Raw genomic sequence first — 46,332 nt, 5'->3', positions numbered from 1 at the left:
CACTAAAAAATCGGGGTGCCCACACAACCACCAAAACGGCAATGTGAACCGCCCCGGGTTCGGTAGAGACTCGTTGTTGGGGTCAGGCGACCAGACTGATCAGGTCGCCGTCCTCGTACAGGGTCTCGAATTCGACGGGTGGCCGGTCGCCGCATGCTCCGTGGAGGCGCTGGGTGTTGTACCACTCGATCCACGCGGCAGTCGCGACGTCGACTTCTTGCTTATTGTGCCATGGCCCGTTCGGTTTAATCAACTCGGTTTTGTAGAGCCCGATGGTGGATTCCGCGAGCGCGTTATCGAGGGCATCGCCGACCGTGCCGATCGACGCGTCGATACCGGAATCAGCAAGATGCTGCGTGAATCGGAACGACGTGTATTGACTTCCGGCGTCGGAATGGTGGATCAGCTTGTCCTGCCCCTTTCGCCATCGGTAGTCCCGATGACGCAGTCCCTGCTCGATCGCGTCGAGCACGAGGTCGGTTTCCTTGGACATGCTCACGCGCCAGCCGACGATCCTGCGGGAGAACACATCGATCGCGAACGCGACGTAGACGGTGCCTGCCCAGGTCGCGACGTAGGTGAAGTCCGCTACCCACAACCGATTCGGTGCACCTGCCGTGAACTGGCGGCTCACCAGGTCCGCGGCGCGGGCACCGCCGGGATCGGACACCGTGGTGCGCACCTTCTTCCCGCGGACCGCGCCGGCCAAGCCCATCGCGCGCATCAGTCGTTCCACCCGGCCCCGGCCCGCCCGAACGCCTTCCCGGTTCAGCTGACGCCATACCTTCCGGGCACCGTACACCAGGTAATTCTCGTCGTACACGCGCTGAATTTCCTTCTTCAACTCCTCATCGCGAACTTCCCTCGCCGACATCGGACGGGAAAGCGCGGCATAATAGGTGGACGGAGCGATCTTGATCCCGAACTCGGTCAGCACGGCACAGATCGGCTCGACTCCGAACCGGTCCCGATAATCCGTGATGAACGCTACGAGCGCGGCGGTCGAGGGTCGAGCTCCCTCGCGAAGAAAATCGATGCCGCTTTCAGGATCTCATTCGCCCGGCGCAACTCACGATTCTCACGCTCGAGCTCGCGCACCCGCTCCGACTCCGCAGTCGTGACACCCGGCCGCGCACCCTGATCGGTCTCAGCCTGCCGCACCCACCGGCGCAGCGACTCGGCCGACACCCCCACCTTCGCCGCGATCGACGTGATCGCCTCCCACTGCGACGAGTACTGCTCTACCTGCTCAAACACCAACGCAACCGCGCGCTCACGCACCTCACGCGGATGCCTCGAAGACCGGCCCATAACTCCATCCTCACTCACACGATGGAGCCTCCATCAAACCCGGGGCGGTTCAATGTCGCCGCCAGGCGACGAGCCGCCCGAGACTCAGGAAGCAAACCCCCCGGCCCCAGCCCAATCCAACGCAAAGGCCGGAAGAACCCCAAGCACCAACGTAACCACAACCCCCAAAGCAATAGCCGCAGTAGTAAACCCACCCGGCACAGTCACCGTAGGCCCGTCCGCAGCAGGCTCCGAGAAGTACATCAACACAATGACCCGCAGATAGAAGAACGCAGCCACCGCACTGAACACCAGCGCAACAACCACCAACGGCGCCATCCCGTCCGACAACGCCGCCGAGAACACCACGAACTTCCCGACAAACCCACTGGTCAACGGAATCCCAGCCAACGCCAGCAAGAGGAACGTAAACACCCCGGCCAGCAACGGCGACCGCTTAGCCAACCCAGCCCAAGCGGACAGATGCGTGGCCTCCCCGCTGGAATCCCGAACCAGCGATACCACGCCGAACGCGGCCAACGTCGTAAACCCATACGCCAGCAAGTAGAACAGCGTGCCGGACAGCCCGTCCTCAGTCATCGCAATAGCCCCGACAAGCAAGAACCCGGCGTGCGCCACAGACGAGTAAGCAATCATCCGCTTGACATCCGTCTGCGTCAGACCCAGCACAGCCCCGAGCGCCATCGAAATAATGGCCACGGCCCACATGACCCCGCGCCACTCCCAGCTGGTCGAGGAAAACCCGACGCTGAGCACCCGAAGAATCGCTCCGAAGGCAGCGACCTTCGTGCAGGCAGCCATAAACCCGGTGACCGGAGTAGGCGCCCCCTGATAAACGTCCGGCGTCCACGTGTGGAACGGCCCGACCGAGCCCTTGAACAGCAGCCCCACGACAAGCAGCCCAAGACCAGCGAACAACAACGTGTCCGACCGGTCCGACCCAGCCGCCGCGTGCGCGATGTCGACCAGCTTCACCGAGTCCGCGTACCCGTACAGCAACGCCAGCCCGTACAGGAAGAACGCCGACGAGAACGCCCCGAGCAGGAAGTACTTGACCGCCGCTTCCTGCGAGATCAGCCGACGACGGCGAGCCAGTCCGCACATCAGATACAACGGCAGCGAAAGCACTTCCAACGCGATAAACATCGTAAGAAGATCATTCGCCGCACAGAATGTCATCATCCCGCCAAGCGCGAAGAGCGTCAGCGGAAAAACCTCAGTCTGCGACGTAGTAGCCGCCTGCGCCCGATCCTGCACCGTGCCCGGCCGGATCGCCGCCTGCGCCACGAACGCGCCGCCCGGCTCGACCTTCCGGTCCGCGATCAGGAAGACCGCACCGAGGCCGAGCAACAGCAGCGTGCCCCACAGGAACAACGACGGCCGGTCCACCGAAATCGAACCGGAGAACGTCGTCGTACCGGCTTTCGTAGCAGAAGCGCCGGTCGCGTACAGGATCAGCGAAACCCCCGCGGCGAGGATCGCGACGAGGGAGATCGTCACCTGGATCCCCCACCGCGTGGCCTTCGGCGCGAACGCTTCCACCAGCACGCCGATGCACGCGACGCCGAAGACGATCAGCATCGGCAGCACGGCCGCGTAATCGACCGAAGGCACTTCCAGCGGCGCTGCCGGCGCCTGCGCCAGGAACATGTCGAGCACGGTTTACTTGCCTCCCTGCACGGCAGACAGCGTCGCCTGCACCGACGGGGTGATCGTGTCGAGCATCGGCTTGGGATAGAAACCCAGTCCGATGATCAGGATGACCAGGGGCGCGAGGATCGCGATCTCGCGTTTGCCCAGGTCGGTAATGGCCTTGCGCGCGCCGAGTTCCGGCGCGATCGCCGTGCCCGGCCCACCGCCGACGCCCACGAGAGCATCGCCGCGAACCGGGCCTTGCATGATCCGCTGGTACAGCCACAGCACGTAAGCCGCGGCGAGCACCATGCCCACGGTCGCGAGGATCGTGTACACCGGCTGGTCCACAAAGGACCCCAGCAGCACGAGGAACTCGCTCACGAACGAGTTGGTCCCGGGCAGCGACAGCGCGGAAAGCCCGGCCAGCAACAGCATTCCGCCGAGCAGCGGGGTCACCTTCGCCATGCCGCCGTAGTCCGAGATCCGGCTCGACCCGCCGCGCATCACGATCAGGCCGATCACCACGATCAGCATCCCGGTCGACAGGCTGTGGTTCAGCATGTACGACACCGAGCCGACCATCGCCTGCTCGTTGAAGGTGAAGATGCCCAGCGCGATGAACCCGAAGTGGGCGATCGACACGTACGCGATGAACCGCTTCATGTCCTGCTGCCCGGCCGCGAGGATCGAGCCGTACAGCACGCCGATCACCGACAGGATCAGCACCAGCGGCGCGAGCGCCTTGCTGCCCTCCGGGAACATCGGCAGGCAGTACCGCAGGAAACCGAACGTGCCGACCTTGTCCAGCACGCCGACCAGCAGCACCGCGACGCCGATCGGGGCCTGGCCCGCGGCGTCCGGCAGCCAGGTGTGGAACGGGACCAGCGGGGCCTTGATCGCGAACGCAAGGAAGAAGCCGAGGAACAGCCAGATCTGCGTGCCGGTCGGCGCGTCGCGCACCACCGTCACCAGCGTGGCCCAGTCGAACGTGCCCTTGCCGCCGAGCTTGTCCGAGGCCAGCGAGTACGCCCCGATCGCCGAGGCCAGCATGATCAGGCCGCCGAGGAACGAGTACAGGAAGAACTTCACCGCCGCGTACTGCCGGTTCGCGCCGCCGTAGCCGCCGATCAGGAAGTACATCGGGATCAGCATGATCTCGAACAGCACGTAGAAGAGGAACACGTCGGTCGCCGCGAAGACGCCGATCGTGATCGCCTCCTGCAGCAGGATCAGCGACAGGAACCCGCCCGCGCTGCGGCCGGCGGGCAGTTTGTCGGTGAGCCCGAGCCCGCCGACGACGATCGGCACCAGCAGCGCGATCACCGCGATCATGATCAGCGAGATGCCGTCGGTGCCGAACGAGATGTGGATGCCGAAGCTCGGGATCCAGTCCATCGTGGTGGCCTGCTGGATGCGCTCGCCCGAGGGCGAGTAGCTCGCCCAGAACGGGATGACCAGCAGGAACTCCACAATGGACACGGCGAGCGCCGTGGCGACCGCGGCCCGGTCGTTTCCCTTGAGGAACGCCAGCACCAGCGAGCCGGCCAGCGGCAGCAGGATGAGCGCCAGAAGCCAAGTCATGTCAGGAGAACCTCACCAGCAGAAGGGCCGCGAGAAGCAGGAACGTGCCGCCGAGCATGGACAGTGCGTACGACCGCACGAATCCGGTCTGCGTCCGGCGCAACCGCCCGGACCCGCCGCCGAGTGCCGCGGCGAGGCCGTTCACCGCGCCGTCGACGCCGCGGTTGTCCACGTACACCAGCGCCCGCGCCAGCCAGGTGCCCGGACGGGCGACCAGGGTTTCGTTGAGCGCGTTGCCGTACAGGTCCTTGCGCGCCGCGCGCACCGGCCAAGACACCCGCTCGGGCTTCTCGATCGGGACGTCGCGCGACGGGCGGAACAGCCAGACCGCGAGCAGCACGCCGAGCGCGGCCAGCACCAGCGTCGCCGCCGGGACCGTCCACGACGGGATCGGGGTGTGCTCGGCCTCCTCGAACTGGCCGACCACCGGGGCCAGCCAGTCGACGAACCGGTTGCCGATCGCGAAGAACGCGCCCGCGCCGACCGAGCCGACCGCCAGGATCGCCATCGGGACCCACATGATCGGCTTGGACTCGTGCGGGTGGAAGTCGCGTCCGTCCGAGGACTTGATGTCCTTCCAGCGTTCCTTGCCGAAGAAGGTCATCATCATCAGCCGCGTCATGTAGAACGCGGTGAGCCCGGCGCCGATCACCGTCGCGAGGCCGAACGCCCAGCCGCGCCAGCCTTCCTGGCCGAACGCGGCCTCGATGATCGCGTCCTTCGTGTAGTACCCGGTGAGGAACGGGAAGCCGATGATCGCCAGGTAGCCGAGGCCGAAGGTGACGAAGGTGATCGGCATCCGCTTGGCCAGGCCGCCGAACTTGCGCATGTCGACCTCGTCGTTCATGCCGTGCATGACCGAACCGGCCCCGAGGAACAGCCCGGCCTTGAAGAAGCCGTGCGCCACCAGGTGCATGATGCCCAGCGCGTAAATGCCCGGCCCGAGGCCGACCGCCAGCATCATGTAGCCGATCTGGCTGACCGTCGAGTACGCGAGCACCTTCTTGATGTCGTCGTAGGCACAGCCGACAACGCACCCGAGCAGCAGCGTGACCGCGCCGACCAGGGTGACCACCAGCCGTCCGTCCGGCGTCGCGGTGAAGATGACGTTGGAGCGGGCCACCAGGTACACGCCCGCGGTGACCATCGTCGCCGCGTGGATGAGCGCCGACACCGGGGTCGGGCCCTCCATCGCGTCCGGCAGCCACGCCTGCAGCGGGAACTGGCCGGACTTACCGCACGCGCCCAGCAGCAGCAGGATCGCGATGGCGGTGACCGCGCCCGGCGGGATCTTGCCCTGCGCGACGCCCTCGAAGACCTGCGCGTAGCCGGTCGACCCGACGTACTTGAACATCAGGAAGATCGCCAGCGCGAGCCCGACGTCGCCGACGCGGTTCATCAGGAACGCCTTCTTCGCCGCGGTCGCCGCGGACGGGCGGTTCTGATACCAGCCGATCAGCAGGTACGAGGCGAGGCCCACGCCCTCCCAGCCGAGGTACAGCGTCACGAAGCTGTTGCCCAGCACCAGGATCAGCATCGAGGCGACGAACAGGTTCAGGTACGCGAAGAAGCGGTATCGGCCCTCGTCGTCGGCCATGTAGCCGATCGAATAGAAGTGGATCAGCATGCCGACGCCGGTGATCAGCAGCACGAACGTCAGCGACAGCGCGTCGATGCGCAGCCCGAAGTCCACTTGCAGCTGGGTCACCGGGATCCAGGAGTAGACCTTGGTGTCGGTGACCGAGTGGCTGTCGGTGGAGAAGAACAGGATCACGGCGTACACGAAGGCGAGCGTGACGGTGGCACAGCCGAGCAGGTGCCCCCACGCTTTCGCGCGTTTGCCGGAGAGCAGCAGAACGAGGGCGCCGAGGGCGGGAAGGGCCACCAGCAGCCACGATGATGCGGTCACTCGGTCGTCTCCCTTAGTACTTCAGCAGGTTCGTGTCGTCGACCGAGGCCGAGCGGCGGGTGCGGAAGATGGCCATGATGATCGCCAGTCCGACCACGACCTCGGCGGCCGCGACCACCATCACGAAGAACGCCATCACCTGGCCGTGCAGCCCGCCGTTGATGCGGGCGAAGGTGACCAGGGTCAGGTTCACCGCGTTCAGCATCAGCTCGATGCACATGAACACGACGATCGCGTTGCGGCGGACCAGCACCCCCACCGCGCCGATGCAGAACAGCAGCGCGGACAGCAGCAGGTAGTAGCTCGGGGTCACTTTCCTTCCCCCTCTTCTTCCTCGGCCGGCGCGGCCTTTTCGGAACCGCCGACCAGTGCGTGCGCGTCGGGCTTCGGGCCCTCGTCCGCGATGAGCTTGCGCTCGCGCATGAGCCGGATCGCCGAGGTGGATTCGATGATCTCCGACAGCGATTCCGGCGCGACCGAACCGTCCGGCAGCAGCGCCGGGGTGGAGACCGAGCTGGCGGTGGCGAACACGCCGGGTCCGGGCAGCGGCGACGGGCGGTCGTGCTTGCCCTGGAAGCGCAGCTTGACCAGTTCGCGCTGGGAGAGCTTGCTCTTGCCGCTGCGGCCGGTGAAGGCGAGCACCATCGCGCCGAGCGCGGCGGTGATCAGCAGCGCCGAGGTCAGCTCGAACGGGAACAGGTACTGGGTGAAGATCAACCGGCCGAGGCCGCCGGGCCCGCCGCCGGTCTGCTGGTACGGGTCGAGCGGCTTGGCCGGGGTCACGTTCGCCATCGCGCGGAACACGCCCGCGGCGATCAGCGCGGCGAGCCCGATGCCGAGCACCCCGGCGGCGAGCCGCTGCCCGCGCAGCACCTCGACCACCGAGTCCGAGCTGTCCCGGCCGACCAGCATCAGCACGAACAGGAACAGCATCATGATCGCGCCGGTGTAGACGATGATCTGGGTGAACCCGAGGAACGGCGCGGACTGAGTCATGTACAGCGCGCCGAGCGTCAGCATCGTGAGCACCAGCCACAGCGCCGAGTGCACGGCGTTGCGGGAGAAGATCATCCCGAGCGCGCCCAGCAGCGAGAGCGGGCCGAGGATCCAGAACGCGATGGCCTCGCCGGTCGTCACCGAAGCGTCGACGCTGGCCGCCGGGGCCTGCGCGAGAAGGGCGGCGATCACTTCTTCGCCTCCCGCTGCGCTTGAGCGGCCAGCTCGGGACCGTTCACGTAGTAGTCCTGCTCGTTGTCGCCGAGCCGCATCGGATGCGGCGGCTGCTCCATGCCCGGCAGCAGCGGGGCGAGCAGGTCTTCCTTGGTGTAGATGAGCCGCTGCCGGTCGTCGTCGGCCAGCTCGTAGAAGTTGGTCATGGTGAGCGACCGGGTCGGGCACGCCTCGATGCACAGGCCGCAGCCGATGCAGCGCAGGTAGTTGATCTGGTAGTCCGCGCCGTAGCGCTCGCCCGGCGAGTACCGCTCTTCGTCGGTGTTGTTGCCGCCCTCGACGAAGATCGCGTCCGCCGGGCACGCCCACGCGCACAGCTCGCAGCCGACGCACTTCTCCAGCCCGTCCGGATGCCGGTTGAGCTGGTGGCGGCCGTGGTAGCGCGGGGCGGCCGGGGCGCCCGCCTCGGGGTACTCCTCGGTCGCGACCTTCTTGAACATCATCCCGAAGGTGACGCCGAATCCCTTGATGGGATTGAGGAAGTCAGTTGCCGCCATCTTCCGTTCCTTCCTGTGCGGCCGTCGCGGCGACACTGGCCGGCTTGCGCCGCGCGGCCTTCGCCTCCGCCTTGGCCAGCGCCTTCTGCCGGGGCGTCGCGTCCGGGACCCGCAGGTCGAGCGGCGGCAGCGGATAGCCGCTTCCGGCCAGGTCCACGTAGTCCGATTCGGGCAGCTTCTTGTCCGGCAGCGCGAGGCTCAGCAGCACGAGCACCACCAGCACGATGCCGACGCCGACGAGGATCTGCGGCCAGCTCCACTGGATCGTCTTGATCGCGACCACGACCACGATCCACACCAGGTTGACCGGGACCAGTACCTTCCAGCCCAGCCGCATGAACTGGTCGTAGCGCAGCCGGGGCAGCGTGCCGCGCAGCCAGATGAAGCCGAACAGCAGGATGAAGGTCTTGGCGAAGAACCAGAGGACCGGCCACCAGTTCTGGTTCAGCGGCGAATCGTCGCCGACGAACGGGAACCGCCAGCCGCCGAGGAACAGCGTCGTGCAGAACGCCGAGACGATCACCATGTTGACGTACTCGGCGAGGAAGAACATCGCGAACTTCATCGAGCTGTACTCGGTGTGGAACCCGCCGACCAGCTCGGATTCGGCCTCCGGGAGGTCGAACGGCGCGCGGTTCGTCTCGCCGACCATCGAGATCACGTAGATCACGAAGCTCGGGATGAGCATGTAGAAGTACCAGCCGTGCGCCTGCGCCTGCACGATTTCCGAGGTCTGCAGCGAACCGGAGTACAGGATCACCGCGACGATCGACAGGCCCATCGCGATCTCGTAGGAGATCACCTGCGCCGCCGAGCGCATGCCGCCGAACAGCGGGTACGGCGAACCGGACGACCAGCCCGCCAGCACGATGCCGTACACGCCGACCGACGAGCAGGCGAGGATCACCAGCACGCCGACCGGGAGGTCCATCAGCTGCAGCACCGTCCGGTGCCCGAAGATCGAGACGACCGGGCCGAACGGGATGGCCGACAGCGCGATCAGCGCGGGGACCGCAGACAGCACCGGGGCGAGGAAGTACACCTTGCGGTCGGCGGTGTCCGGGATGATCTGCTCCTTGAACGGGAGCTTGATCGCGTCGGCGAGCGACTGCAGGTAGCCGCCGGGGCCGACCCGGTTGGGGCCGGGCCGGTTCTGCATCCGGCCGATCGCCTTGCGCTCCCACACGATCAGGAAGATCGTCAGGACCGGCCCGATCAGCAGGACCACGACCGCCTTGATCAGGACGAGCCACCACGGGTCGTCGGCGAGGAGCCGGGCGCGTTCCGCCGCGTCCGGGTACGCGGCGAGGAACTGCGTGAGCTGCGGGCTCACTGGTCACCTCCGGAGATCTGCACGAGCGCGCCGTGTCCGGCGGCGAGTGCGGCGCGGACGGCCGAGCCGTCGGAGTTGCCGGGCAGCCACACGACGCCGTCCGGCAGGTCGGCGACCTCGACCGGCAGGGTGATCGACCCGCGCTCGTTCGACACCCGGACCGTCGCGCCGAGCCCTTCGGCGGTCTTGGCCGAAAGCCGCGCGACCGGCGGCCGCTGGGTGCCCTTGAGGTGCGGTTCGTCGTCCTGCAGCGAGCCGTTGTCGATCAGCTGCCGCCAGGTGGCGAGCACCGCCTGCCCTGGCCCCGGTTCAGAGCGCCCCAATGTGGCATTGGGTGCGTGAGACGCACCCAATGTGGCGTTCGGTGCGTCAGATGCACCCAATGCCACATTGGGGCGGGTGCCCAGGCGAGCGAAATCGGCGGCCGCGGCGGCCGGGGTCTGGGTGAACAGGTCGGCGTCCATCTCGACGGCCAGGGTGTCGAGCACCCGGCCGTCGGAAAGGGAACCGGTGCCCTCCAGCGTGATGTCGAATTCCCGGCGGCGGCCCTCCCAGTTGAGGTAGCTGCCGGACTTCTCGACCGCCGGGGCGATCGGCAGGACCACGTCGGCCCGTTCGGTGACCTCGCTCGCCCGCAGTTCCAGACTGACCACGAAGCCGACGTTGTCGAGCGCGCGGCGGGCCAGGTCCGGGTCCGGCAGGTCGTTCGGGTCGACGCCGCCGACCACCAGCGCGTCCAGCTGCCCGCCCGAAGCGGCCTGCAGGATGCCGGTGACGTCGCGGCCCGGTTCGGCCGGAAGCTCGGCGCCCCACTGCTTGCCGACCTCGGCGCGGGCCGCCTCGTCGGCGACCGAACGGCCGCCCGGCAGAAGCGTTGGCACGCAACCGGTTTCGAGCGCGCCCCGGTCGCCGGCACGGCGCGGGATCCACGCCAGCCGGGCCCCGGTGCGGGCGGTGAGCCGCAGCAGCGCGGAGAACAGGCCGGGGATTTCCGCGGCCCGCTCGCCGACCAGGATCACCGCGCCCTCGCCGCTGAGCGCCGCGTCGACGTCGGCCGCGTGCTGCGCGATGCCGTCCACCGCTGCCGCTTCGCCGCCGGGTACGCAGGCCAGCAGTTCGCCGAAGGTCTTGCGCACCGAGGAGGTCGTCCACTGTCCCAAGTGGACAACGCGGGTGCGGTTCTTGCGGGCCGCCTTGCGCAGCCGCAGGAACACGATCGGCGCTTCGTCCTCGGGCTCGAACGCCACGCACAGCACCGTGCGGGCGTTCTCGATCTCGCTGAACGTCACGCCGGTCTCCGGCGTGGTGCCCACGACGGTCGACCCGAGGAACGCCAGCTCCTCGTCCGAATGCGCACGGGTGCGGAAGTCGATGTCGTTGGTGCGCAAGGCGATCCGGGCGAACTTCGAGTACGCGTAGGCGTCCTCGACGGTCAGCCGGCCACCGGTGAGCACCGCGCCGCCCTTGCCCTCGCGGGCCTTCAGCAGCCCGGCGGCGGCGATCCGGAGCGCGTCGGTCCAGGACGCTTCTTCCAGCTCGCCGCTGGCGTTGCGGACGAGCGGACGGCGGATCCGGTCACCGGCCTGCACGTAGCGGAACGCGAAGCGGCCCTTGTCGCACAGCCATTCCTCGTTCACCTCCGGGTCGTCGCCGGCCAGCTTGCGCTGGACCTTGCCGCGCCGGAAGTCGGTGCGCTCGGCGCAGCCGGACGAGCAGTGCTCGCACACGCTCGGCGCCGACACCAGGTCGAACGGCCGCGACCGGAACCGGTACGCCGCGCTGGTGAGCGCGCCGACCGGGCAGATCTGGATCACGTTGCCGGAGAAGTAGCTCTGGAACGGCTCGCCGCCGGTGGTGCGGGAGGCGAGGTCGAGCACGTCGGCGGTTTCCGCGGTGCCGATCTGCTGGTGCGCGCCGCGTTCGAGCAGCGCGATGAACGGGTCGCCGGCGATCTGGTCGGAGAACCGGGTGCAGCGCTGGCACAGCACGCAGCGTTCCCGGTCCAGCAGCACCTGCGACGAGATCGGCAGCGGCTTCGGGAACGTGCGCTTGGTGTCGACGAACCGCGATTCCGCGCGGCCGTGCGCGAGCGCCTGGTTCTGCAGCGGGCATTCGCCGCCCTTGTCGCAGATCGGGCAGTCGAGCGGGTGGTTGATGAGCAGCAGCTCCATCACGCCCTGCTGCGCCTTGTCCGCGACCGGCGAGGTGAGCTGCGTTTTGACCACCATGCCGTCGGCGACCGTCATCGTGCACGAGGCCTGCGGCTTCGGCATCGGACGGCCGCCCATTTCGACCTCGACCAGGCACTGGCGGCACGCGCCCGCCGGGTCGAGCAGCGGGTGGTCGCAGAACCGGGGGATGCTCGTGCCGAGCCGCTCGGCGGTGCGGATCAGCAGCTCGCCCTTGGGCGCGATGACCTCTTCGCCGTCGATGGTCAGCTTGACGTAGCCCTCGGGGACGGGGGTTTCAGCCGTTTCCGGCTTGTCGGGCGCGATCGTCATGATGCCTGCGCTCCCACCAACTCGCGCTTGTTGCTCTCACACAAGGCCAGGAACTCGTCCCGGAAGTACTTGATGCCGCTCTGGATCGGCGACACCGCGCCGTCGCCGAGTGCGCAGAACGAACGGCCGAAGATGTTGTCGCACACATCCAGGAGGGTGTCGATGTCCTCCTCGGTGCCGTGGCCCTCGACCATCCGCTCCAGGATCTGCGCCAGCCAGTACGTGCCTTCGCGGCACGGCGTGCACTTGCCGCAGGACTCGTGCTCGTAGAACTGCGTCCACTTCATGACCGCCCACGGCACCGAAACGGTCTCGTTGAAGACCTGGACCGCGGTGGTGCCGAGCATCGAACCGGCCTCGGCCGCGCCCTCGAAGTCGAGCGGGACGTCGAGGTGCTCGGCGGTGAACATCGGCGTCGACGAACCGCCCGGCGTCCAGAACTTGAGCGGGATGCCGTCCTTCATGCCGCCGGCCAGCTCCAGCAGCTCGCGCAGCGTGGTGCCGAGCGGGCATTCGTACTGGCCGGGCTTCTCGACGTGACCGGAGATCGAGTAGATCTTCGGACCGGGCGACTTCTCGCGGCCCATCTCGCGGAACCACGACGAACCGGCGTTGATGATGTACGACGCGCTCGCGATGGTCTCGACGTTGTTCACCGTCGTCGGCGCCGCGTACAGACCGGCGGCCGCGGGGAACGGCGGCTTGAGCCGGGGCTGGCCGCGCCGGCCTTCGAGCGAGTCCAGCAACGCCGTTTCCTCGCCGCAGATGTACGCGCCGGCGCCGGCGTGCACAGTCAGCTCGAGATCCCAGCCGCTGCCGAAGATGTTCTTGCCGAGGTAGCCCTTCGCGTACGCCTCGCGCGCGGCCGCGTTGAGCCGGCGGATGCAGTGCAGGGCCTCGCCGCGGACGTAGATGAAGCAGTGGTGCGACCGCATCGCGTACGAGGCGATGATGCAGCCCTCGATGAGCGAATGCGGGTCCGCCATCATCAGCGGAATGTCCTTGCAGGTACCGGGTTCGCCCTCGTCGGCGTTGATCACCAGGTAGTGCGGCTTGTCCTCGTTGGGCGGCATGAACGACCACTTCACGCCCGCCGGGAAGCCCGCGCCGCCGCGGCCGCGCAGGCCGGAGTCCTTGACCACCTGCACGAGCTGCTCGGGCGTGGCGGCCAGCGCCTTGCGCGCCGCGGTGTAGCCCTCGAGCGCCTCGTAGGTTTCGATGCGCCAGGATTCCGGGGACAGCCAGCGCTTCGTGAGGACCGGAGTGATGGGATCGGCCATTACTTCTTCTCCACTTCAGGCAGTGGGACGTCCTGCATGCCCGGGGCGGACCAGCCGCGGTCGGCCGCCAGCTGCGCGCCGCGCAGGGTCTCGACCGCCTGCGACGGGCCGTCCACCGCACTGCGGTAAGCGGCCTCGTCCTCCGGCCAGAACCCGGCGAGCTGCCGCTCCGCGCCCTTGAAGTCGGTCAGCGCCGCACCGCGCGTCGGGGCGGGCTTTTTGCCTGCCTGCAACGCATCGACGAGCGCGACCGCCTGCTCCGGCGTCTGGTTGTCGAAGTACTCGTAGTTCACCTGGAGGACCGGACCGAGGTCGCAGGCCGCGAGGCATTCCGCGTGTTCCAGGGTGATCGAGCCCGGTTCGCCCGGCGTGCCCGCGGTTTCCTCGTGCCCCAGCGGCTTTTCCGCCGAACCGAGGTGCGTCTGGAGCTTCCGGTAGATGTCGTCGCCGCCCAGCGCCGCGCACAGCGTGTTGGTGCAGACGCTCACCAGGTGCTCGCCGCACGGACGGCGCTTGTACATGGTGTAGAACGTCGCGACCGCGGTGACCTCGGCGTCGGTCAGGTCGAGATGCCGCGCGCAGAAGGCGATGCCCTCCTGGCTCACGTAGCCCTGCACCGACTGCACGAGGTGCAGCATCGGCAGCAGCGCCGAACGCGACATCGGGTAGCGGGCGATGATTTCCTTCGCCTCGCGGTGCGTGTCGGCGTCGAACACGTCCGCCGCGGGCGCGTCGGCGAGGATGCCCTCGGCAACCGCCGGGTCGGGCGCGATCGCCGCGACATCGGTGTCCGAACCTGCCGCGGCGTACGTCTTCGTCGCGTCGTGCGGTCCCGGCTCCGGGACTGCGGTCGGGTTCGTCATCGGTCAACTCCCCCCAGAACCGGGTCGATCGAGGCGATCACGACGACGAGGTCGGCGACCAGACCGCCCTCGGCCATCGCGGGCATCGCCTGCATGTTCACGAAACTCGGCTCCCGCAGGTGCACGCGCAGCGGACGGGTGCCGCCGTCGGACACCAGGTGCGCCGCGATCTCGCCGCGCGGCGATTCGACGGCCGTGTAGACCTGGCCCGGCGGCACGTGGAAGCCCTCGGTGACGAGCTTGAAGTGGTGGATCAGGGATTCCATCGACTGGCCCATGATCTTCTTGACGTGCGCCAGCGAGTTGCCCATGCCGTCGCTGCCGATGGACAGCTGCGCCGGCCAGGCGATCTTCTTGTCCTCCACCATGACCGGGCCCGGCTCGGCCATCTTCACGACCTGCTTCATGATCCGCAGGCTCTGGTGGATTTCCTCCAGCCGCAGCAGGTACCGCGCCCAGCTGTCCGCGTCGGTCGAGGTCGGCACGTCGAACTCGATCTCGTCGTAGCGCGAGTACGGCTCGGTCTTGCGCAGGTCCCACGGCAGGCCCGCGGCGCGCAGCACCGGACCGGTGACGCCGAGTTCGAGGCACGCGTCGAGCGGCAGCACGCCGACGTCCTTGAGCCGGTTCCGCCAGATCGGCTGACCGGTGAACATCTTGTCGTACAGCGGAAGCCGCTTGTCCATGATCTTGCAGAAGTCGAGGACCTTCTCGGTCCAGTCCTCGGGGAAGTCCTGGGCGAGGCCGCCGGGCCGGATGAACGCGTGGTTCATCCGCAGGCCGGTCAGGTACTCGAGCAGGTGCATGGCTTCTTCGCGCTCGCGGAAGCCGAGCGTCATCGCGGTGGTGGCGCCGAGGTCCATGCCGCCGGTCGCGATGAACACCAGGTGCGAGGTGATCCGGTTCAGCTCGAGAAGCAGCACGCGCAGCAGTTCCGCGCGCGGCGGGGCCTTGATGCCCAGCAGTTTCTCGACGCCGAGGCAGTAGCACATCTCGTTGGACAGCGGGGCGAGGTAGTCCGCGCGCGTCACGAAGGTGACGCCCTGGGTCCAGTTGCGGAACTCCGCGCTCTTCTCGATGCCGGTGTGCAGGTAGCCGACGACCGCGCGCAGCTGCGTGACCCGCTCGCCTTCCAGCTCCAGCACGAGCCGGAGCACGCCGTGCGTCGACGGGTGCTGCGGGCCCATGTTGATGACCATGCGGTCGTCGTGCTGGGCGTCGCCGAGCACCTCGTCCCAGTCGCCGCCGGACACGTGGTAGACCGGGCCTTCGGTGGTTTCCCGGACTTCCGCGTACTCGGCTTCCGTCGTTTCGTCGTTAATCGTCACGAGTACGACCTCCGCTGGTCTGGCGGCGGGATTTCCGCGCCCTTGTATTCGACCGGGATCCCGCCGAGCGGGTAGTCCTTGCGCTGGGGGTGGCCGTCCCAGTCGTCCGGCATGAAGATGCGGGTCAGGCCGGGGTGGCCGTCGAAGACGATGCCGAACATGTCGTAGGCCTCGCGCTCGTGCCAGTCCGCGGTCGCGTAGACCGGGACCAGCGACGGGACGTGCAGGTCGTCCATGTCCATGGTGATTTCGAGCCGGATCCGGCGGCGGTAGGTCATCGACAGGAAGTCGTAGACCGCGTGCATCCGCTGCGGGACGTCCACGCCGTAGTCGACGCCGGTGACCGCCATCAGCATCTCGAACCGCAGGCCCGGGTCGTTGCGCAGCACCTTGGCGATGTCGACGAGGTGCTCGCGGCTGACGTAGAAGGTGATCTCGCCGCGGTCGACGGTGGTCTGGAGGATCGCGGACGGCGGGATCTTGTTGTCCGCCAAGGCGGCCATGAACTCGTCGGCGAACTCGTCGAACCAGCCGCCGTACGGGCGCTCGGCGGGCGGCGGGCTGTAGGCGGGCAGCCGCAGGCCGCCGTACCCGGAGGTGTCCCCGCTGCCGCGGACACCGAACATGCCCTTGCGCTCGCGACCGGCGACGACCGGTTCGGCCGCGCCGGGGCCGTGCGCTTCGAGTCCGGCTTCGGGCCGCTCCGCGCTGGACTGCGGGCCGCCGGTTTCGGGAGTCTCTTCGGGGTTCTCAGGCACCGGTGCTCACTTCTTCGCGTACTTGATCGAGGACGGGATCAGCTCGGTACGGGCCCCGCTGGCCGCGCGGATCGCGGCGCGGCGGGCGTTGATCGGCTCGTCCTGGATCTTGGCGTGCAGCTTGAGGATCGCGTCGAGCAGCATTTCCGGCCGCGGCGGGCAGCCGGGCAGGTACATGTCGACCGGGACGATGTGGTCGACGCCCTGCACGACGGCGTAGTTGTTGAACATGCCGCCGGACGAGGCGCAGACGCCCATCGAGAGGACCCACTTGGGCTCGGCCATCTGGTCGTAGATCTGGCGCAGCACCGGGGCCATCTTCTGGGTCACCCGGCCGGCCACGATCATCAGGTCGGCCTGGCGGGGCGTGGCGGAGAACCGCTCCATGCCGAACCGCGCGATGTCGTAGCGCGAACCGCCGACCGACATCATCTCGAACGCGCAGCAGGCGAGGCCGAACGTGGCCGGCCACAGGGAGTTCTTGCGTGCCCAGTTGACCAGTCCCTCGAGGCTGGCCAGCAGGATGCCGTTGGGGAGTTTTTCTTCCAGGCCCATGGGTTCAGTTCCAATCCAGGCCGCCGCGCCGCCACACGTAGGCGTACGCGAACCCGACCGTCACGATGAACAGCACGATCTCCACCAGGCCGAAGACACCGAGGGCGTTGGCGTTCACCGCGAACGGGTAGAGGAACACCATCTCGATGTCGAACAGGATGAAGAGCATGGCCGTGATGTAGTAGGCCACCGGCATCCGGCCGCCGCCGACCAGCGGCTGCGGCGACGGTTCGATGCCGCATTCGTAAGCAGCGGTCTTCGCGCGGTTGTACCGGCTCGGCCCGACGAGCGGGCCCAGCAGCACGGAGAACACGGCGAACCCCGCCGCGAGCACGAAAAGCAGAACGAGCGGCAGATACACGTTGAGGCCGGGCGCCGCCGGTCCGGGATCGGCCTGCGCCAGCACGGGCACCATCAGCACGGGGTCTTCGCCATCCTTTCCGCGCCGCTGCGGTTGTTCTCGGGTGGTGGTCCGAGTCCCTCGACGCGACCCTAAGGGAGCTGGGTCACACCGCCGAGGGTCAGGGCGCCCTTACGGCCCGTGTCCGGACCACGGCACGCTTGTGAAATAGTTCACAAGCGACAAGTCGCGGTTGTGAAGCGATTCACAAAGCATGGGGGGAGTGTAGGACGTGAGTCACACTCTTGTCCCGAGGGGTTACCGACTAAGGCAGCCCTAACAGGGAGGGCACGTTCCGCAGGCCCACCCCCGCCCGCACGAGCGAGACCAGCGGTAAAGCCCCCTTGACCAACCGCGCCAAGCCAGACAGCGGACTCGATCTTGTGACGTATCACACTGACCGGCCGGACAACCCATTGCTCCACCCGGGTAACCCACCAACCGCACAGATACACCCAACGCGGGGCACCCACACCTCCCCCGCCCCCGATACGAAGCCAAAAACACGGCGCTGGGGTGCTTGTCAAGGCATCTTTCCCGCCTTGACAAGCACCCCAGCGCCGTAGTCACACTAAAAAATCGGGGTGCCCGCCTCCACACCGAGGCGCAATGTCGCCGCCAGGCGACGAGCCACCCGCCCCCCGGAGTTTCACCGAGGACTAGGCGTAACCCGAGCCAACGCGGAGATCAACCGATCCACCCCATCCCCGCCCCGAGCGTCGTAACACCCGGAAAGCCCCTTGTACACCAAGGGCAAAATCTTGTTGACCCGCAACCCGTACTTGGTAGCCGCGTGCATGATCTTCGGCTTCCCAATCAACTTGGCGAACACATTCCCCAGCCGGTAATACCCGCCCATCAGTTCGGCAACAGCCCGCGGATACCCCTCCAGCGCGCGTTCCCGAGAGGGCCCCTCCGGCCGAGCCAACGCCTGCACGACCGCCTCAGCCGCAAGCTGCGCAGACTCCATCGCCGCGGAAATCCCCTCGCCATTGAACGGACTCACCATGCCGCCCGCGTCGCCGAGCAACAGCAAACCGTTCCGGTAATGCGGCGTCCGGTTGAACCCCATCGGCAACCCAGCTCCACCGACCTTGCCGATGGCATTTTCCTCGCGATAGCCCCACTCCTCGGGCGTGCCATCGAGCCACTGCCGCAACAACGCCCGGTAATCGGTGTTTCGAAAAGCCGCCGACGTAGACAACATCCCCAGCCCGACGTTGACCGTCCCGTCGCCGAGCGGGAACGCCCAGCCGTAGCCGGGCAACAACTTGGGATCCCGAGGATCAGACCGGTCCCACAACTCAAGATGACCCTCGATAAACGGATCATCATGCTTGGGACTCTTGTAATACCGCCGGACCGCGACCCCCATCGGCCGCTTCTCGTTCTTGTCGATCCCGACACTCAACGCCAGCCGAGCCGACACCCCGTCGCAAGCCAGCACCAACGGCGCCCGATAACTGACGGGAGTCTTCTCCGGCCCAACCTTCGCCTCGACCCCGACAACCCGGCCAGACGCGTTGGTAATCGCCCCGGTAACGGTGGTCCGCTCGTACAACCGCGCCCCAGCCTTCACCGCGGTCTTGGCCAGCAGGTCGTCAAAGTCCTGCCGAGTACGCGACACCCCATACGGCGGGTAATCAGTGAGATCCGGCCAATCGAACTCCAGCGTCAGATCCCCGGTCAGAATCCGCAGCCCCCGGCTACGCACCCAGCCAGCCTCTTCACTGGTGTCCAGCCCAAGATCGATCAACTGCTTCACACCCCGCGGCGTGAGCCCGTCCCCGCAGACCTTCTCGCGCGGAAAGACGGTCTTCTCCAGCAGCAACACATCCACCCCGGCCCGGGCGAGATACGTGGCCGCGGTCGAACCAGCCGGTCCCGCCCCGACCACGATCACTTCGGCGTCGTGGTCCGGGCTGCGGCGCGAAGTCGTCATGCACTCGAAAATACAGCGTGGCGCAGCCACTCCATTGAGGGCGGTGGAGGGGAGGAAGGCGGAGTCAGGCAGGCTTGCGCGCGCGATGGATCGCGACGACGCCGAAGGTGAGGTTCAGCCACTCCACCTCGGTCCATCCGGCGCTCGCGATGATCTCGCCGAGCCCGCGCTGATCGGGCCAGGCGAGCATCGATTCGGCCAGGTAGGAGTAGGCCTCGGGGTTGGTCGAGGACCGGCTGCCGACCCAGGTGAGCAGCTTGAGGATGAACCGCCGGTAGACGAACCGGATCGGGGCGAAGGTGGGCGTCGACACCTCGCAGATCACCAGCCGGCCGCCCGGTTTGACCACCCGCAGGATCTCGGCGAGCGCGCCCTTGGTGTCGACGAAGTTCCGCAGCGCCAGCGAGATGGTGACGGCGTCGAAGCTGTTGTCGGCGAACGGCAGGCACATCGCGTCCGCGGCGACCATCGGCACCTTCCGGTGCAGCCCCGCCCTGAGCATCCCGACGGAGAAGTCGGCGGCGAGGCACCAGGCTCCGCCGCGTGCGTACTCGACGGTGGACACCCCGGTGCCCGCCGCCAGGTCGAGCACCTTCTCCCCCGGTTTGGCGTCCAGCACGCGCGCCGTGGTGGTGCGCCAGCGCCGGTCGAACCCGAACGTCATGAACGAGTTCGCGCGGTCGTAACCGGACGCGACGCCGTCGAACATCGCGGCGACTTCGTGCGGATCCTTGTCCAGGCTCGCTCGGGGCATGGGACCGAGATTAGTCCGTCCGTGCCGCGCGGTCGCGCGGGAGCAGGACGCTGGCCGCGACCAGCCAGACGAGCCCGCCGAACCGGCCGACCGGGATCAGCGGATACAGCGCCGGGGCCAGCAGCGACAGCGAGGCGAGCACCGCCGCCGCGGCGACGACCAGCCCGGCGATCGACATCCAGCGCGGCAACAGGTTCAGGAACCACGCCGGCACCGCGAGCCCGGCGATCAGCAACGCCAGCGGCACCACGAAGCCCGGGCCGCCGGACGCGAACGCGAGGCTGGTCAGCGCCCGCGCCACCGCAGGCGTCTCGCTGGACTGCGCGGCGGTCCAGGTGATCAGCCCGCTCATCGCGAGCGCGGCCGCGGCCAGCAGGCCGCCGGTCAGCCCGATCACCGCACCTGGAGCCGCGACCCCGAGCCGCCGCTGTCTGCGATAGACCGTCGCGGCCCAAATCGCCAACGGAACCGACGCGCCGAACACCGCGAACGCGAGCAGCCGCACGACGCCCTGGTTGCCGACGAGATACGCGGCGACCTCAGCCGCGCTGGAATCCGGCCGCGTCCCCGCCGCCCCGAGCACCGCCGACGCGACGGTCAGCACCCCGAACGCGAGCGCCGGTGCCAGCAACGGCGGGCCGCTCTGCTGCCGAGTCACGGTCGTCATGGCAAACCTCCAGGTCAATTAGTTTCACTACTATAACGATTACACTGGTGTAATGGATTGTCAAGCGATACGGTTCAGGGCATGCAAGGACCCCCGGCCTTCGGCAGCGCCTTCCTCCTGGCCCAGCTGGGCGCCCACGCGACCCAGCGCTTCGCCGAACGCGTCGCGGACCTGGGCCTGACCCCGCCGCAGACCGGACTGCTTCGCGCGATCGCGCGGCGGCCCGGCGAAAGCCAGCAGGTGCTGGCCGCGGAACTGGGCACGCCGCCGACCCGGCTGGTCGCCCTGGTCGACGGCCTGGAGCAGCAAGGCCTGATCGAACGCCGCCGCAATCCGCAGGACCGCCGTCTCTACGCGGTCTTCCTCAGCGACAAAGGCCAGGAAACGATGGCCGAACTGGGCAAAGCCGCCGCGGCGCACGAGGACGAGCTGATGTCCGCACTGTCCACAGAGGAACGTGCGACCCTGCGCGACCTGCTGGCCCGAGTGGCCGAGGACCGCGGCCTCACGCCCGGCATCCACCCCGGCTACCGCGGCTAGTCGTCCGTGAAGGACTCCTTGAGGGAATCTGATTCCCTCAAGGAGTCCTTCACGGACCTTCCGCAGCGTCAGCCGAGTGCGGCGAGCATTCCCCGCACCGAGTTCGGCCAGGCGAATTCCTCCGCCCGCGCCCTCGCGGCCGCTCGTCGGAGCTCCTCCGGGCTGTCCAGCAATCCGGTCACCGCGCTGGCAAAGGCGGGCGCGTGATCGTCCACCGCCGCCCCGCACCCGGGCCGCACGATCTCCCGCAGCGCCGACGACGCCGAAACCACCACCGGCGTCCCCGAAGCGAGTGCCTCCAACGCCGCCAGCCCGAATGTCTCATGTGGACCCGGCGCCAGCGAAACGTCCGCGCTGGCCAGCAATCGAGCCACTTCTCCGCGCCCGGACAGAAAACCCAGGAACGTCACCGGCAACCCCCGAGCCCGCCTTTCCAACGCTCGCCGCCGCGGTCCGTCGCCCGCGATCACCAACCGCACCCTGGCCCCGGATTCCGTCAGCTCGGCGACCGTATCCACGCTCCGCTCAACGTGTTTCTCCGGCGACAACCGCCCACAATGGACAATCAGGGCGTCCGCTCCGCCGGCCAGCGTCGACCGCCACCCGGAATCCCGCATCGACGGCGCGAAGGTCGCCAGATCGACCCCCAACGGCACCCGCCGGACGTTCGGCGCGGCAATCCGTTCGAACTCCGCGTGCGCGAAGGCAGTCGTGCACACCACCGTGTCGTACGACGCCGCCATTCGCCGGTTGGCGACGTCCGCGACGTGCCGGGCCATCGCCCCGGGCAGCAAAAACTGCTCCAGCAACCGGTCCAGCCGCTCGTGCGAGATCACCGTGCTGGGCACGCCGTTGCGCCGCGCCCAGACGCCCATGCCCCGCAACGTCAGCCGGTCGGACACCTCCAGCCGATCCGGCTCCAGCCGCCGCAACACCGAACGGACCCGCTGCGGATCCACCGCGCGATAGCCGCCGGTGCCCGGAATCTGCAAGGCAGGCAACGAATACCGGCACACCCCGCTCGGCAGGGTTTCCACCGCGTACCGCCGGCCCGGCACGACCAGCGTCACGCGATGACCGCTCGCGACGTACCCCGCGCCGAGGTGGTTCAGCGCGGTCCGCAACCCGCCGGACCGAGGTCCGTAGAAGTTCGCCAGCTGGACGATGTGCATGGCTCAAGCCGCACGCGCGACTCGGCCCTGCACCGCTTCGTAGTGCCGGACCAGCTCCCGGCACACCGCGGGCCACGTCCGGCCCAGGACCACTTTCCGCGCCTTCTCGCCCAGCCGGGTCCGCAACGCCGCGTCCCGCAGGTCGTCGACCTTGGAAACCAGCGCCGGACCGAACGACTCCCGGTCGGCGGGAAGCAGGTAGCCGGTCCGGCCCGGCAAGACGAGATCCTTCGGGCCGCCCGCGTCCGGCGCGAGCACCGGCAGCCCGGACGCCATCGCCTCCTGCACCGCCTGACAGAACGTCTCGTGCGGTCCGGTGTGCACGAAAACGTCGAGGCTCGCGTACGCGACCGAAAGCTCGTCGCCGTACTTCGCCCCGAGGAAAGCCGCGCCAGGCAACCGTTCCCGCAACGCCGGCAGCTCCGGTCCGTCGCCGACGACGACCACGCGCACGCCCGGCATCCCGGCCAGTGCGGTCAGCCGGTCGACCTCCTTCTCCGGCGCGAGCCGTCCGACGAACCCGACGAGCAGTTCGCCGTTCGGCGCGAGTTCCGTCCGCAGCGCCGGGTCCGCGTGCGCCGGGGAAAACCGGCTGACGTCCACGCCGCGCGCCCAGCGGTGCACCCGCGGAACCCCGTGCAGTTTCAGCTGTTCGATCGAGTCCGACGACGGCGCGAGCGTCCGGTCGGCCCGCGAGTGCAGGCGGCGCACCCAGCGCCAGGCCGCCCGCGCGCCGATGCCGAAGCCGTACGACGTGGCGAACCCGGCGATGTCGGTCTGGTAGACGGCGATCGACGGCACGCGCAGCCGTCTCGCCGCGGCGAGCCCGCGCGCGCCGACCACGAACGGCGAGGCCAGGTGCACGACGTCCGGGCCGAAATCGGCCAGCGCGGTCAGCACGGTGCGCGTCGGCAGGCCGATCGGCAGCGAGTTCACGCCGGGGAAGTCCAGCGCCGGAATGCGGACGACCGGAGCGCCGCGGTAACTCGCCGGACCCGGTCCCGGCGCGACGACCAGCACGTCGTGCGCGGATTCGACCAGGTGCTCGACGACCCGCAGGACGGAATTCGTCACGCCGTTCACCTGGGGCAGGAAACTTTCGGTGACTATGGCGACTCGCACGGCGTCACTGTCGCAAAACCGCAGGCAGGGCGGGCCAATCCCGCGTAACCGACCGGCCAACGGTGGCGAAACACTGCGCAGCGTCCGCGTCCCGGCGCCGACTGTCGAAGAATTCGCCACGACATGTCATCTTCCGGTCGCGTCCCGGACACCAGGAACGCCCAGACTAAGCAGGCATGACCCTCTTGTCCTCCAGGCCGTCGCGGCCCGTGGAACCCGGGCTGCTCTCCCGAGCGCTCGAGGTCGCGGGGCGGCTGGCGAACGACGCCACCGACGTGATCACCGCGACCGCGGGCCGCGGCGCGCACCCGGCGACGCTGGATTCGCCGTTCGACTGGGTCACCGACACCGATCGGATCCTGGAACGGCACACCCGGCGCGTGCTGACCGCGGAGTTCCCCGGAATCCCGGTGGTAGGCCACGAATTCGGCGCGGACCACGGCGCGGACGTCGCGGAGTACCGCTGGGTGGTCGATTCCGTGGACGGCACCGCGAACTACGTCGCCGGCGTGCCGTGGTGCGCGTACAGCCTCGCCCTGGTCGACGCGAGCGGCCCCGTGGTGGGCGTCGTCGCCGACCCGTACCGGGCACAGATCTACGCCGCCGCGCGCGGACGCGGCGCCCGGGCCAATGGGAAACCGCTGAGGCTGGTGGACCGCACGGGCACGGCCGGCGCGATCGTCTGCACCGAACTGGCGCGCAAGGGCCCGTGGCCGGGAATGGGCGAGTTCATCGAACGCGCGGCGGCCGCCCACGCTGGCGTGCGGGTGCTGGGGTCGGCCGCGCTGTCGATCGCCCAGGTCGCACTGGGCCACGCGGCTGCGGCGGTGTTGCACAGCTACCACGAATGGGACGTCGCGGGCTCAGTTGCGATGGCCATCGAGGCGGGCGCGGTCGTGCTCGACAAGCACGGGGAAGACGCCGCCTTGCCTACGGATGGGCTGCTGGTCGCCGCGCCAGGGGTCGCCGACGAGGTGCTCGGCTGGTGGCAGGAAACCGCCGGTACCTGATGCCTGAAGTACGTGAGGGGAACCCTGAGGGACTCAGAGTCCGTGAAGGTTCCCCTCACGGACAGTGCCGAGCCGCCCGGGCTACACCTTCGCGGGCACCGGCTCCGGAGCGGCCGCGGACCGGTCCCGCTTGATCAGCCGACGCAGCCACCACAGCAGCGGGCCCGCGACCAGCCACGTGATCAGCACCGTCATCCCGACCGGCAGCAGCGTCAACGTGGCGGTCCGGCCGGCGACGCGGGTCAGGTCCGGGTTGGTCGCGTCGTACTCGATCGCCACCAGCTGACCGGCGGCGAGACCCGACGGGTACAGCACCCCGGTCGCCGGACTGTGCACGATGCCGTCCGGGGTCTGGTACTGGATGATGGTGCGGTCGAAGGCCACCGACTCGACCGTCGCGTTGGCCGTGCCCAGATGCGCCTCGATCGCGCTGTCGTTGCGGAACGCGGCGAAAACCAGGCTCACGCACATCACGGTGAGCAGCACAGCGACGCCCAGCACCGCGAACCACGCGATCCGCCGTGCCTTCACCCTCCTGGCTGCCACACCGAGAGTTTAGTCGGGTACGCCGACCAGCCGGGCACGCGGCAGCCAGTGCGCCCGGTACAGCACGTGCAGGCAGTCGCTGTTCACCAGCTCTCCCGCCGACCCGTACAGCTCCGTGCACGCGTGGTGCGCCGTTTCCTCTCCCGGCGCCGAACCGGGCGCACGGAACGCGAGAGCGAAAAAGTACTCAGCGGTATGGCGGAAAACCGCCGCGCTGCCGGTGAGGAACATCGTGTCCGCGTGAATCCGGTCGTACAGCCGGTCCCGGGTCCGCCAACACGGCCACTCCACCGGACGCCGATCCGCCGGGACCCGCACGGTGTGCGGCCGGGCCGGACCGAGCGCCGCCCGCAGCCTCGGCCACTGCGAAGGACGCAGCTGCGCGGTGTGGTGGCTCAGCACCAGGTCCAGCCGACGACCGGTGAACTCCGGCTCGGCGGGAGTGCGGCTCGCCCGCAACGGCAGGTGGATAACCGTGTGCCGAGACCGTGCCGCCAGCAGCCACAGCACGCCGATCCGATACGCCGCGCGGCGATCCACGCACATCCCCGGCCACGGGCCGTTTTCGTACAGCACGGCGGTATCCAGCGCGGGATCCGGGCGCAGCACCCGCCACTCCCGGCCGTCGAGCCGAGCGTGGCGGAGCTGCGCCCGCACTTTCAGGGCCACCGAATCCTCCTCCTGGAGAGCGGAACTCTCCAGGATCCCGCGGCCAGCAAGCGAATTTCAGTGCCGCCCGGCCTCCGCCAGCGCGCGGTGGTTCGCCTGGATCTGGTCCCACGCCTTCGGCTTCGCCGGAACCGCCGCGAACGCCTTCGCCGCCGCGACCGTCCCATTAGGACCGACCGCGGGCTTGCCCTTCGTGAACAGCCAGGTCTGGAACAGCGCCTGCAACGGCTTGCCCGACACCTTCTCCGCGAGCGCCACGAAGTCCGGGATCACCGCCGCCTTGCCCGCTTTGGCCGTCTGCCACTGCTGGAGGATCGAGAAGAACGCCTGGTCGCCGACCGTGGTGCGCAGGGCCTGCACGGCCATCGCGCCCCGGTCGTAGACGGCGCGGTCGAACTGCTTCGGCTCGCCCGGGTCGCCCGGCAGGACCTGCCAGAACGGGTCGTCGGCGGCGTAGGAGTCGTACGCGTACTGGGCGAGTTCCGCGGTCGTGCCCTCGCCCTGGTGCTCGGACCACAGGTACTCGGCGTAGGACGCGAAGCCCTCGTTCAGCCAGATGTCGCTCCACTTGCCCAGCGAAACGTTGTCGCCGAACCACTGGTGTGCGTTCTCGTGCGCGATCAGCGTGGTGTTGGAGCCGGCGGCGAAGTTGCGCGCGCCGTAGGTCGGCCGGGTCTGGTTTTCCAGCGAGAAGCCGATCCCGCTGGTCACGACGCCGCCCTCGGCCTCGAACGGGTACGGCCCGAACTGCGACGCCAGGAACTCGTCGACCTCCGGCGTCCGCTCCACGCTCGCCTTGGCCGCGTCGAGCGAATCGCCGAGATCCGCGCCGTAGGCGGTGATGAACGGTTTGCCGTCCGGCGTGGTGGACTGGACCACGTCGTACTTGCCGACGATGAACGACGTCAGGTAGGTCGCCTGCGGTTTCGTGCTGCGCCAGTTCCACCGCGTCCAGCCGGGGCGCTTCTTGGTCTTCTTCACGAGCGTGCCGTTCGAGATGGCGGCGAGCCCGTCCGGAGCCTCGATCGACACGTCGTAGGTCGCTTTGTCGGTCGGGTGGTCGTTGGAGGGGAACCACCACTGCGCGCTTTGCGGCTCGTCGATGCCGAGCGCGCCGAAAGCGCCCTTCTTCCACGTGTTCAGGCCGCCGACCTTCTCCGTCGACGGGCTGTCGGAATAGCTCACGACGACTGTCGCGGACTGGCCCCTGAGCAGCGGCTGCGCCGGGGTGATCACCAGCTCGCCGTCGCCGTTTTGATTGGCGAACTGCGCGGGCCGGTTGTTCACCAGCACCTCCGACGCCTTGAGCGCGAAGTCCAGGTCGAAGCGCGACAGGTCCTGGGTGGCGGTGAGCAGCAGCGTCGTGGTGCCCGACAGGACGTCGGTGTCCGGCTGGTAGCTCACGCGGATGTCGTAGTGCTGCACGTCGGTGCCGCCGTTGCCGGCGTTCGGGTAGTACGGGTCGCCGACGCCGGGCGCGCCCGGTGCCGGGACCGCCGAAGCGGTGCCTGCCAGCAGCACCGTCGCGACTCCAGCCGCAACCGCCCCGATTCCGGCCCGAGTTCTCGATCGCATGGTTCCTCCAAGGTGGCCAATGCGACCGAACGTATCCACGCCAGCACTTCACAGGTACGTCCGAACGACGGGTTCTTACCCACTGGGAAGATCACCCGGATTCGGCGATCCACCACGCGACGGCGATCGGAATGCCGTACAGGATCGGGCCCGCATACAGCCCCGGCCACGGTCCCCAGCCGCGCCGCGCGGCCAGCCCGGCCATCGCGAACGAACCGGCGATGGCGGCGAGCCAGCCGACCCACGGCAGCGTCAAGACCGCCTGCTGCCCGGCGGAACTGCAGATCGCCCGGCTGTCCCCGGCGAAGCAATCGTCGCCGGCCAGCACCAGAAACGACGAGAAGTACGAGCACACCAGCCCGATCAGGGCCAGGCCCGCCACCGCCGCGCTGAACCAGGCCCACCGGCCTCGCGGGCGCAGGTCCGCCTCGTTCAAGAACTCCCCCATTTTTCACCGGCCCCCCGCCGGTTAAACCGTCCCCACCGCTTGCGCGACCGCCGACTTCAGCCGCGCGTGGAGATTCCGGTGCTGCGCCCGGTCGACCCGGACCTCGACGACCCGCAGGCCCGGCGCGGGTCGCAGCGCGGCGCGGAACTCCTCGACCGTCTCGGCCACGACGTGCGGCACCCGGTAGCCCGCGCACAGCGCACCCAAATCCGCGCCGTGCGGGGTGCCGAAGACCCGCTCGAAGCTCGCCGAGTGTTCCGGCGCACCCTGTTCCAGCAGCGAGAAAATCCCGCCGCCGTCATCGTTCAGCACCACGATCGTCAGGTCCGGCAGTTGCTCCGCGGGCCCGGTCAGCAGGCCGGACGCGTCGTGCAGGAACGTCAGATCGCCGAGCAGCGCGTACGACGGCGCGCGGTGCACGGTGGCCGCGCCGATGGCCGTCGACACCGTGCCGTCGATCCCGGCGACGCCGCGGTTGCGGTGCACCAGGACGTCCGGACGCAACCGTCCGGCCAGCGCCACATCACGCGTCGGGTTCGAGGAGCCGACCACCAAGAGCGCGCCTTCCGGCAACGCGTCGACCAGCTCGGTCGCCACCCGTACGCCGCTCGGCCACGGCTCGGCGGCCAGCGCCGTCGCGACCGCTTGGCTGGCCGCGGCGTCCGCGCGCTGCCAGCTCGCCAGCCATTCCGGGTCGGCGGGCTTCGTCGGTTCGGCGAACCACTGCCCGACCTGGCGGACGTTGTGCGCGGGCGCGGGCCAGTCCGAATCCGGGCGCACCAGCAGCACCTCGACCTCCGGGTCCGACAGCACCTTCTGGACCTGCCGGAACACCGTCGGACGGCCGAGGCACAGCACCTGCTCGGGACGGTGCCGCGAGATGAATTCCTCCACGCCGAGCAGCCACGCGCCGGACGACATCGCGGTCGCGCCGGACAGGCCGAGCCCGCCGGTCTCCGAAACCACCGGCCAGCCGTGCTGTTCGGCCCATTCGCTGGCCGCCTGCGCGCCGGTGTCGCACGCGATCACCAGGCCGTGCCGCGCCGAGGGCACCACGAACGACGGCAGCGCGCCGAAGTCGGGCAGTTCGGTCCAGCGTTCGCCGTCCGGACGGCCTTCGAGCGATTCGTACCACTCGCCGTCGTCGTCGAGATCCGGCACGAGCGGCTCGCGGAACGGGATGTTCAGGTGCACCGGCCCGCAGCGCCACTCGCCGTACGCGGCGTTCCACGCGCGGCAGATCTGGCTGCGCCAGTAGGAGTTCTGCCCGGCGCGGCGTTCGGCGACGGCCAGCTCGTCGAAGTAGCGGACCGCGTCGCCGTACAGCTCGTACTGGTTGATCACCTGGCTCGCGCCCGCGGAACGCAGCTCCGGCGGACGGTCGGCGGTGAGCACGATCAGCGGCACGCCCGCCCGGTCGGCCTCCAGCACGGCCGGGTGGAAGTTCGCCGCCGCGGTCCCGGAGGTGCAGACCACCGCCGCCGGACGGCCGGTGCGCGCCGCGATGCCGAGCGCGAGGAACGCCGCGCCGCGCTCGTCGATGCGGACGTGCAGCTGCAGGCGTCCCGAAGCGGCGGCGTCGTAGAGCGCGATGGACAGCGGCGCGTTGCGAGATCCTGGACACAACACGACGTGCGACACCGTGTTGCGGACGAGTTCGTCGACGATGACCCTGGCCTGCGCGGTGGACGGGTTCACCGGCAGGCCCCGGTTAGCGCACCGTCCGACGGGCTATCCCCGGGGGCGGCGTCAGGCACAGCGATCATGTCCACAGGTCCTATTCTCCCAAACGTGGATGACGCCCGAGTTTCCGAGCTGTTCGACCCCGCCGCCTGGTCCGAGGTCGAAGGGTTCTCCTTCACCGACATCACCTACCACCGTTCGCGAGACGCCCGCTCCGGCAAACGGGTGGTCCGGATCGCTTTCGACCGTCCGGAGGTCCGCAACGCCTTCCGCCCGCACACCGTCGACGAGCTCTACCGGGCGCTCGACCACGCCCGGATGAGCGCGGACGTCGGGTGCGTCCTGCTCACCGGGAACGGCCCGTCGCCGAAGGACGGCGGCTGGGCGTTCTGCTCCGGCGGTGACCAGCGTATTCGCGGACGCTCCGGGTATCAGTACGCGAGCGGGGAGACCTCGGACACGGTCGACCCGGCGCGGGCGGGCCGGCTGCACATCCTCGAGGTGCAGCGCTTGATCCGGTTCATGCCGAAACCCGTGGTCGCCGTGGTGCCCGGCTGGGCGGCGGGCGGCGGGCATTCGCTGCACGTCGTGTGCGATCTCACCCTCGCCTCGGCCGAGCACGCGCGGTTCAAGCAGACCGACGCCGACGTCGGCTCGTTCGACGCGGGCTACGGTTCGGCGGGCCTCGCCCGGCAGGTCGGGCAGAAATTCGCGCGCGAGATCTTCTTCCTCGGCCGGGATTACACGGCCGAGCAGATGCACCGGATGGGCGCGGTCAACGAGGTCGTGCCGCACGCCGAGCTGGAGCGGGTCGCGCTCGAATGGGGCTGGACGATCATCGGCAAGTCGCCGACCGCGCAGCGGATGCTGAAGTACGCGTTCAACGCGATCGACGACGGGCTCGTCGGACAGCAGCTGTTCGCCGGAGAAACCACCCGGCTGGCGTACATGCAGGACGAGGCCGTCGAAGGCCGCGACGCGTTCCTGGAGAAGCGCGACCCGGACTGGTCCGACTACCCGTACTACTACTGAGATAGGTCGTCCCTCGTGCACGTGGTGTGGCTCGACGGCAGCGCCGACGCGCTGAACGCCCTCGACGCGGCCCTCGCGGCCGCCCTCGACGGCGGTCCGGCGGTGCTTCCGCTGAACTCCGCAGACCCGTCGGCCCCCGCGCTGCTCGAAGCGATGGCCCCCTCGCAGCCCGTCGAGCCGGATACCGCCGTGGTGATCGCCACGTCCGGGTCCACCGGGGCGCCGAAGGGCGTGCTGCTGTCGCCGCGGGCGCTGACCGCGTCCGCGACGGCCACGCACGCCCGGCTCGGCGGCCCCGGACACTGGCTGCTCGCCACGCCCGCGCACTACATCGGCGGTCTGCAGGTCCTGATCCGGGCGCGGCTGGCCGGCACGAAACCGGCGTTCCTGACCGGCACCGGCTTCCGTCCGGACGAGTTCGCCGCCGCGGCCGCACCCGTGCTGGCGGAGAACGGCCCGCGCTACACCGCGCTCGTGCCGACCCAGTTAGTCCGGCTCCTCGACGACGGCGGCGCTGGCCTAGCCGCCGCGAAGGCGTTCGACGGCATCATCCTGGGCGCTGCCGCCACCTCCCCGAAGCTGCGCGCGCAAGCGGCCGAGGAAGGCGTGCGGATCGTCCCCTCGTACGGGATGAGCGAGACCGCCAGCGGCTGCGTCTACGACGGCGTCCCGCTCGACGGCGTCCGCGTGGAGCCCGACGCAGACGAGCGCCTGTGGATCTCCGGCCCGGTCCTCTCGCACGGCTACCGTCTCGCTCCGGAACTGACCGCGGAGTCGTTCCGCGACGGCTCTTTCCGCACCTCCGACCGCGGCCGCCTGCTGCCGGACGGCCGCGTCGAGGTGCTCGGACGCGCGGACGACGTCATCAACACCGGCGGGGTCAAGGTGTCCGCCGCCGCGATCGAACGCCTCCTCGGCGCGCAGCCCGGGGTGCGGGACGCGTGCGTCGTCGGACTTCCGGATCCACAGTGGGGCGAGGCGGTGGTCGCGATGGTGGTGGCCTCCGCGGACGAGGCCACGCTGCGCGCCGCCGTCCGGGCGGAGTTGGGGGCCGCTGCTACGCCGAAACGCATCGAGTTCACCGACGAGTTGCCCCTGCGCGGGCCCGGAAAGATCGACCGCCAGGCAGTGCGGTCCCGGCTCGTTCCGTGAAGGACTCCTTGAGGGAATCTGATTCCCTCAAGGAGTCCTTCACGGCTTGCGGCCGGTCACCGAACGGGTGAAGATCGCATGGCGTTGAATGGACCCCATGGCGACAGTCAGTGAGTGGATCGAAGGCGCTCGGCCGAGGACGCTGCCGAACGCGATCGCGCCGGTCGTGGCGGGCGTCGGGGCGGCGATCGCGCTCGACGCGTTCTCCTGGTGGCGTTCGCTGCTCGCCTTGCTGGTCGCGCTGTCGCTGATCATCGGCGTGAACTTCGCCAACGACTACTCCGACGGCATCCGCGGCACCGACGAACACCGCGTCGGCCCGCTGCGTCTCGTCGGCTCCGGCGCGGCGAACCCGAAGGCCGTGCTCCGCGCCGCCCTCGCCTCCCTCGGCCTCGCCGGAGTGCTGGGCCTGACGCTCGTCGCACTGAGCGGTTACTGGTGGCTGCTCGCGATGGGCGCGCTGTGCATCCTCGGCGCGTGGTTCTACACCGGCGGCAAAAAGCCTTACGGCTACTACGGTTTGGGCGAACTGGCGGTCTTCGTGTTCTTCGGCCTGGCCGGGGTCCTCGGCACGGTCTACGTACAGGCCGGTCGCGTCAGCTGGGACGCTCTCGGCTGCGCAGTGGCCGTCGGCTCGTTCTCGATGGCGGTGCTGGTCGCGAACAACCTGCGCGACATCCCCACCGACATCGAGTCCGGCAAGCGCACCCTCGCGACCCGCATGGGCGACGGCGGCACGCGAAAGCTGTACCTGACCCTCGTGACGGTGCCGTACGCGCTCACCGTGCTGATGGGCATCTGGCACCCGCTGCTGTTCATCACCTTCGTGACCGCACCGCTGCTGCTGAAGCCGATCAAGGCCGTCGGCGGGGGCGGCAAGGGCCGGGAGCTGATCCCGGCCCTCCGCGACACCGGCATGGCGATGCTGGCGTGGGCGGTGCTGAGCGCCGTCGCCCTGGCGCTCTAGCGGCCGACCGCGATCGCCTGCCCCTCCACGAACTCCGCTGGGCTACCAGGAAGCTAGGCGTCGAACCGGCCGGTGAGCAGGAACTCGTCGAACCGCGCGCGGTACGGCGCGAGGTCGATCCCCTGCTCGGCGAGCCATTCGTCGGAGTAGTACGTGTTCGCGTACCGCTCGCCGCCGTCGCACAGCAGCGTCACCACCGAACCCGCCTGGCCTTCCGCCAGCATCCGCGAGATCAGCTGGAACGCGCCGTACAGGTTGGTCCCGGTCGAGCCGCCCGCCCAGTGCCCGGTCCGTTCGCGCAGCAAACGGATCGCGGCCAGGGAACCGGCGTCGGGCACCTGGAACATCTCGTCGATCACGCCGGGCACGAAGGACGGTTCGCAGCGCGGCCGTCCGATGCCTTCGATCCGCGACGGCATTCCGGTCGCGTAGTCCAGCGCGCCGGTTTCCCACGCGCCGTAGAACGACGAGTTTTCCGGGTCCACCACGCAGATCTTCGTGGTGTGCCGCTTGTACCGGACGTAGCGGCCGAACGTCGCGCTCGTCCCGCCGGTGCCCGCGCCGACGACGATCCACGACGGCACCGGATGGCGTTCGGCGCGCATCTGCGCGAACACCGATTCGGCGATGTTGTTGTTGCCGCGCCAGTCCGTCGCGCGCTCGGCGTAGGTGAACTGGTCGAGGTAATGCCCGTTGCACTCGGCGGCCAGCCGCTCGGCCTCCGGGTACATCGCCGGGGCCGCGTCGACGTAGTGGCATTCGCCGCCGTAGAACTCGATGAGCGCGATCTTTTCCTTGCTCGTCCGCCGCGGCACGACGGTCACGAACCGCAGGCCGAGCATCCGCGCGAAGTACGCCTCGGACACCGCCGTCGAGCCGCTGGACGCCTCGACCAGCACGGTGTCCGGGCCGATGTGGCCGTTGACCAGGCCGTACAGGATCAGCGAGCGGGCGAGCCGGTGCTTGAGCGAGCCGGTCGGATGCACCGACTCGTCCTTCAGGTAAAGGTCGATGCCCCATTCCGGCGGCAGCGGGAAGACGTGCAGGTGAGTGTCGGCGCTGCGGTTGGCGTCGGCCTCGATGATCCGGACTGCTTCGCGGACCCAGGCGCGGCTGTGCGGTTTGCTCATGCCGCGGAATCGTCGGCCGAGGTCTCGCCGCGCAGCTGCGACCGCAGCTGGGCACGAGCACGCGCGCGGGATTCGTTGCGCTTGGCCAGGCCGGCGGTCACGCGCTGGTTCAGGCCGCGCAGGAGCAGGAGGCCGAGCGGAAGGCCGACGACGAGCCCGATCAGCAAAGCGACCAGCAGCGGCACGCCGACCAGCGAAAGCACGACCGCGACCACCGCGACGAGCGCGAACCGCGCGATCAAGTACACCGTCAGGTCACGGGGAAGATTGTCCGGTGTCTCGCTCACACCGAAACAGGCTACGCCCCGCTCGCCGGGTCTTCGTCCAGGCCCGCGTTGTTGGGGCGGCCCTCGAAGCGGGTGGAGAGCACCACCGTCGTGTTGGTGCGGCCGACGCCCGGGATGCGGCGCAGCCTGCCGAGCGTGAGTTCCAGCTCGTCGACCGTCGAAACCCGCACCTTTACTACGAAGGCCTCGTCGCCCGCGACCGCGTAACAGCTCTCCACCTCGGGAAGCTCGCCGAGCGAAGCGGCGACGTCCTCGTCGGTGGCGGTGTCGGTGGGGTGGATGCCGACCAGCGCGGTGACGCCGAGCCCGACCGTGTTCGGGTCGACCATCGCGTGGTACCCGGTGATCACGCCCGCCGCCTCGAGCTTCCCGACGCGTTCGTGCACCGACGACGCGGAGAGCCCCACCGTCCGGCCGAGGTCGGCGTAGGTAGCCCGGCCGTTGGCCCGCAGCTCGGCGATGATCTTCCGGTCCAGCTGATCCACCGGCTCATTATGCGGCGCGTCCGCGCGACCGGCTCATCCCGGTAGGCCCCGGATTGTCTCCTGCGTCACAGCAACCTCGGCGCCGGACGCCGCCCAGACTCGGCCTTTGCTTGGTCTTTACCCGAATCTCGCTGCATCCGGTCGGAAAATGCCTGGTCAGCGGGGCGCGGACGGGCTCTGAGCGATCCTGAGAATCTGCTGAGTTATGTCCCTTTTGCACTTTAAGGGCTCTTTACCCAAGGACAACCGTTCGAGTACCCGACGGGTGAAGTGCCACGATTGCCGCGTTGGCCACCCGGGCGCGACGGGCGAAATCGCCCGATGCCCCCGGTATAGCAAGTTGGGCGTTAAGGAGGCGGAAAATGACCGCAACCATGGGCGGACGGTTGCTCACCCCGGGTGAGGTGGCCGCTCTGTTCCGGGTGGACCCGAAGACCGTGACCCGCTGGGCCACCGCGGGCCGGATCGGCTCGATCCGGACGCCGGGCGGACACCGCAGGTTCCGCGAGTCCGAGGTGAACGACCTTCTGGCCGAACTCACCACGGACGCGAGCGAACCGACCCGCAAGATCTGATCCGCGGGTCTCGAATACGCCGAAGGGTCGTGACTGGCAAGGGGTGCCTCCCGCATCGCTTGCCGGTCACGACCCTTCGCCGCGTCCGGGCCAAATCCCGTAAAGTGCTCCGTGAGGACGCCGCACGACCACGCTGCGAGATCGCGCTCCGCGACCACGCCGCGAGATCGCGCCGGTTTCTGGACTGAGCGATTCTACCGGCCCCAGGGCGGGCGAATCGGGAGGGAAGAAACCGGCTCCCCGGCGATCTCGCCGCGACGACGGAGTCGGCGCCATCAACACGGAAGGACCCCGGGCATGATTCCTTTGCTCGCAGCGGTGGGCGCGATCACCATCGCCGTTCTGTTGTGGCGGGCGCTGGGGGCACAGCGGATCAGCGTCCCGCAGCGTCGCCCGGCCGTCGCTCCTGACGACGATCCCGAATTCCTGCGCAAGCTCGCCGAACAGCAGCGCAATCGCCGCCCGGACGACACCGAGTCCTGAGACCCGAGGCTCGCCACCGGCGCCGCAACCACCACCCGAGATCGCGCCGGTTTCTGGACTGAGCGATTCGACCGGCCCCCAGGCCGGGCGAATCGGGAGGGAAGAAACCGGCTTCTCGGCGCCGCGGCGGAGCCGGGGCAATCAAGCCCTGCCGTTGAACCCGTCCGCCACGGTCGCGGCCAGTTCCAGCAGCGCTAGCCGAGTGTCCCCGCCAAGGCGCTCCAGCTCGATCTCCGCGCCCTCTTCCAGGTGCGCGTCGAACGGGATCCGGCACACCGAACGCACCTTCGCGCCGAAGTGCGCGGCCAGCTTGTCCAGGTCGACCGAGCTGCCCTTCGGGCGCACCGAGTTGATCACCACGACCGAGCGTTTCACCAGGTCGCCGTAGCCGTGTGCCTCGAGCCAGTCCAGCGTCGCCGAGGCGCTGCGGGCTCCGTCGACCGAACCGGAGGACACGACCACCAGCGAGTCGGCGACGTCGAGGACGCCCTTCATCGCCGAGTGCATCAAACCGGTGCCGCAGTCGGTGAGCACGATGTTGTAGAAGTGCTCCAGCAGGTTCACCGTGCGCCGGTAGTCGTTCTCGGAGAACGCCTCCGACACCGCCGGATCCTGTTCGCTGGCCAGGATTTCCAAGCGGCTCGACCCCTGCGACGTGTACGACCGGACGTCGCTGTAGCGCGTGATCTTGTCCGCGTCCCGCAGCAGGTGCCGCACGGTCGCGGTGGTCTCGATGGCGATCTTCTGCGACAGCGTCCCGCGGTCCGGGTTCGCGTCCACCGCCACCACGCGGTCGCCGCGCAGGGACGCGAAGGTCGCGCCGAGCGTGGTCGTGGTCGTGGTCTTGCCGACGCCGCCCTTGAGGCTCAGCATCGCGATCTTGTAGCACCCGCGCAGCGGCTGGTTGACCCGCGCGATCAGCTCGCGCCGACGCGTGTCCGCGGGGCTCTCCCCCGGGTTGATCAGCTTGCCGCTGCCCAGGTACACCGCCTTGCGCCAGCCGGACTGCGGCGTGCGCTTCTGCTGCTTCACCAGGTGCGCGGTGGCCAGCTCGTCCGCGCTGGACGCGGGCTGCGGCAGCCCCTGGGCCGCGGCCGGAGCGCCCGGCACGCCCGGCGGAGGCACGGGCTGCTGGTACCCGGGCGGCGCGGCGTGCTGCGGCTGGTGCGGCTGCGCGGGCGGCTGCAACGGCGGCAGGTTCTGGTCGTAGTGCGGCTGGTAGCCGCCTGGCTGCGGCAGCGGCTGGTACGCCCCCGGCGGCGGCGGGTCGACGACCTGCGTCGGCTGCGCGTCGTACGGCCCGGTGCCGGGGTGCGGCGTCGAGTCGGTGCGTTCCTCGGAGAACATGGCAGCCGGTTCCTGGGCCTGCTCGGACTGCTGTTCGCCGGCAGTCTCTTCACTGGGTCCGGTCACCGTTGCCAACCTCCCGGGTACGTCGAAGGGCCCCTGCCGACGACGGTAGTCGCCCGAGGCCCAGTCCGGGCGGTGGACCCCCGGCTCAGCCCACTCCGGCGTAGGAATGCAGTCCGGCGGTCACCAGGTTGACGAAGAACAGGTTGAAGATCGTCACCGAGAACCCGACGATGTTGATCACCGCGGCCCGCGTCCCGCGCCAGCCCGCGGTGGCCCGCGAGTGCAGGTACGCCGCGTAAACGACCCACGCGATGAACGCGACGGTCTCCTTCGGGTCCCAGCCCCAGAACCGGCCCCACGCCGCCTCGGCCCACACCGCGCCGCACAGCACGCCGAAGGTGAAGATCGGGAACGCCACGATCGTGGCCCGGTAGGCGATGCGGTCGAGCACGTCGGCGGCGGGCAGCTTCGGGCCGAAGCCGGCGAACTTGGCCGGGTTGCGGTCGTGCGCGGTGCGGAAGAGGTACAGCACGCTCGCCACGCCCGGCACCAGGAACACGCCGGAACCGATGATCGCGGCGGACACGTGGATCACGAGCCAGTACGACTGCAGCGCGGGCACGACCGGCGCGGCCACCGTGTACAGCATCGTGCCGTTGATGAACATGAGGATCACGACGGGCAGCAGCAGGAAGCCGGTGAGGTGGCGGACCGGGAACTTCTTGATCACCACGAGCCACGCGACGACGGTGATGAAGGTGACCGCCATGCCGTACTCGTACATGTTGCCCCACGGCGCGCGGTGCACCGCGAGTCCGCGCAGCACGATCGCCGACAGCTGCAGCAGGGCTCCCAGCACGAGCAGCGCCGCGCCCATCCGGCCGATCCGCTCCGCGCGGCCGACCGCACGCGGTGCTTCGGGCTCGACCGGAGCGTCGCCATCTTCGATGCTGGCGTCGTTGGCGTCGGGTCCGCCCGCGCCGACCAGCACGCGCTGGCGGCTGCGCTCGGCGGCGAGCCGGCCCTTGGCCCCGAACGCCTGCTCGAAGAGCGTGAACAGCAGCGCCAGCACGTAAATCGCCACTGTCGTCGTGTACAGCAGGTCGCTGTACTGCGAGAGACTCTCGTTGATTTCCATGCCTCAGCTGCCCTTCCGGCCCGTGACCAGCCGTTCGCTGATCCGCTGGAATTCCTCGCCGTATCCGGCTTGATCCGTGCGCGCGAGCCCCGCCACCTCGATCACGGTACTCGCGCCCCCGTCCTTGCCCGGCCGCACCCGCACCCAGACGCGACGCCGCTTGACCAGCAACGACGCCCCGAGTCCGGCGAACATCACGATCGCGAAGCCGAGCACGTAACCCTGCGTCGGATCGTGCGAGATCTGCAGGTTGACCCATTTGTTGACGCCGTCGAACCGCACCTTCGTGCCGTCGTCGAGCGTCAGTTCCTGGCCGACCGCGAGGTTCTTGCGGGCGACCCGCTTGAGCCTGCCGTCCTGGACGCGGGACTGGTCGACCGAGAACACCGACTGGCCGCGGCCCGCGTCGAGACCGAGGTCGCCGCGCAGCACGTCGACCGCGACCATCGGGTTGTTCAGCTGCGGCGCGGTCGAGGTGAGCACGCCGCCGTGGATGAACGACGACGGCGCGAAGAGGCCGGTGATCGCGAGCTGCTTCGTGCGCCGCTGGATCTCGTCGGTGACGCCGGGCTGGTCGAACTTCGTCGCGCCCTCGGACAGCATCGTCGCCGGGTTGCTGAACATCCACTGGGTGTTCTGGGTGCGCTTCTCGCCGTTCGGGAAGGTCACCGTGAACTGCGGCGAATAACCGTTGCCCAGCAGGTAAACCCGGTCGCCGACGGTGCGCAGCGGCTCGTTGACCTCGAGGTCGTACGGCTTCCACGTGCCGGTCTGCAGGTCCGCGCCGGACTGGTACTCGATGTGCGAGTGGTAGTAGTCGGCCTGGTTCGTGGCGGTGTAGCGGGCGGTGAAGTCGTTGACCTTCACGCAGAACGGGTCGAGGTCGGTGCCGTCGACCCGCAGGCCCGCCTCGAACGAGTCGTAGTTGTAGATGCCCGAATTGCAGAACTGGCCGCCGTTGGCCTGCACGATGACCTGGCCCTCGTAGCTGTAGAGCTTGCCGAGGGCGAAGAAGACGATCAGACCGAGCATGCCGAAGTGGAAGAGCAGGTTGCCGGTCTCGCGCAGGTAGCCGCGTTCGGCCGAGACGCTGAATCCGCCGCCTTCTTCCTCGCGCTCGATGCGCCGCCAGCCGGACAGCTGCTTGCGCACGTCCTCGCGGATCGTCTCCGGCGTACGCGCGGTGCGGGCGATCCGGTGGTGCGGCATGCGCGCGAGGTTGCGCGGCGTCAGCACCGGCTTCGCCCGCATCTGCTTGAGGTACTCGAAGCTGCGCGGCGTGAGACAGCCGATCAGCGAGATCATCAGCAGGATGTAGATCGCGGAGAACCAGACGCTGGAGTAGACGTCGTAGAACTCCAGCTTGTCGAGCAGCGAACCCCACCAGCCGTGCGCGCTGATGTACTCGTCGACCTTCGGCGCGTTCAGCCGCCGCTGCGGCAGCAGCGCGCCGGGCAGCGCGGCGAGCGCCAGCAGGAACAGCAGCACCAGCGCGGTGCGCATGGACGTCAGGCCGCGCCAGGTGTTGCGCAGGAAAGCCAGGAACTGCTTGGCCGCGGACGGCCGGTACGGCTGAGGGTTCTTCGGGGGCGCTTCGGTAGTGGTCACAACGGCAGCTCGAGATCGGAGGCGACGGAGTTGCGGAGCCAGCCCATGACGTCTCCCCAGAGCCCGGTGACCAGCAGGAGGCCGACCACCATCAGCAGCGCCCCGCCGAAAATCTGCACGCGGCGGCCGTTGCGGCGGAGCCAGTCGGTGGCGCGCACGGCCCAGCGGGTGCCGAGCGCGATCAGCAGGAACGGGACGCCGAGACCGAGGCAGTAGACGAGCACCAGCACGTACCCGCGGACCGCGGCCCCGCCGGTGGCGCTGGCGAGGCTGGTGACGGCCGAGAGCGTCGGCCCGATGCACGGTGTCCAGCCGAGTCCGAAGACCGCGCCGAGCACCGGAGCGCCCCACAGCCCGCCGCCGGGCACGTGGTGCGAGCGGACCTCGCGCTGCAGCCCGGGAATCCAGCCGAGGAAGACCAGGCTCATGAGGATGGTGAGGATGCCGCCGACGCGCTGCAGCAGATCCTGGTTGACCAGCAAGGTGTTCGCGAGCCAGACCAGCGTGCCCATGGTCGCGACGAACACCACGGTGAACCCGAGCACGAACAGCCCCGCCGCGCCGAGCACGGCGTAGCGGCCCTTCTTGCGTTCCTCGCCGTCGCGCACCGCCGGGGCGTCTGCGCCGACGAGAGCCGCGAGGTAGGCGAGGTACCCGGGCACGAGCGGCACGACGCACGGCGACGCGAACGAGATGGCCCCGGCCACCAGCGCGACACCCGCGGCGAGCAGCAGCGGCCCGGAGAGCGCCAGCTCGGACACGGAGTTCACGCACTTGAGAGTAGGCAGTGAGCTGGACGTGAGGCGGGCGGGTCCCGCTCACAGGACCTACGCCACAGCGGGGCCGGGACCTAGGTCCCGCCGCTGTGGACGCGCGGGGCAGCTGGGCGGTCCGTGAGGGGAACCCTGAGGGACTCAGAGTCCGTGAAGGTGGCCCTCACGGACTCGGCAGCGGGGCGAAGCGCGGCCAGGCTACTTCTCCGCGCTGAGCCGCTGCACCACCGGAACCAGGTCGGAAGCCAGCACCTGCCGCAGGAACACCGCCGCCACGCGATGCTGCTTGTCCAGCACCAGCGTCGACGGGATGATGTTGCGCGGGTATCCGGCCAGCTGCAGCAGCACGCGTCCGGACGGGTCCCAGATCGACGGGTAGGTCAGGCCGCGGTCGCGCACGAAGTCCTGGGCCACCTGGCGGGCCGGGTCGCGGACGTCGAGCCCGATCACCTGGGCGCCGAGCGGGGCGATCTGCTTGCTCGCCGTCTCCAGCTCGGGAGCTTCGGCGCGGCACGGGCCGCACCACTGGCCCCACAGGTTGATCACCAGCGCCTTGCCCGGGAAGTCCTCGATCGAGAGCTGTTTGCCCTCGTGCATCAGGTCGTCGCCGGCCAGCGTCGGAGCCTTCTGGCGCTCGTTCACCGGATACGTGATGTCGACCTTGCCGCCGGGCGAGACGAAGGTGAAGGTGCCGCCCGAGACGACCGCGTCCTTGCCGGTCGAGCAGCCCGTCACGACCAGCGCGGCGGCCGTCAGCACCCCGAGCAGCCGCCGTTTCATGCGCCGGTCACCTTGGGGTCGGTGGTGCCCGCGGGTTCGCTGTAGACGATCTCCAGCAGCTCTTCGCCGTCGAACACGAGACTGGTGAGCGACGCCAGCGAGCACTGTCGCTGCCGCGGGTCGTGCCACAGCCGCTTCGCTTCGAGGAACCGGCGAAGCGTCCAGATCGGCAGCTGGTGCGAGACGCACAGCGCTTCGCGTCCTTCGGCCTTTACGCGCGCACGGTGGACCGCGCCGAGCATGCGGTGCGCGATCTCGACGTACGGCTCGCCCCACGACGGCTTGAACGGGTTCACCAGGTGCGGCCACGCTTTCGGCTGCCGCAGCGCACCGTCGCCCACGGCCACGCGCTGGCCCTCGAAGACGTTCGCCGCTTCGATGAGACCTTCGTCCGTAGCGATGTCGAGACGGTGCGCGCCCGCGATAGGCGCCGCGGTCTCTTGCGCGCGCTGAAGCGGCGAAGCGACGACGTACGCGAGGTCGTGCCCAGCCACCGCTTCGGCGACGGTGAGCGCCTGACGCTGCCCGCGCTCCGACAGCCGGAAGTTCGGCAGCCGCCCGTAGAGGATCTTCTCCGGGTTGTGGACTTCACCGTGCCGCAGCATGTGCACAACGGTGGTCATGGGCGAACCGCCTCAGCCGCCGCGCGCGCTGCTGCGGGCAACGCGGCTTCGATGACGGCGAACGCTTCGTCGTCCATCGCCGCGTTCACGAACCACGCTTCGTACGCGCTCGGCGGCGGGTAGACGCCCGCTTCGAGCAGCGCGTGGAAGAACGCCGGGAAGCGCCACGTCTCGGTGGCCTGCGCGTCCGCGTAGTTGCGTACGGGCTTGTCGGTGAAGAAAACGCTCACCAGGTTGCCCGCGAACTGCACAGTGTGCGTGACACCTGCTTCGCTGAGCGCCTTGTCGAAAAGCCCGCCGAGACGCTTCGCGTTGGCGTCGAGCTTCGCGTACACAGCGTCGTCGGCTTCGCGCAGCGCGGTAAGCCCCGCGGCGACCGCCACCGGGTTACCGGACAGCGTGCCCGCCTGGTAGACGGGACCGCCGGGCGCGAGCTTCGCCATGATGTCCGCGCGCCCGCCGAACGCCGCGGCGGGCAGCCCGCCGGACATCACCTTGCCGAACGTGTACAGGTCTCCAGCCACGCCTTCGAGGCCGAACCAGCCGGATCGCGAAACGCGGAAGCCGGTCATCACCTCGTCCATGATCAGCAGCGCGCCGTTTTCGTGCGCGAGGTCCCGCAGCGCGGCGTTGAAGCCGGGATCCGGCGGCACCGCACCCATGTTGCCCGCAGCCGCTTCGGTGATCACCGCGGCGATCTGGCCCTCGTTCTCCGCGAAAGACTTCCGGAGCGCGTCAAGATCGTTGTACGGCAAGACAATCGTGTCCGCGGCCTGCGCGCCGGTGACGCCCGGCGAAGTCGGCAGGCCGAGCGTCGCGACCCCGGAACCGGCTTCGGCGAGCAGCGCGTCGACGTGGCCGTGGTAGCAGCCGGCGAACTTGACGATTTTGGCGCGACCGGTGAATCCGCGAGCCAGCCGGATGGCGCTCATCGTCGCTTCGGTGCCGGAGTTGACCAGCCGGACCTGCTCGACCGGACCGACCCGGCCGATGATCTCCTCGGCCAGTTCGACCTCGCCGATCGTCGGCGTGCCGAAGGAAAGCCCGTGCTCGGCGGCCGCGCGGGCGGCGGCCACGACCTTGGGATGCGCGTGCCCGAGGATCATCGGGCCCCACGAGGAGACCAGGTCGACGTAGCGGTTGCCGTCGGCGTCCCACAGATACGGGCCCTCGCCGCGGACCATGAACCGCGGCGTGCCGCCGACCGAGTTGAAGGCGCGCACCGGCGAGTTCACCCCGCCCGGAACGGCTGCCTTGGCGCGTGCGAACCATGCTTTGGACTGCTCGGTGCCAGTGCTCACCGTCCCAGTCTTGCAAATCCTCCGTTCGGGTGTCGGCGGCGCCCAAGCTGCCACCCGTTTGCCACCCGGCACATCGGCCGCGCCGCTCCTAAGATGGGCGCGCATGGACGGGGCGAGCCATGGAGGAAACGTGACGGCGCCCACACATCGGCGGAATCCGTGGCTGATGCTCGCGGTGTTCGTCGGGCTGGTCGGCGTCATCGCGCTGGTCGGAGCGCTGGCCGCGACGACCGCGCCGGATGCCTACAGCCGGTACGTGCTGCCCGAGTGGGCCCCGCCCTCGTCCCTGTTCAGTCCGGTGTGGACGGTCCTGTACCTCGTGCTCGCCGTCGCCGGCTGGACTTATTGGCGCACCGACGGCGAGAACCAGGGCTTCGCCGCGTACGGCATCGGCCTGCTGTTCAACCTGATGTGGATCTCGCTGTTCTTCGCGGGCGGCTCCACGCAGGTCGCGTGCGTGGACATCGTGCTGCTCGATTTCACCGTCATCGTCACGATCGCGCTCTTCTACCGCCGGTCCCGCGTCGCCGCGCTGCTGCTCGTGCCGTATCTGGCGTGGCTGCTCTACACGACCGCGCTGAACGTCGCGATCATCGCGCTCAACGACGTGCCCTAACGGCCCGGCTGCGCCACGATCGCCTGCGCGGCCACCGAACCGTCCGATCCGGTGCGGCCCTGGACGGTCACCGTCTGTCCCGGTTTGAGGTCGCTGAGCTTGCCCGGCTGGGTCACGCCGACCGTCGTACTGTCCGAAGTGGACACGGTGACTTCGCTGCCCTGCACGGTCTTCAGCGTGACCGTGCTGCCGTCCACCTTCTCCACGGTCCCGACCGTCCCGCGGCCGCCCGCCGTTCGGCCGCCGAATCCCGGTTGTCCGTCCGGGGAAGCAGAACGGGCGTTGGAAGTACTGCTCGACGGGCCGAACGCCGCGTGCGTCCACGCGCCGCCGGCGAACGCGAGCGCCAGCACGAGCAGCCCGGCGAGCACGAGCGTCGGCTTGCCGAACGGCCGCGCGACCTGCTTCAGCTCGGCGGTGAGATCGCCCTGGACGGCGGGTTCGGCGATGAGCTCTTCCGGACGGGCGGGCTCCTCCGGCGGGGTCGGAATGGGCTGGGTGGTCGACGCGGACATGACGCTCCTACTCGTGCCGGAGGGCGTCGATCGGCCGCAGCCGCGAAGCCCGGTTCGCCGGGAAACTGCCGAAGAAAAGCCCGATCAGCGCGGACACCGCGAACGCGAGCGCGATCGACGACGGCACCACGACCGGCTGGATGCCCGCGACGGCGAACCGGCTGCCGACCACGCCGATCAGCACGCCGAGCAGTCCGCCGAACAGGCTCAGCATGGTCGCCTCGGCGAGGAACTGGCCGAGGATCGCCGAGCGCGGCGCGCCGATCGCCTTGCGGATGCCGATTTCGCGGATCCGCTCGGTGACCGTGACGAGCATGATGTTCGTGACGCCGATCCCGCCGACCAGCAGCGAGATCGCCGCGACCGCGCCGAGCAGCACGGTGAACGTCTGGATCGCCGACGTGCGGGTCTGCAGCAGCTGCGCGGAGTTCTGGATCTGGAAGTCCGGATTGGCCGAGGCCGGAATGCCGTGCCGGGCGTCGAGGATCGCGGTGACCTCGGCTTGGGCGAGCCCGATCGAATCGGCGTTGGCCGCCTGCACGGCGATCTGGTTCAGCCCGCCGTAGCCGGCGAGCGAGTTCTGCACCGCGCTGATCGGGGCGATCGCGACGTCGTCGGCGTTCTGCAGCCCGGTGCTGCCCTTCGTCTGCAGCACGCCGATCACGGTGAACTGGATGCTGTTGATCAGCACGTTCTTGCCGACCGGTTCGCTCGCGCCGAAGATCGACTGGGCGGTCGTCGGCCCGAGCACCACGACCTTGCGCGCCTGCGTCACGTCCTCGGCGCTGAACAGCTGACCGTCGGCGATCTGGCGGTTCGTGGTGGTGAAGTAGCTGGGTTCGGTGCCCACGACGCTCGACACGTCGTAGGAGGTCTGCCCGTACGTCGCGGTCCCGCTGGTGTTCACCACCGGAGCCGCCGCCTTGACGTCCGGCGCGCCCACCGGGTCGACCAGCGCGTGCGCGTCCTGCACGGTGAGCGGCCGGACCTGGCTGGTCTGCCCGCCACCGCGGAGCGGCGTCACGTTGACCACGTCGGTGCCGAGCCCCTGGATGCTCGCGGTGATCGCCGCCGAAGCCCCGTTTCCCACTGCCACCAACAAGATCACCGATGCGACGCCGATGGTGATGCCGAGCGTGGTGAGCACCGAACGCAGTTTGTTCGAGGCGAGTCCGCGCACCGCGAACCGCATGATCTCGACGAAGTTCACGCGACCACCCCGGTGCGCGCCTCGTCGGACACGATCCGCCCGTCGCTGACCCGCACGACACGGTGCGCGTGCTGTGCGACCTCGTCCTCGTGCGTGATCACCACGACCGTGCGGCCGAGTGCGTTGAGCCGGTCGAAGACGCCGAGGACGTCGACAGTGCTTGCGTGGTCGAGGTTTCCGGTCGGTTCGTCGGCGAGCAGCAACGCCGGTCCGCCCACGAGTGCCCGCGCTACCGCGACGCGCTGCTGCTGTCCGCCGGACAGTTCGTTCGGCAGGTGCTTGGCCCGATCGGTCAGCCCGACCATCTCCAGCGCGGCCAGCGCGCGCCGGCGGCGCTCCCCGCGCTTGAGTCCGCTGTAGACCAGCGGCAATTCCACATTGGACAACGCGCTGGTGCGGGGCACGAGGTTGAACGACTGGAAAATGAAGCCGATCTTTCGGTTGCGCAGCAAGGCAAGCTGACGTTCATTGAGATCGGCGACCGAGAATCCGTCCAGCAGGTACCGGCCGGAGGTCGGCGTGTCGAGGCAGCCGAGCATGTTCAGCAGGGTCGATTTCCCGGAGCCGGACGCGCCCATGATCGCCACGTACTCGCCCGGCCACACCTGCAGGTCGACCCCGCGCAGCGCGTGCACCGCCGTTTCCCCGCTGCCGTAGGTCTTGCGCAGTCCGGAGACCGCGATCACCGGCTTCATCCCCGGCCCCCGCCGCCGATGCCGCCCTGGCGTCCGCCGCCGAATCCGCCTTGCTGGCCGCCGAACCCGCCCAGACCGCCGGTGCCGCCGGACCGCTGCTGCCCGTTGGATCCGCTCGACGTCGTCGGCGACGCGGCGGTGAGCACCACGCTGTCGCCTTCGTTGAGCCCGGACTTGATCTCCACAGTGGACTCTCCGCGCACGCCGACCTCGACCTGCCGCGAAACCTGCTGTCCGTTCTGCTCCACGGTGACCACGTTCGTCGTTCCGCTGGTTCGGACGGCCGCGGCCGGAACGCTC

At 69.1% G+C, this 46,332-nt stretch carries 47 protein-coding genes (1 of these 47 running past the window's edge); 8 read left to right on the top strand and 39 right to left on the bottom strand.

Going from position 1 to position 46,332, the window contains the following annotated elements; genetic code table 11:
* Window positions 1-82: 82 nt before the first annotated feature.
* The 18 genes from SSMG_RS01385 to SSMG_RS01295 all read right to left on the bottom strand — a co-directional run bounded on the left by SSMG_RS01385 (window position 83) and on the right by SSMG_RS01295 (window position 20,544).
* A protein-coding gene (locus tag SSMG_RS01385; protein ID WP_234392748.1) for an IS3 family transposase occupies window positions 83-1,311 on the bottom strand; the annotation gives its coding sequence in 2 pieces (ribosomal slippage) (window positions 83-1,032 and window positions 1,032-1,311; 1,230 coding nt in all).
* 84 nt (window positions 1,312-1,395) lie between these two features.
* Window positions 1,396-2,961, bottom strand: a complete 1,566-nt coding sequence (nuoN, locus tag SSMG_RS01375) for an NADH-quinone oxidoreductase subunit NuoN (protein ID WP_199786130.1) — start codon at window positions 2,959-2,961, stop codon at window positions 1,396-1,398.
* Window positions 2,962-2,973: 12 nt separating this feature from the next.
* Window positions 2,974-4,527 carry an NADH-quinone oxidoreductase subunit M gene (locus tag SSMG_RS01370; protein WP_009072074.1) on the bottom strand — a complete coding sequence of 518 codons (1,554 nt, stop codon included), beginning with the start codon at window positions 4,525-4,527 and terminating at the stop codon, window positions 2,974-2,976.
* 1 nt (window position 4,528) lies between these two features.
* Window positions 4,529-6,436, bottom strand: coding sequence for an NADH-quinone oxidoreductase subunit L (gene nuoL, locus SSMG_RS01365; RefSeq protein ID WP_009072072.1), 1,908 nt, complete (start codon window positions 6,434-6,436; stop codon window positions 4,529-4,531).
* Window positions 6,437-6,449: 13 nt separating this feature from the next.
* The gene (gene nuoK, locus SSMG_RS01360; RefSeq protein WP_033291119.1) at window positions 6,450-6,749 is read right to left on the bottom strand and encodes an NADH-quinone oxidoreductase subunit NuoK; all 300 of its coding nucleotides are present in this window, start codon (window positions 6,747-6,749) and stop codon (window positions 6,450-6,452) included.
* Window positions 6,746-7,624, bottom strand: coding sequence for an NADH-quinone oxidoreductase subunit J (locus tag SSMG_RS01355; protein WP_037712201.1), 879 nt, complete (start codon window positions 7,622-7,624; stop codon window positions 6,746-6,748). Before SSMG_RS01355 ends, nuoK begins: the two co-directional genes overlap by 4 nt.
* A complete protein-coding gene (nuoI, locus tag SSMG_RS01350) occupies window positions 7,621-8,163 on the bottom strand; it encodes an NADH-quinone oxidoreductase subunit NuoI (RefSeq protein WP_037712199.1) in 543 nt (180 codons plus the stop codon). Before nuoI ends, SSMG_RS01355 begins: the two co-directional genes overlap by 4 nt.
* Window positions 8,150-9,406 carry an NADH-quinone oxidoreductase subunit NuoH gene (gene nuoH, locus SSMG_RS01345; RefSeq protein WP_286157014.1) on the bottom strand — a complete coding sequence of 419 codons (1,257 nt, stop codon included), beginning with the start codon at window positions 9,404-9,406 and terminating at the stop codon, window positions 8,150-8,152. The genes nuoI and nuoH overlap by 14 nt, the downstream gene beginning before the upstream one ends.
* A gap of 86 nt (window positions 9,407-9,492) precedes the next feature.
* Window positions 9,493-11,997, bottom strand: coding sequence for an NADH-quinone oxidoreductase subunit G (locus SSMG_RS01340; protein ID WP_009072062.1), 2,505 nt, complete (start codon window positions 11,995-11,997; stop codon window positions 9,493-9,495).
* On the bottom strand, window positions 11,994-13,277 hold the full coding sequence (nuoF, locus tag SSMG_RS01335; RefSeq protein WP_009072060.1) for an NADH-quinone oxidoreductase subunit NuoF: 1,284 nt from the start codon (window positions 13,275-13,277) through the stop codon (window positions 11,994-11,996). The genes SSMG_RS01340 and nuoF overlap by 4 nt, the downstream gene beginning before the upstream one ends.
* Window positions 13,277-14,140: an NADH-quinone oxidoreductase subunit NuoE gene (gene nuoE, locus SSMG_RS01330; protein WP_009072058.1), complete on the bottom strand. Its 864-nt coding sequence runs from the start codon at window positions 14,138-14,140 to the stop codon at window positions 13,277-13,279. Before nuoE ends, nuoF begins: the two co-directional genes overlap by 1 nt.
* Window positions 14,137-15,462: an NADH-quinone oxidoreductase subunit D gene (locus tag SSMG_RS01325; protein WP_199786128.1), complete on the bottom strand. Its 1,326-nt coding sequence runs from the start codon at window positions 15,460-15,462 to the stop codon at window positions 14,137-14,139. The genes nuoE and SSMG_RS01325 overlap by 4 nt, the downstream gene beginning before the upstream one ends.
* Window positions 15,463-15,464: 2 nt before the next feature.
* Window positions 15,465-16,226, bottom strand: a complete 762-nt coding sequence (locus SSMG_RS01320) for an NADH-quinone oxidoreductase subunit C (RefSeq protein WP_009072054.1) — start codon at window positions 16,224-16,226, stop codon at window positions 15,465-15,467.
* 6 nt (window positions 16,227-16,232) lie between these two features.
* Window positions 16,233-16,781, bottom strand: a complete 549-nt coding sequence (locus SSMG_RS01315; protein WP_009072052.1) for an NADH-quinone oxidoreductase subunit B family protein — start codon at window positions 16,779-16,781, stop codon at window positions 16,233-16,235.
* A 4-nt stretch (window positions 16,782-16,785) separates the two neighbouring features.
* The gene (locus SSMG_RS01310) at window positions 16,786-17,196 is read right to left on the bottom strand and encodes an NADH-quinone oxidoreductase subunit A (RefSeq protein WP_037716414.1); all 411 of its coding nucleotides are present in this window, start codon (window positions 17,194-17,196) and stop codon (window positions 16,786-16,788) included.
* A 634-nt stretch (window positions 17,197-17,830) separates the two neighbouring features.
* A complete protein-coding gene (locus SSMG_RS01305; RefSeq protein WP_037712197.1) occupies window positions 17,831-19,123 on the bottom strand; it encodes a geranylgeranyl reductase family protein in 1,293 nt (430 codons plus the stop codon).
* A 64-nt stretch (window positions 19,124-19,187) separates the two neighbouring features.
* A complete protein-coding gene (locus tag SSMG_RS01300; protein ID WP_009072045.1) occupies window positions 19,188-19,877 on the bottom strand; it encodes a demethylmenaquinone methyltransferase in 690 nt (229 codons plus the stop codon).
* 10 nt (window positions 19,878-19,887) lie between these two features.
* Window positions 19,888-20,544: a hypothetical protein gene (locus SSMG_RS01295; RefSeq protein ID WP_009072043.1), complete on the bottom strand. Its 657-nt coding sequence runs from the start codon at window positions 20,542-20,544 to the stop codon at window positions 19,888-19,890.
* Window positions 20,545-20,625: 81 nt separating this feature from the next.
* Between SSMG_RS01295 and SSMG_RS01290 the strand changes: the two genes are divergently transcribed.
* Window positions 20,626-21,084: a MarR family winged helix-turn-helix transcriptional regulator gene (locus tag SSMG_RS01290; RefSeq protein WP_037712194.1), complete on the top strand. Its 459-nt coding sequence runs from the start codon at window positions 20,626-20,628 to the stop codon at window positions 21,082-21,084.
* Between the two features lie 68 nt (window positions 21,085-21,152).
* Here SSMG_RS01290 and SSMG_RS01285 read toward each other — a convergent pair whose 3' ends face one another.
* Window positions 21,153-22,256: a glycosyltransferase gene (locus tag SSMG_RS01285; RefSeq protein WP_009072037.1), complete on the bottom strand. Its 1,104-nt coding sequence runs from the start codon at window positions 22,254-22,256 to the stop codon at window positions 21,153-21,155.
* A gap of 3 nt (window positions 22,257-22,259) precedes the next feature.
* On the bottom strand, window positions 22,260-23,378 hold the full coding sequence (locus SSMG_RS01280; protein WP_009072036.1) for a glycosyltransferase family 1 protein: 1,119 nt from the start codon (window positions 23,376-23,378) through the stop codon (window positions 22,260-22,262).
* A 176-nt stretch (window positions 23,379-23,554) separates the two neighbouring features.
* Between SSMG_RS01280 and SSMG_RS01275 the strand changes: the two genes are divergently transcribed.
* A complete protein-coding gene (locus SSMG_RS01275; protein WP_009072033.1) occupies window positions 23,555-24,388 on the top strand; it encodes an inositol monophosphatase in 834 nt (277 codons plus the stop codon).
* 81 nt (window positions 24,389-24,469) lie between these two features.
* Here the strand turns inward: SSMG_RS01275 and SSMG_RS01270 are convergent, their stop codons facing one another.
* From SSMG_RS01270 to menD, 5 genes are all read right to left on the bottom strand, one after another.
* Window positions 24,470-24,934 (bottom strand): DUF3592 domain-containing protein, encoded by a 465-nt coding sequence (locus SSMG_RS01270; protein ID WP_009072032.1) that lies wholly within the window; start codon window positions 24,932-24,934, stop codon window positions 24,470-24,472.
* Window positions 24,935-24,943: 9 nt separating this feature from the next.
* On the bottom strand, window positions 24,944-25,603 hold the full coding sequence (locus SSMG_RS01265) for a hypothetical protein (protein WP_050788105.1): 660 nt from the start codon (window positions 25,601-25,603) through the stop codon (window positions 24,944-24,946).
* Window positions 25,604-25,660: 57 nt separating this feature from the next.
* Window positions 25,661-27,178 (bottom strand): M1 family metallopeptidase, encoded by a 1,518-nt coding sequence (locus SSMG_RS01260; protein WP_009072028.1) that lies wholly within the window; start codon window positions 27,176-27,178, stop codon window positions 25,661-25,663.
* A gap of 91 nt (window positions 27,179-27,269) precedes the next feature.
* A complete protein-coding gene (locus tag SSMG_RS01255; protein WP_009072026.1) occupies window positions 27,270-27,626 on the bottom strand; it encodes a hypothetical protein in 357 nt (118 codons plus the stop codon).
* Between the two features lie 21 nt (window positions 27,627-27,647).
* Window positions 27,648-29,324, bottom strand: coding sequence for a 2-succinyl-5-enolpyruvyl-6-hydroxy-3-cyclohexene-1-carboxylic-acid synthase (gene menD / locus SSMG_RS01250; protein ID WP_009072024.1), 1,677 nt, complete (start codon window positions 29,322-29,324; stop codon window positions 27,648-27,650).
* A gap of 93 nt (window positions 29,325-29,417) precedes the next feature.
* Here menD and SSMG_RS01245 point away from each other — a divergent pair, with 93 nt between their 5' ends.
* The 3 genes from SSMG_RS01245 to SSMG_RS01235 all read left to right on the top strand — a co-directional run bounded on the left by SSMG_RS01245 (window position 29,418) and on the right by SSMG_RS01235 (window position 32,460).
* Window positions 29,418-30,341 carry a 1,4-dihydroxy-2-naphthoyl-CoA synthase gene (locus tag SSMG_RS01245; protein WP_009072022.1) on the top strand — a complete coding sequence of 308 codons (924 nt, stop codon included), beginning with the start codon at window positions 29,418-29,420 and terminating at the stop codon, window positions 30,339-30,341.
* 15 nt (window positions 30,342-30,356) lie between these two features.
* Window positions 30,357-31,493, top strand: coding sequence for an o-succinylbenzoate--CoA ligase (gene menE, locus SSMG_RS01240; protein ID WP_009072020.1), 1,137 nt, complete (start codon window positions 30,357-30,359; stop codon window positions 31,491-31,493).
* Window positions 31,494-31,590: 97 nt separating this feature from the next.
* On the top strand, window positions 31,591-32,460 hold the full coding sequence (locus SSMG_RS01235; protein WP_037712188.1) for a 1,4-dihydroxy-2-naphthoate polyprenyltransferase: 870 nt from the start codon (window positions 31,591-31,593) through the stop codon (window positions 32,458-32,460).
* 53 nt (window positions 32,461-32,513) lie between these two features.
* Here SSMG_RS01235 and SSMG_RS01230 read toward each other — a convergent pair whose 3' ends face one another.
* The 3 genes from SSMG_RS01230 to SSMG_RS01220 are packed head-to-tail and all read right to left on the bottom strand — an operon-like array spanning window position 32,514 to window position 34,362.
* Window positions 32,514-33,590 (bottom strand): PLP-dependent cysteine synthase family protein, encoded by a 1,077-nt coding sequence (locus SSMG_RS01230; protein ID WP_009072016.1) that lies wholly within the window; start codon window positions 33,588-33,590, stop codon window positions 32,514-32,516.
* On the bottom strand, window positions 33,587-33,877 hold the full coding sequence (locus SSMG_RS01225; protein ID WP_009072014.1) for a DUF4229 domain-containing protein: 291 nt from the start codon (window positions 33,875-33,877) through the stop codon (window positions 33,587-33,589). The genes SSMG_RS01230 and SSMG_RS01225 overlap by 4 nt, the downstream gene beginning before the upstream one ends.
* Before the next feature lie 11 nt (window positions 33,878-33,888).
* Complete coding sequence (locus SSMG_RS01220) at window positions 33,889-34,362, bottom strand: Lrp/AsnC family transcriptional regulator (protein WP_009072012.1); 474 nt, start codon at window positions 34,360-34,362, stop codon at window positions 33,889-33,891.
* Window positions 34,363-34,724: 362 nt separating this feature from the next.
* Between SSMG_RS01220 and SSMG_RS01215 the strand changes: the two genes are divergently transcribed.
* On the top strand, window positions 34,725-34,937 hold the full coding sequence (locus tag SSMG_RS01215) for a BldC family transcriptional regulator (RefSeq protein WP_009072010.1): 213 nt from the start codon (window positions 34,725-34,727) through the stop codon (window positions 34,935-34,937).
* 297 nt (window positions 34,938-35,234) lie between these two features.
* Window positions 35,235-35,420 (top strand): hypothetical protein, encoded by a 186-nt coding sequence (locus tag SSMG_RS01210; RefSeq protein ID WP_009072008.1) that lies wholly within the window; start codon window positions 35,235-35,237, stop codon window positions 35,418-35,420.
* A gap of 141 nt (window positions 35,421-35,561) precedes the next feature.
* Here SSMG_RS01210 and SSMG_RS01205 read toward each other — a convergent pair whose 3' ends face one another.
* From SSMG_RS01205 to hemL, 7 genes are all read right to left on the bottom strand, one after another.
* A complete protein-coding gene (locus SSMG_RS01205; protein ID WP_037712186.1) occupies window positions 35,562-36,833 on the bottom strand; it encodes a MinD/ParA family protein in 1,272 nt (423 codons plus the stop codon).
* Between the two features lie 85 nt (window positions 36,834-36,918).
* Window positions 36,919-37,911 (bottom strand): c-type cytochrome biogenesis protein CcsB, encoded by a 993-nt coding sequence (gene ccsB, locus SSMG_RS01200; protein WP_009072004.1) that lies wholly within the window; start codon window positions 37,909-37,911, stop codon window positions 36,919-36,921.
* A 3-nt stretch (window positions 37,912-37,914) separates the two neighbouring features.
* Window positions 37,915-39,519, bottom strand: coding sequence for a cytochrome c biogenesis protein ResB (locus SSMG_RS01195; protein WP_037712184.1), 1,605 nt, complete (start codon window positions 39,517-39,519; stop codon window positions 37,915-37,917).
* Window positions 39,516-40,289 carry a cytochrome c biogenesis CcdA family protein gene (locus SSMG_RS01190; RefSeq protein ID WP_009072001.1) on the bottom strand — a complete coding sequence of 258 codons (774 nt, stop codon included), beginning with the start codon at window positions 40,287-40,289 and terminating at the stop codon, window positions 39,516-39,518. The genes SSMG_RS01195 and SSMG_RS01190 overlap by 4 nt, the downstream gene beginning before the upstream one ends.
* 201 nt (window positions 40,290-40,490) lie before the next feature.
* The gene (locus SSMG_RS01185) at window positions 40,491-41,072 is read right to left on the bottom strand and encodes a TlpA disulfide reductase family protein (protein WP_009071999.1); all 582 of its coding nucleotides are present in this window, start codon (window positions 41,070-41,072) and stop codon (window positions 40,491-40,493) included.
* Window positions 41,069-41,695 carry a histidine phosphatase family protein gene (locus tag SSMG_RS01180; RefSeq protein WP_009071997.1) on the bottom strand — a complete coding sequence of 209 codons (627 nt, stop codon included), beginning with the start codon at window positions 41,693-41,695 and terminating at the stop codon, window positions 41,069-41,071. Before SSMG_RS01180 ends, SSMG_RS01185 begins: the two co-directional genes overlap by 4 nt.
* The gene (hemL, locus tag SSMG_RS01175; RefSeq protein WP_009071995.1) at window positions 41,692-42,996 is read right to left on the bottom strand and encodes a glutamate-1-semialdehyde 2,1-aminomutase; all 1,305 of its coding nucleotides are present in this window, start codon (window positions 42,994-42,996) and stop codon (window positions 41,692-41,694) included. The genes SSMG_RS01180 and hemL overlap by 4 nt, the downstream gene beginning before the upstream one ends.
* Window positions 42,997-43,126: 130 nt before the next feature.
* Between hemL and SSMG_RS01170 the strand changes: the two genes are divergently transcribed.
* Window positions 43,127-43,612 carry a TspO/MBR family protein gene (locus SSMG_RS01170; protein WP_199785747.1) on the top strand — a complete coding sequence of 162 codons (486 nt, stop codon included), beginning with the start codon at window positions 43,127-43,129 and terminating at the stop codon, window positions 43,610-43,612.
* Here the strand turns inward: SSMG_RS01170 and SSMG_RS01165 are convergent.
* The 4 genes in view from SSMG_RS01165 to SSMG_RS01150 are tightly spaced (at most 7 nt apart) and all read right to left on the bottom strand, a layout consistent with a single transcriptional unit that may run on beyond the window.
* Window positions 43,609-44,127 carry a DUF5666 domain-containing protein gene (locus SSMG_RS01165; protein WP_009071992.1) on the bottom strand — a complete coding sequence of 173 codons (519 nt, stop codon included), beginning with the start codon at window positions 44,125-44,127 and terminating at the stop codon, window positions 43,609-43,611. The two genes, SSMG_RS01170 and SSMG_RS01165, sit on opposite strands and share 4 nt — an antisense overlap.
* Before the next feature lie 7 nt (window positions 44,128-44,134).
* Entirely contained in the window at window positions 44,135-45,337 is a 1,203-nt protein-coding gene (locus SSMG_RS01160; RefSeq protein ID WP_009071990.1) for an ABC transporter permease, read from the bottom strand.
* Window positions 45,334-46,032, bottom strand: a complete 699-nt coding sequence (locus tag SSMG_RS01155) for an ABC transporter ATP-binding protein (RefSeq protein WP_009071988.1) — start codon at window positions 46,030-46,032, stop codon at window positions 45,334-45,336. Before SSMG_RS01155 ends, SSMG_RS01160 begins: the two co-directional genes overlap by 4 nt.
* Window positions 46,029-46,332: the end of an efflux RND transporter periplasmic adaptor subunit gene (locus SSMG_RS01150; RefSeq protein ID WP_009071986.1), read on the bottom strand. Its footprint extends 947 nt past the window's final position; 304 of the gene's 1,251 nt are visible here — the last part of the coding sequence; its start codon lies beyond the right edge, outside the window — the gene reads right to left on this strand; its stop codon occupies window positions 46,029-46,031. The genes SSMG_RS01155 and SSMG_RS01150 overlap by 4 nt, the downstream gene beginning before the upstream one ends.

Source organism: Streptomyces sp. AA4, from assembly GCF_000158875.1.
In the GTDB taxonomy this organism is placed as follows: domain Bacteria; phylum Actinomycetota; class Actinomycetes; order Mycobacteriales; family Pseudonocardiaceae; genus Amycolatopsis.
This window is presented reverse-complemented; position numbering and strand designations above follow the sequence as displayed.

What these genes read in the sequence shown, in the direction of transcription:
- nuoN (WP_199786130.1), bottom strand. Translation starts at nt 2,961, where the DNA reads ATGTTCCTGGCGCAGGCGCCGGCAGCGCCGCTGGAAGTGCCTTCGGTC.
- SSMG_RS01370 (WP_009072074.1), bottom strand. Translation starts at nt 4,527, where the DNA reads ATGACTTGGCTTCTGGCGCTCATCCTGCTGCCGCTGGCCGGCTCGCTG.
- nuoI (WP_037712199.1), bottom strand. Translation starts at nt 8,163, where the DNA reads ATGGCGGCAACTGACTTCCTCAATCCCATCAAGGGATTCGGCGTCACC.
- SSMG_RS01340 (WP_009072062.1), bottom strand. Translation starts at nt 11,997, where the DNA reads ATGACGATCGCGCCCGACAAGCCGGAAACGGCTGAAACCCCCGTCCCC.
- nuoF (WP_009072060.1), bottom strand. Translation starts at nt 13,277, where the DNA reads ATGGCCGATCCCATCACTCCGGTCCTCACGAAGCGCTGGCTGTCCCCG.
- nuoE (WP_009072058.1), bottom strand. Translation starts at nt 14,140, where the DNA reads ATGACGAACCCGACCGCAGTCCCGGAGCCGGGACCGCACGACGCGACG.
- SSMG_RS01315 (WP_009072052.1), bottom strand. Translation starts at nt 16,781, where the DNA reads ATGGGCCTGGAAGAAAAACTCCCCAACGGCATCCTGCTGGCCAGCCTC.
- SSMG_RS01310 (WP_037716414.1), bottom strand. Translation starts at nt 17,196, where the DNA reads ATGGTGCCCGTGCTGGCGCAGGCCGATCCCGGACCGGCGGCGCCCGGC.
- SSMG_RS01305 (WP_037712197.1), bottom strand. Translation starts at nt 19,123, where the DNA reads ATGACGACTTCGCGCCGCAGCCCGGACCACGACGCCGAAGTGATCGTG.
- SSMG_RS01300 (WP_009072045.1), bottom strand. Translation starts at nt 19,877, where the DNA reads ATGCCCCGAGCGAGCCTGGACAAGGATCCGCACGAAGTCGCCGCGATG.
- SSMG_RS01295 (WP_009072043.1), bottom strand. Translation starts at nt 20,544, where the DNA reads ATGACGACCGTGACTCGGCAGCAGAGCGGCCCGCCGTTGCTGGCACCG.
- SSMG_RS01290 (WP_037712194.1), top strand. Translation starts at nt 20,626, where the DNA reads ATGCAAGGACCCCCGGCCTTCGGCAGCGCCTTCCTCCTGGCCCAGCTG.
- SSMG_RS01285 (WP_009072037.1), bottom strand. Translation starts at nt 22,256, where the DNA reads ATGCACATCGTCCAGCTGGCGAACTTCTACGGACCTCGGTCCGGCGGG.
- SSMG_RS01275 (WP_009072033.1), top strand. Translation starts at nt 23,555, where the DNA reads ATGACCCTCTTGTCCTCCAGGCCGTCGCGGCCCGTGGAACCCGGGCTG.
- SSMG_RS01260 (WP_009072028.1), bottom strand. Translation starts at nt 27,178, where the DNA reads ATGCGATCGAGAACTCGGGCCGGAATCGGGGCGGTTGCGGCTGGAGTC.
- SSMG_RS01255 (WP_009072026.1), bottom strand. Translation starts at nt 27,626, where the DNA reads ATGGGGGAGTTCTTGAACGAGGCGGACCTGCGCCCGCGAGGCCGGTGG.
- SSMG_RS01235 (WP_037712188.1), top strand. Translation starts at nt 31,591, where the DNA reads ATGGCGACAGTCAGTGAGTGGATCGAAGGCGCTCGGCCGAGGACGCTG.
- SSMG_RS01230 (WP_009072016.1), bottom strand. Translation starts at nt 33,590, where the DNA reads ATGAGCAAACCGCACAGCCGCGCCTGGGTCCGCGAAGCAGTCCGGATC.
- SSMG_RS01215 (WP_009072010.1), top strand. Translation starts at nt 34,725, where the DNA reads ATGACCGCAACCATGGGCGGACGGTTGCTCACCCCGGGTGAGGTGGCC.
- SSMG_RS01210 (WP_009072008.1), top strand. Translation starts at nt 35,235, where the DNA reads ATGATTCCTTTGCTCGCAGCGGTGGGCGCGATCACCATCGCCGTTCTG.
- ccsB (WP_009072004.1), bottom strand. Translation starts at nt 37,911, where the DNA reads ATGGAAATCAACGAGAGTCTCTCGCAGTACAGCGACCTGCTGTACACG.
- SSMG_RS01185 (WP_009071999.1), bottom strand. Translation starts at nt 41,072, where the DNA reads ATGAAACGGCGGCTGCTCGGGGTGCTGACGGCCGCCGCGCTGGTCGTG.
- SSMG_RS01180 (WP_009071997.1), bottom strand. Translation starts at nt 41,695, where the DNA reads ATGACCACCGTTGTGCACATGCTGCGGCACGGTGAAGTCCACAACCCG.
- SSMG_RS01165 (WP_009071992.1), bottom strand. Translation starts at nt 44,127, where the DNA reads ATGTCCGCGTCGACCACCCAGCCCATTCCGACCCCGCCGGAGGAGCCC.
- SSMG_RS01155 (WP_009071988.1), bottom strand. Translation starts at nt 46,032, where the DNA reads ATGAAGCCGGTGATCGCGGTCTCCGGACTGCGCAAGACCTACGGCAGC.